Genomic DNA, 40,947 nt, shown 5'->3' with positions numbered 1-40,947 from the left:
AACAGGCTGCTTTGCTCGCGACCTTCGCCCTGGATATAGCCCATAAACGACAATGCCCCTATCAACCGATAGAGGCATTGTCTTCAACTCGCCTTCAGACTGCTAGGTTTTCACACAGTCTGCGAAGCATCCCTTTTTCTTTTGCGCGTTACCTATCAGGCTTGCGGCTTGGGCGCGTCCTGATCCTGCTGAGCGCTCTCGTCGACCGGAGTGACGATGACCTCGGCTTGCTCGACTGGCTCGCTGGCCGGTTGAGTATCGACGACGGCTTCGCTTTCCACTGCCGGAGCGGCTGGCTCTGCTTCCACGACCGCGGCGGCTGGAGCGGCCTTGGCGGCTTCTTCAGCTTCACGAGCCAGACGCTCTTCCTCACGCTTGCGGCGACGCACTTCGCGTGGGTCGTTCGGCGCGCGGCCGTTGCTTGCGGCAGGTACGACTGGTGCCGCTGGCTCTTCGACCACAGGTGTTTCGGCTGCCGCTTCCTCGACTGCCGGAGCGGTCTCGGGTGCGGCAGTGAAGGTGGTCTCGGCGACCGGTGCTTCGATGACCTGCGCCTCGGCAGCGGGTGCTTCGACAACCACTGGCTCATTTGCCGGCTCGATCACCACTGGAGCTTCCTGCGGCGTCGCTTCGAAAGCGGGTGCCGAGGCACGCGGCTGTTCGATCTCAGGCAGAGGCTCGATCACGGCATCGGCGCGCTCGGCGACTGCTTCGGTCGGCACTTCGACGGGGGCTGGAGCCGCTTCAGCTACTTCAACTGTGGCTTGCACAGGCTGCTCGGCCTCGACCGCTACCTCTTGTGCGGCGACAGGCTCTGCCGTTTCAGCAGCGGCAGGTGTGCTGGTCTCCTGGACGACAGGCTGTTGCTCGGCCGGCTGCTCGGTTTCCGCGATAACGGCGGCCACAGTAGCAGCGGCAGCGATGTTGGCGGCATCTACAGGCTCTTCAGCGTTGTCGTCACTGCCTTCGATCGGGTTACCGTCGGCATCACGCTGACGCTCGCGACGGTTGCTGCGGCGACGCTGGCCACGGGAGCGGCGACGTGGGCGTTCGCTGCCCTCGGTGCTTTCCTGATCCTCGTCCTGCTGCTCTTCGCTGTTCAGCACTTCTTCTTCAGCCGCATCGGCCTGTGCCTGCTCGGCGCGTGGTTGACGCTCTTCGCGAGGCTGACGTGGTTGGCGCGGCTCGCGTTGCGGACGCTCGGCACGTACTTCTTCGCCAGCGGTTTCGTTCTGCGGCTCGGCATCCAGCGGAGCGCGCAGTTCGCGCGGCTGGCGCTCTTCACGCGGGCGACGTTCGCGACGATTTTCCTGGCCTTCACGCGGTTCGCGCGGCGGACGGGATTGACGCACTTCCTGAGGCTCGCGGACTTCCACGTTTTCACGCGGCTGGCGATCTTCACGCGGGGTGCGGGCCTGACGCGCTTCACGCGGTGCACGTTCTTCACGTGGGGCACGTTCTTCGCGCGGCTTGCGCTCTTCGTCGCGGCGGTTGCCACGGTTACGGTTCTGCTGGCGACCGTTGCGACGCTCGTCGCCACGCGGTTGACGCTCGCCTGGCTTCTTCTCGACCACGGTCGGTTTCTGTTCTTCGGCGCCGGCGAACAGACCCACCAGGGACTTCACCAGGCCTTTGAACAGGCCCGTTTGCGGAGCGGCTGCAACCGGAGCTGCCGGCGCGGCTGCTTCAACCTCTGGAGAGGGGGCGCTGCGAGGAGGAGCGGCCTTGATCGCCGCTTCCTGGCGAACCAGGGTGCGAGTGGCGGCTGCCGGTTTTTCTTCCTCGACTTCGACCGTGGCTATTTCGTAGCTGGTCTGGATGCTTTGGGCTTCAGGGCTGTCGTCACGGATGCGCTGCACTTCGAAGTGCGGCGTTTCCAGATGATCGTTCGGCAGGATGACGATGCGTGCACGGGTACGCAGTTCGATCTTGGTGATCGAGTTGCGCTTTTCGTTGAGCAGGAAGGCCGCGACCGGGATCGGCACCTGGGCGCGAACCTCGGCGGTGCGATCCTTCAGGGCTTCTTCTTCGATCAGGCGCAGAATTGCCAGGGACAGCGACTCGACGTCGCGGATGATGCCTTGGCCGTTGCAGCGCGGGCAGACGATGCCGCTGCTTTCGCCCAGCGATGGGCGCAGGCGCTGACGGGACATTTCCAGCAGGCCGAAGCGCGAGATGCGGCCGACCTGTACGCGGGCGCGGTCGGCTTCCAGGGCTTCGCGAACCTTTTCTTCGACGGCGCGCTGGTTCTTGGCCGGCGTCATGTCGATGAAGTCGATGACGATCAGGCCGCCGATGTCGCGCAGACGCAGCTGACGGGCGATCTCTTCAGCGGCTTCCAGGTTGGTCTGCAGTGCGGTTTCTTCGATGTCGCTGCCTTTGGTGGCGCGCGCCGAGTTGATGTCGATGGACACCAGGGCTTCGGTCGGGTCGATGTAGATCGAACCACCGGACGGCAGCTTCACTTCACGCTGGAAAGCGGTTTCGATCTGGCTTTCGATCTGGAAGCGGTTGAACAGCGGCACGCTGTCTTCGTACAGCTTGATCTTGCTGGCGTACTGCGGCATCACCTGGCGGATGAAGGTCAGGGCTTCTTCCTGGGCTTCGACGCTGTCGACCAGCACTTCGCCGATGTCCTGGCGCAGGTAGTCGCGGATGGCGCGGATGATGACGTTGCTTTCCTGATAGATCAGGAACGGAGCAGGGCGATCCAGGGATGCTTCCTTGATGGCGCTCCACAGTTGCAGCAGGTAATCGAGATCCCACTGCATTTCTTCGCTGGAGCGACCCAGGCCTGCGGTGCGCACGATCAGGCCCATGTCGTTGGGGATATCGAGGCCGTTGAGGGCTTCGCGCAGTTCGTTGCGCTCTTCACCTTCGATGCGGCGGCTGATGCCACCGGCACGCGGGTTGTTGGGCATCAGCACCAGGTAGCGGCCGGCGAGGCTGATGAAGGTGGTCAGGGCTGCGCCCTTGTTGCCACGCTCTTCTTTCTCGACCTGGACGATGACTTCCTGGCCTTCCTTGAGCACGTCCTTGATGTTGACGCGGCCTTCGGGGGCCTTGCTGAAGTATTCGCGGGAAATTTCTTTGAGGGGGAGGAAGCCGTGACGCTCGGAGCCGAAGTCGACGAACGCCGCTTCGAGGCTGGGTTCTACGCGGGTAATGCGACCTTTGTAGATGTTGGATTTCTTCTGTACACGGGCGCCGGACTCGATGTCCAGGTCGTACAGGCGCTGGCCATCTACCAGCGCAACACGCAACTCTTCGGGTTGAGTTGCGTTAATCAGCATTCTTTTCATGTGGTACCAATGGTTTCCGGTGCTGCCGGAAGCCGCGTTAGGCACACACGACGCTCAGGGTCGGTGTCAGGCGCGTCAGAAACGGGCGTAAATCGTTTCATTGTCGAGCGGCAGCAGCAGTTGTGCTGGGCCGCGACGGACGTCTCCTGCTTGCTGTATGTGACAGAAAGCACTCAGAACTCGCTTGCGATCGGCTAAGCATCGGCCTGCTGCGTTAAAACCCGCTTGGAAGGCCCATTTACGTGAGTAAACTTCGCTTCTTTGCCTGCCCCGGATTGGAGGCTGTTACTAACGTAGCGTTTTGCATGGCGCTAGCTTGCGAGACCGTAAACAGGTTCTCAGTCAGGAGGAGGAATCAAGGGTCGGTAGCGGACGACATGACGCGTCTTGGATAAAGCTGTTTGCTACGCAGGCCGACCGTTGTGCATCTCCACCCTACACGTATCGCTGAAAATCGGGTGCCGCTCGCGAAAAATCCGCAGCGGGTTGGCATTACCGCGACCGTCCATGTGGGCAGGTCGCGCATCTGTGTCTCAGACCTTATTTCCGAGTTTCTCGAGCAGCCTTGGCGGCCTTGTCGCTCTATGAGAAGCCCGTCGGACGGCCTTACGTCCTGAATGGGTTGCTTGATTCACGATGGCGGTTTGGCAACATCCGCGAATCAGGCCGCTTTTGGCGGCATTCGCGACTATAGCAGCAATGATTAAGTGCTTCAATTCCATAAAAATTGTATGATCGCGGCCATGACGACACCCATTCCCCCAACCTCCGGCGTTCAGCTGCTCGAGGTCGCGCCTGAACTCGCGGGTCAGCGCATCGACAACTTCCTTCGTACCCAGCTCAAGGGCGTGCCCAAGACCTTGATCTACCGCATCCTGCGCAAGGGTGAAGTACGAGTCAACAAAGGTCGGATCAAACCCGAATACAAGCTGCAGCCCGGCGACATCGTGCGTGTTCCGCCGCTGCGCCTGGCCGAGCGTGACGAGCCCGAGCCGCTGGCTCAAGGGCTACTGCAGCGCCTGGAAGCGGCCATCGTTTATGAAGACAAGGCACTGATCGTGCTGAACAAACCGGCCGGCATCGCCGTGCACGGTGGCAGCGGCCTCAATTACGGGGTGATCGAGGCGTTTCGCCAATTGCGTCCGGATGCCAAGGATCTGGAGCTGGTGCACCGCCTCGACCGCGATACTTCCGGCCTGCTGATGATCGCCAAGAAGCGCAGCATGCTCCGTCATTTGCACGAAGCGCTGCGCGGCGATGGCGTCGACAAGCGTTACATGGCGCTGGTGCGCGGCCACTGGGCGACGGCCAAGAAGCAGATCAACGCGCCGTTGCTCAAGAGCAATCTGCGTTCCGGCGAACGCATGGTCGAGGTCACCCCGGAAGGCAAGGAGGCGCTGACCGTCTTCCGCGTGCTGCGCCGTTTCGGCGAGTTCGCCACCCTGGTCGAAGCCAAACCGGTGACCGGGCGTACCCACCAGATTCGCGTGCATGCCCAGTATGGCGGGCACTGCATCGCCGGTGACAGCAAGTACGGCGATGATGACTTCACCCGCGAGATTCGCGAGCTGGGCGGCAAGCGCCTGTTCCTGCACGCCTATGAACTGAACATCCCGCTGCCCGAGGGTGGTGTGCTGAAAGTCGAGGCGCCGGTCGACGACATGTGGGCACGTACGCTGGAGCGCCTGAGTGCGTGACTACCGGCTGCTGATCTTCGACTGGGACGGTACGCTGGTCGATTCCATTGGCCGCATCGTCGCGGCCATGCACCAGGCCGCCAACCAGTGCGCCATGCCGCGGCTCAGCGACGAGGCGGTCAAGGGCATCATCGGCCTGGCGCTGCCCGAGGCGATCACCACGCTTTATCCGGAACTCGTCGAAGCCGCGCACGTCGAACGCTTCCGTGCCACTTACAGCGACTGTTATGTGATCATGGATCAAACGCCGTCGGCGTTTTTTCCGGGCGTGGAGCAGAGCCTGGCGAGCTTCCGTGAGCAGGGCTATCAGTTGGCTGTTGCCACCGGCAAGAGCCGCCGCGGCCTGCAACGGATCCTCGACGCGTTGGGCTGGCAGGATTATTTCGATATCACGCGGTGCGCCGATGAAACGGCGAGCAAACCCGATCCCCGGATGCTGCACGAGATCCTGCAGCATTGTGGCGTGCCTGCCGAGCAGGCGCTGATGATTGGCGACTCCTCGTTCGATCTACTGATGGCGCAGCGTGCGGGTATGGATGCGGTCGCGGTAGGCTACGGTGCGCAGACGCTGACAGCGTTGAGTACCCATGAGCCGAGGCTGTCGATCAACCATTTCATGGAACTGAGTGCCTGGCTGAACCAGATGGTGGCCGAGCCCCGAATCGAGGAGATTGAGCATGTGGGGTGAGAGAAAGACGCCGGTGGTCTCCGAGAGCGACCCGAAGAGCTGGAAACTCCTCGAGAAGACCCTGCTGGCCAGCGTGCATGAGCAGCGGCGTTCGCGGCGCTGGGGGATTTTCTTCAAGCTGCTGACCTTCATCTATCTGTTTGGCGCACTGGCGCTATTCTCGCCACTGCTCAACCTGCAGAAGGGCTCCGGCAGCACGCCGCATACCGCAGTGATCGAAGTGCGCGGCATGATCGCCGACAAGGAAGCGGCCAGCGCCGACAACATCGTTGGCAGCCTGCGTGCGGCGTTCAAGGATCCCAACACCAAGGGTGTGATCCTGCGCATCAACAGCCCTGGCGGCAGCCCGGTGCAGTCGGGTTACGTCTATGACGAGATCCTTCGTCTGCGTGGCGAATATCCGGACACCAAGGTATACGCGGTGATTTCCGACCTGGGTGCTTCGGGTGCGTATTACATCGCCAGCGCCGCTGATGAGATCTATGCCGACAAGGCCAGCCTGGTCGGCTCCATCGGTGTTACTGCGGCCAGTTTCGGTTTTACCGGGCTGATGGACAAACTCGGTGTCGACCGCCGCGTCTACACCTCGGGCGAGCACAAGGCGTTTCTCGATCCGTTCCAGCCGCAGAAACCGGAAGAGGCCGAGTTCTGGAAAACCGTGCTGGAAACCACCCACAAGCAATTTATCGCCAGCGTGAAGCAGGGACGCGGCGATCGCCTCAAGGATGCCGAGCATCCGGAGCTGTTCTCCGGGCTGATCTGGTCTGGCGAGCAGGCGCTGAGCCTGGGCCTGATCGACGCATTGGGTAATACCAGCTACGTGGCGCGCGATGTGATCGGCCAGGAAGCGCTGGTGGACTTCACCGTGCAGGAGAGCCCACTGGATCGCTTCACCAAGAAGCTCGGAACCAGCGTGGCCGAGCAGTTGGCGATGTGGATGGGTTTCCAGGGCCCGGCACTGCGCTGATTGCCTACGACTCCAATAAAAAGCCCCGGCCTATCTGACCGGGGCTTTTTATTGGTGCGCCCGGCAGGGCGCACCCACTCAGGGGTGAAAGTCCCCCGCACACCCGGCAAGGGGAAGTGCTAGCTAAAGGCAAGGGTTTCGCGGGCGACTGCGAGTCTGAAGGAAGCCCGAGGCAAAGCGCTGGCCTGACGAACAGGAAGCGGATACGAGGCGGCATGGCGGGGTGAGGTCGTAGGATGGGTGCAACCCATCAATGGCCGATGGGTTGCACCTGCGCGGCCCGACCCATCCTACGGCTGCTTGCGCCTTTGAGCGACCACTCGGCCCAATCGCTCGGATACGAGATTCGATGTGTGACGCGACACTACGCATGATCCGCGCAAGTGAAGAGCCAGACGCAAGAGGTCATGGCCGCGTACGGACTTACTTGAAGCTTGTAGCTTGAGACTTGAAGCTGCTCTTAGCGCTCGTCGAGGGCGAAGGCCGTCAGACTATAGGTAGGAATTCCCATGTCCTGCAGCTTGCGTGAGCCACCGAGTTCCGGCAGATCGATGATCGCCGCCGCTTCATGCAGGCTGGCACCCATGCGTTTCACCAGTTGCACGGCGGCGAGCAGAGTGCCACCGGTGGCGATCAGGTCATCGACGATCAACACCTTGTCGCCTTCGCAAAGACTGTCGGCATGCACTTCCAGAAAGGCTTCGCCGTATTCGGTCTGGTAGCCCTGGCTGAGCACGTCGGCCGGCAGTTTTCCCTGCTTGCGGAACAGCACCAGCGGCTTGTTCAGCTCATAGGCGATGATCGAACCGATCAGAAAGCCTCGGGCATCCATGGCGCCTACGTGGCTGAAATCAGCCTCGACATAACGCTGGATTAGGCTGTCGATGACCATGCGCAGCGCGCGGGGCGATTGGAACAGTGGAGTGATGTCGCGGAACACCACGCCCGGTTTGGGGAAGTCGACCACTGGGCGAATGAGTGTCTTGATGCTGAATTCATCGAAAATCATCTGGGAGTCCTGAGCGGCCGGATATCAGCCGTTAAGGTTACCACCAGCCAGGGCGCACAGCTCGATGGGGTCGAGAATGTGCACTTCCTTGCCTTCGGCTTCGAGCAGCTTGCTCTGCTGGAAGCGGGTGAATACCCGCGACACGGTCTCCACTGCCAGACCCAGGTGATTGCCGATCTCGTTGCGTGACATCGACAGGCGGAACTGGTTGGCGGAGAAGCCGCGGGCGCGGAAGCGCGCGGACAGGTTGACCAGGAACGTGGCGATGCGCTCGTCGGCGGTCTTCTTCGAGAGCAGCAGCATCATCTGCTGATCGTCGCGAATCTCACGGCTCATGATGCGCATCAACTGGCGGCGCAGTTGCGGCAGGCTGACCGACAGCTCGTCGAGACGCTCGAAGGGAATCTCGCATACCGAGGTGGTTTCCAGAGCCTGAGCGGAAACCGGGTATAACTCGGTGTCCATGCCGGACAGGCCGACCAGTTCGCTGGGCAGGTGGAAACCGGTGATCTGTTCCTCGCCGGCGTCGCTCAGGCTGAACGTCTTCAAGGCCCCGGAGCGTACCGCGAACACCGAGTTGAACGTGTCACCCTGGCGGAACAGGAATTCGCCTTTCTTCAGGGGCCGGCCGCGTTTGACGATCTCGTCGAGCGCGTCCATGTCTTCGAGATCCAGCGAAAGGGGCAGGCAAAGACTGGCGAGGCTGCAATCCTTGCAGTGCGCCTGATGAGTTGTACGCAGCTTAATGCTTTCGGACATCGGCCTTATCCCTGAAGTAAACACACAGAAGTCGTAAGGGTACCGCAGTGGAGGGAAGGGGGCCAGTCACTAAAGTGTCGCGGGGCAGAGCCGATAAACCCGGATCAGCATATTTGTTTGCTTAGGAGCGTGATCATGCGCCTGGATACTTCCATTTCGCTCGAGCGTAGTGTCGTGTCGGCGGCCCCCAGCAAGGCCTCTGCGGCCGTGCAGGCTGCGGTTGGCGAAGGGTCTGCAGCGGCTGAGCCCAGTGAAAACGGGATCAAGGTCAGCCTGTCCGTAGCCGGGCTGGCCCGCTCGAACGAGTCGGAGAAGAACAGCGATATCGGCGAAAGCGATCTGTCTGCGACCATCAGGCAACTGCTCAAGCTGATTCGCGAACTCAAGGCGCAGCTCGCGGAGAAGATGGCCGAGCTGCAGGCACTGATGGCCCAGCAGGGTCTGGACGCGGAAACCCGCCAGATGCGTGCCCAGGCGTTGCAGACCGAGGTCGGCTCGCTCAGTGGGGCGCTCAGCAGCGCCAACGCACAGTTGGTCAAGGTGATTCGCGAGGAAGGTTTGAGTGCCGAGCAAAGCGCCTCAATAGCCTCCTTGATGTAAGACACATCAGATCACCCGCGAGAAACGCTGCAGGTTCTGTTCGCTCAGGTAACGGTCGAACAGCATGCACAGCGAACGCACCATAAGCCGCCCGGCCGGCAGCACTTCGATGCCGCCGTCTCTCAATTCGATCAGCCCGTCGCGATCCATCTGCTGCAAGGCCGGCCAGGTGTCGGCGAAGTAGCTGCGAAAGTTCAGGGCGAAGCGCTGCTCGATTGCCGAGAAATCCAGGTGAAAGTGGCAGATCAGTTGCTGGATCACGGCGCGGCGCACGCGGTCGTCGTCGTTGCACAGCAGGCCGCGCTGGGTTGCCAGTTGGTGGTTGCCTAGGCTGGCCTGATAGGTGGCCAGATCGCTACTGTTCTGGCAATACAGGTCGCCGACCTGGCTGATCGACGAGACGCCGAGGCCGATCAGGTCGCAATGGCCGTGGGTGGTATAGCCCTGGAAGTTGCGTTGCAGGCTGCCGTCTTCCTGGGCGCTGGCCAGCTCGTCGTCGGGCAGGGCGAAGTGATCCATGCCGATGTAGCGGTAACCGGCGCTCGCCAACTGCTCGATGCTGCCTTGCAGCATGGCCAGTTTGTTCGCTGCGCTGGGCAACTGACGGCTGTCGATGCGCCGCTGCGGCATGAAGCGTTCCGGCAGGTGGGCGTAGTTGAACAGCGACAGGCGATCCGGTTGCAGGGCAATCACCTGCTGCACGGTATGGGCGAAGTTTTCCGGCGTTTGTTGCGGCAGGCCGTAGATCAGGTCGATGTTCACCGAGCGGAACTGCAGGGTGCGCGCCGCCTCGATGATCGCGCGGGTTTCCTCGAGGCTCTGCAGGCGATTGATGGCGCGCTGCACATTGGGGTCGAGATCCTGCACGCCGAGGCTGACGCGATTGAAGCCCAGTTCGCGCAATAGGCCCATGGTCGACCAGTCCGCCTCGCGAGGGTCGATCTCGATGCTGTAGTCGCCGGAGTCGTCGTCGAGCAGGGCGAAGTGTTCGCGCAGCTTGTCCATCAGCCGACGCAATTCGTCATGGCTGAGAAAGGTCGGAGTGCCGCCGCCCAGGTGCAGTTGTTCGATGTGCTGGCGTTTGTCGACGTGATGGCCGACCAGCGCCATTTCCCGTTCCAGCGCCTGCAGATAAGGCTGGGTGCGGCCACGATCCTTGGTGATGACCTTGTTGCAGGCGCAGTAGTAGCAGATGTTGGCGCAGAACGGCAGGTGCAGGTACAGCGACAGCGGGCGCAGGGCACGGCGGCTGTCGCGCAGGGCATGGAGCAGGTCGAAGGAGCTTACACCGTCATGGAATTGCACGGCGGTCGGGTAGGAGGTGTAGCGCGGGCCGGCTTGATCGTATCGGCGGATCAGGTCGGAATCCCACTGGATGGCGTCGAGCATGGTGAGTTCCGCTTCAGCGTTGAGTGCTGGCAGTCTAGGGGGCGCCCGGTTCGGTCTTTTTGATCTGAGTCATGGCGGCACAGCGGCAGCGCTACCGCTGGGCGTGTGCCTGCCGGCCATGAGTGAACAGGCGACAGACCGTGTTGCGCCGATGGTGGGTTACGCCGCAACAGAGATAGTAAAACCGTCAGTCAATGTGACAGGCGGCTAACCCACCCTACGGTTCTGCATGCGTAACACCGGATATTGCGATAAGGCCGCCATCGATTCGCGCCGGGGCGACGCTCCTACAAGTGGGCCCTCTGACTCCGAACGGCCCTTGCAGGTCTGGGGTCAAGACGGTATCCACGAGAAGTCGATCGACTGACAGCCGATCTGTGACGCGATACTAGTGCCCCATCAGCCAGTGCTGGTGCGGGCCGGGCAGCGTCCAGACACCGAAGAGCATCACCAGCAGGCCGCCGGCCACACGCACGCCACGCTGGCGCAGCAGGCTGCCCAGGCGCTCGGCTGCCAGGCCGGTGGCCAACAGCACCGGCAGGGTTCCGATGCCGAATGCCAGCATCAGCGCGGCGCTATGCAGGGCGTCACCCTGGCTTGCCGCCCATAGCAGGGTGCTGTAGACCAGGCCGCAGGGCAGCCAGCCCCACAGGCCGCCGAGAACCAGCGCGCGAGACGGGCTGGTGACTGGCATGAAGCGCCGGGTGAGGGGTTGCAGATGCCGCCACAGGCCACGCCCGAGCGTTTCGATGCGTGTCAGGCCGCTCCACCAGCCGGCCAGGTACAGGCCCATGGCTATCAGCAGCAGACCCGCGATGCCTCGCAATACCGTTGCCATTGGCCCGCTGGCCAGCGCCCAGCCCGCCAGACCAAGCAGCAGGCCGGCCAGTGCGTAGCTGAGGATGCGCCCGGCGTTGTAGGCCAGCAGCAGATGCAGGCGTCGATTGCGTTGTTCGGCCGGGATGGCCAGGCTCAGGGCACCCATCAGCCCGCCGCACATGCCCAGGCAGTGGCCGCCGCCGAGCAGGCCGAGAATCAGCGCGGACAGCAGCTGTGGCAGCAGGTCAGTCATGGGGTTTCTGGTCTGGCTCGTTGGCCTGTTCCACGGCGGCCTTGTGGCGCGGGTCATCGTCGTCGAACAGGATGCGGTGGGCCGGGCTGTCGAGATCGTCGTACTGGCCGCTGTCCACCGCCCAGAAGAACAGCCACACGGCGAAGGCGACCAGCAGCAGCGCGACGGGAATCAGAATGTATAGGGCTGACATGATCGTTTCTCTGAGCCTGAATTGAGTGCATGGCAGAGGTGTTCCGCGTGGCTCGATGGAGCGTGACCCAGCCTACGAGAATCGACTATCGGCATATCCATCCACATCGCTAGCACCTCGCCAGACGCAGCGCATTGAGCACCACCAGCAATGAACTGAGCGACATGCCCAGCGCGGCCCAGATGGGTGTGATCCAGCCCAGGGCGGCGAAGGGCAGCACCAGGCCATTGTACAGCCCGGCCCAGGCCAGGTTCTCGATGATGATGGTGCGCGTGCGACGGGCCAGGCGCAGGGCGTCGACCAGGCTACCCAGGCGGTTGGACAGCAGCACGGCGTCAGCACTGGTCTTGGCCAGGTCGGAGGCCGAGCCCATGGCCACGCTGATATCGGCGCCGGCGAGTACCGGCACGTCGTTGACGCCGTCGCCGAGCATCAACACGCGCCGCCCCCGGGCCTGGAGCTCACGAAGGATGGCCAGCTTGGCATCCGGCGTCAGGCCGCCGCGGGCCTGCTCGATACCCAACTGAGTGGCGACTTCGCCGACCATCGGCGAACTGTCGCCAGACAGCAGCAGAATCTGCCAGCCACGCGTCCGAGCGGCCTCGATCAGCTCCGACGCATCGTCACGCAGGCGGTCATCGAGGACGAACCAGGCCAGTGGGCCGTGCTCATCACCCAGCAGCAACCACTGACCCTGATCCCCCGGAATATCGGGTGCCGGGCTGGCGCTGAGCGCGCTGACGAACCCGGCCTGGCCGATGCGCAGGCGGCGACCGTTCACCACGCCTTGCAGTCCCAGGCCGGGGATGTTTTCGAGTTCCTCGGCACGGGCTGCAGCATGGCCGAAGGCGCGGGCGATGGGGTGTTCGGACTGACTTTCCAGGGTGGCGGCGAGGGCCAGGCAGGCATCGCCATCCAGTGCGCCGAGCGGGTGTATCGCCCGCAGGGTCAGGCGACCTTCGGTGAGGGTGCCGGTCTTGTCGACGATCAGTGTGTCGATCTGCTCCAGACCTTCCAGTACGTGGCCGCGGGTCAGCAGCATGCCTTGTTTGTGCAGGGTACCGGTGGCGGTGGTCAGGGCGGTTGGCGTGGCCAGGGCGAGGGCGCAGGGGCAGGTGGCAACCAGCAGGGCGAGCACCACCCAGAATGCCCGCGAGGGGTCGAGTTGCCACCAGACCAGGCCGACGATGGCGGCCACCACCAGGACGATCAGCAGGAACCATTGTGCGACCCGGTCGGCGATTTCCGCCAGGCGCGGTTTTTCGCTCTGGGCGCGCTCCAGCAGGCGGACGATGGCCGACAGCCGGGTGGCGTCGCCCAGCGCCTGCACTTCGACGGTCAGTGGGCCTTCGACGTTGAGGGTGCCGGCAGTGACGCCATCACCAATCGTGCGTGGCTGCGGCAGGTACTCGCCGGTCAGCAGGGATTCATCGACGCTGGAATGGCCTTCCTGCACACGGCCGTCGGCGGGCAACAGCGCGCCCGGCGGTACCAGTACCCGGTCGCCGAGTCGCAACTCGCTGAGCAGGATGCGCTGGCTCTGGCCTCGTTCATCCAGGCGCAGGCAGGAGGCCGGCAGCAGCTTGACCAGTTGCGCGGTGGCCGCCGCGGTGCGTTCGCGGGCACGGCGTTCCAGGTAGCGGCCGCTGAGCAGAAACAGAGCGAACATGCCCACGGCATCGAAATACAGCTCGCCGTGGCCGGTGACGGTGGACCAGATGCCCGCCGCGTAGGCGCCGCCGATGGCCAGTGACACCGATACGTCCATGCTCAGGTGGCGGGTGCGCAGGTCACGCAGGGCGCCCCGGAAGAACTGGCCGCAACAATAGAAGACGATGGGGGTGGTGAGAAACAGGCTGACCCAGCGCAGGATGGTGTCCAGTTCCGGGCTGAGGTCGATGTTGAACTCCGGCCAGGTGGCCATGCTCGCCATCATTACCTGCATCCACAGCAGCCCGGCCACCCCCAGCTCGCGCATGGCGCGGCGGTTTTCGCGGGTCAACTGCTCGGCTGCCGCATCGGCCTGCCAGGGATGGGCGGCGTAGCCGATACGGCGGATTTCGCCGAGCAGTTGGCTGAGCGGCAATATGGTTGCGTCCCAGCGCACCTGAAGGCGGTGATTGGACAGGTTGAGGTGCGCTTCGGCGACACCCGGCAGGGCGTGCAGGTGCTTCTCGATCAGCCAGCCACAGGCTGCGCAGTTGATGCCTTCGATGAGCAGGCTGGTTTCGCTCAGCTCGCCGTGGTGTTCGACGAAGGGCTGTTGCACGTCACTGCGGTCGTACAGCGCCAGCTCATCCGGCAGGGACTGGGGCAATTGCTGCGGATTGTTGGCGGCCTCGCTGCGGTGACTGTAGTAATGCTCCAGGCCGTTCTGCACGATGGTTTCAGCCACCGCCTGGCAGCCGGGGCAGCACATTTCACGAGATTGCCCCAGCACCACGGCCGCGAAACGCGTGCCAGCGGATACTGGCAGGCCGCAGTGGTAGCAGGGCGTTGGGCTGGCGTGAACGAGTGGCGCCGTCCCGGAGGCTGAGGCGTCGATCAGTGTTCATCCCCGAGCTGGATGCTCTGGCCGGATTGCAGGGTTTCCTCCTCGAACAGGCGCCAGTCCTGACCGCCTTCCTGGCCGATCAGCTCGACGAAACGCCGGCCTTGCACGCTGTCCTGCAGGTTGCCGCGATACAGGCCTTCGCCCTGATGCTGCAGCACTACGCGGCGGTCGCGCTCAGGCTGGGTCGGCGACACCAGGTTGAGCACCAGTTGTTGCGGTGCGCTGTTGCCATGCAACTGCAATTCGGCGATGCCGCGCTCGTCATCGAGGTCGAGGGTGGCGCGCAGTTGCAGGCGCACGGCCAGGTTCTCGCGTTCCAGCGACTGGTTGATGCCCTTGCCGACGTCGTAATAATCGTCGGAGATCAGCCCCGGCGGATTGCGCGTGGCGACGGTCAACAGGGTCAGCCCCTGGATCACCGAGTAGCCGAGCAGGGCGATCAGGAACCACGGCCAGAACTGCTTGTACCAGGGAGCGGGTTGGACATCTTCGGTCATGGCGGGGCCTGTTATGTCAGCGGACGCTGGGGCCGATAAATCGGCTGCTGGCGTCGTTGTGGATGCTCTCGTCATCCGTGGCGCGGATGCGGAAGGTGATTTCGTTGGTGCTGGACGGCAGTTTTTCGGCGTCGATGGACAGTTCCACCGGGATCGCCAGCACTTCGCCAGCCAGCGCGCGGACTTCGCGGCGGCCTTCGTAGAGCAGGCCGTCCAGGCCGTCGGCCTCGATGCGGTAGACGATGTCCTGTTGCGCCTTGTTCATGATCTTCAGGGTGTAGACGTTCTCGATCCGACCCAGCTCGTTTTCCCGGTAGAGTACCCGATCCTTGAGCACGTCCAGTTCGACCAGGGGACGGTTGTTCAGCGCCCAGCCGAACAACGCGAACATGGCCAGCAGCGCGATGGCATAGCCGATCAGGCGTGGGCGCAGCAGTTGGGTCTTCTGCCCGGAAAGGTTGTGCTCGGTGGTGTAGCTGATCAGCCCGCGTGGGTAATTCATCTTGTCCATGATGCTGTCGCAGGCATCGATGCACGCGGCGCAGCCGATGCATTCGATCTGCAGGCCATCGCGGATGTCGATGCCGGTGGGGCAGACCTGCACGCACAGGGTGCAATCGATGCAGTCGCCCAGGCCCTGGGCCTTGTGATCGGCGCTTTTCTTGCGCGGCCCGCGGGCTTCGCCACGGCGCGGGTCGTAGGAAACGATCAGGGTGTCCTGGTCGAACATCACGCTCTGGAAACGCGCGTACGGGCACATGTGGATGCACACCTGCTCGCGCAGCCAGCCGGCGTTGCCGTAGGTGGCCAGGGTGAAGAAGCCGATCCAGAACAGCGCCCAGCCGCTGGCCTCGAAGGTGAGCAGTTCGCCGAGCAGCTCGCGGATCGGCGAGAAGTAGCCCACGAAGGTCAGCGCGGTGGCCAGCGAAACACCCAGCCAGATACCGTGTTTGGCGAAGCGGCGGAGAAATTTGCCGGTGCTCATGGGGGCTCTTTCGAGCTTCATGCGCTGGTTACGGTCGCCCTCGGTGACCTTTTCCGCCCACATGAAAATCCACGTGAATACGCTCTGCGGACAGGTGTAGCCGCACCACACGCGGCCGGCGAACACGGTGATGAAGAACAGCCCGAAGGCGGCGATGATCAGCAGCGCCGAGAGCAGTACGAAATCCTGGGGCCAGTAGGTGGCGCCGAAGATGTGGAACTTGCGCTCCGGCAGGTTCCACCACACTGCCTGGTGGCCGTTCCAGTTCAGCCACACGGTGCCGAAGTAGAGGGTGAGCAACAGGGCGCCTCCGACCCGGCGCAGATTGCGGTAGAAACCACTGAAGGCGCGGGTGTGGATTTTCTCGCGACTGGCATAGAGGTCGATGGTCTCGCCGGCGGCAGCGGGCGTGACGTTCTTGACGGGGATCTGTTGGCTCATCGATGGCTACCGCAACGGTTGGTCGGGCATGTCGCGACCGATACTTGCCGGTCGTGATCGTTCGCTGCGCCGATGGTACGCCTCCAGCCCCGGCAGGGCTTGCGGCTACCCGTCGCAGGGATCAGGCGTGACCATCCTAGGCGCAGCATCGAAACTCCGCCCTGACCCAGGTCAGTGCACTCACTCGTTCTCCTGGGTTCGCTCTACCGTCGCCGACAGGCTGTACACGTAAGCGGCCAGCAGGTGCACCTTGTCGTTGCCGAGAAAGTCCTTTTGCGCCGGCATCTGGCCGCTGCGGCCATGGCGGATGGTCTGCTGCACCTGGGCGAAGCTGGAACCATACAGCCAGACCTGGTCGGTCAGGTTGGGCGCGCCGAGCACCTGCATGCCTTTGCCCTCGGGCCCGTGGCACATGGCGCAACTGGTGGCGTACAGCTGCTTGCCCTTGTCCGGATCCACGGCGATATCCGCAGGATTCTCCAGGCCGGAAAGGCTGCGCACGTAAGCCGTGACGTCGCGCACGCCGTCATCGCCAAGAATCTGCTGCCAACCAGGCATCACGCCCTGGCGGCCCTGCATGATGGAGGTCTTGATGGTGTCCGGATCGCCGCCGTACAGCCAGTCGTCATCGGTCAGGTTGGGAAAGCCGAAGGCGCCCTTGGCGTCGGAGCCGTGGCACACCGAGCAGGTGTTGGCGAACAGGCGGCCGCCGATTTTCAGCGCCCGTTCGTCCTTGGCCACTTCGGCGATGGGCATGGCGGCGTACTTGGCGAACAGCGGGCCGTAGCGCGCATCGGCGACGGCCATCTCGCGCTCCCATTGGGCGACTTGCGTCCAGCCGTCGTCATAGCCCGGCAGCAGCCCCTTGAAGTTACCCAGGCCGGGGTAGAGCAGCAGGTAGCCGACGGCGAATACCAGCGTGCCGACGAACAGCAGGAACCACCAGCGTGGCAACGGGTTGTCGTATTCCTCGATGCCATCGAAGCTGTGGCCGACGGTCTGATCCGTGTTGTCGGGCCGCTGGCCCTTGCGGGTGGCGAAGATCAGCCAGGTCAGGGCCAATAGCGTACCGAGGGTAGGCAGCGCGACGTACAGGCTCCAGAAGGTGCTCATGGCTTGTCGCTCCCGGCAGCGTCGTTCTCGTCCTTGTCGGCAGCTTTCGGCTCGTCGGCGAAAGGCAGATTGGCCGCCTCGTCGAAGCTCGATTTACGCTTGCTGCTGTAAGCCCAGAGCACCACCGCGACGAAGGCGATGAATACCACTGCGGTGCCGATGCCGCGGATGGTGCCGATGTCGGTCAGAAAGGCAGGCATGGGTCACCGCTTGTTCTGGATGGCGGTGCCGAGCACCTGCAGGTAGGCGACCAGGGCGTCCAGCTCGCTCCTGCCCTCGACCGCTTCCCTGGCCTTGGCGATGTCTTCATCGCTGTAGGGAATGCCGAAGCCGCGCATCACCTTCATCTTCTCGGCGGTCAGCGCGCCATCCAGGGTTTTCTTTTCGAGCCAGGGATAGGCCGGCATCTTCGATTCCGGAACCAGGTTGCGCGGGTTGATCAGGTGCATGCGGTGCCACTCGTCCGGGTAACGGCCGCCGACTCGTGCCAAGTCTGGCCCGGTGCGCTTGGAACCCCACAGGAAGGGATGATCCCAGACGCTTTCGCCCGCCACCGAGTAATGACCATAACGTTCGGTTTCGGCGCGGAACGGGCGGATCATCTGCGAATGGCAGCCGACGCAGCCTTCCTTGATGTACACGTCGCGGCCTTCGAGCTGCAGCGCGGTATAGGGCTGCATGCCGGCGACGGGTTCGTTGACCACGTCCTGGAAGAACAGCGGGACGATCTGGGTCAGGCCGCCGATGCTCACTGCGATGACCATCAGCAGGGTCATCAGGCCGAGGTTCTTTTCGATGATGTCGTGTTTCATCCGTTCGCACTCCCGGAGTGGGCAACGGGAATCCGCGCGGCGGCCTCGTACTGCGCCGGTTGGGCAGCACGGATGGTGCGCCAGGTGTTCCAGGCCATCAGCAGCATGCCGCTGAAGAAGATCGCCCCGCCGATCATGCGTACCACGTAGCCGTAGTGGCTGGCCTCCAGGGACTCGACGAAGGAGTAGGTGAGCGTGCCGTCCTCATTCACGGCTCGCCACATCAGGCCCTGGGTGATGCCGTTGACCCACATGGCGACGATGTACAGCACGGTGCCGACGGTCGCCAGCCAGAAGTGCACATGGATCGCCGCCAGGCTGTGCATCCGTTCGCGACCGAACACCTTGGGAATCAGGTGATACAGCGAGCCGATGGTGATCATCGCCACCCAGCCGAGGGCGCCGGCATGCACGTGGCCAATGGTCCAGTCGGTGTAGTGGGAGAGGGCGTTGACCGTCTTGATGGCCATCATCGGCCCCTCGAAGGTCGACATGCCGTAGAACGCCAGGGAGACGACGAGGAAGCGCAGGATCGGATCCGTGCGCAACTTATGCCAGGCGCCGGAGAGGGTCATCATGCCGTTGATCATGCCGCCCCAGCTCGGAGCGAGGAGGATGATCGACATCACCATGCCCAGGCTCTGGGCCCAGTCCGGCAATGCGGTGTAGTGCAGGTGGTGCGGGCCGGCCCAGATGTACAGGGTGATCAGTGCCCAGAAATGCACGATGGACAGGCGATAGGAGTAGATCGGCCGTGCGGCCTGCTTGGGCACGAAGTAATACATCATTCCCAGAAAGCCGGTGGTGAGGAAGAAGCCCACGGCGTTGTGGCCGTACCACCACTGGATCATCGCATCGGTGGCGCCGGCATACGCCGAGTACGACTTGAACAGGCTGACCGGCACCGCCGCGCTGTTGACCACGTGCAGCATCAGGGTGACCAGGATGAAAGCCCCATAAAACCAGTTGGCGACGTAGATGTGCCGTGTCCTGCGCCTGGCGATGGTGCCGAAGAACACCACCACGTAGGCCAGCCAGACGATGCCCAGGAGGATATCGATCGGCCATTCCAGCTCGGCGTATTCCTTGCTGCTGGTGTAGCCCATCGGCAGGCTGATCACCGCCGCGACGATCACCGCCTGCCAGCCCCAGAAGGTGAAGGCCGCCAGGCGGTCGGACATCAGCCGGATCTGGCAGGTGCGCTGCACCACGTAATAGCTGGTGGCGAACAGCGCGCTGCCGCCAAAGGCGAAGATCACCGCATTGGTGTGCAGCGGGCGCAGGCGACCGAAGCTCGTCCATTCCATGTCCAGATTCAACTGTGGCCATACCAGCTGCGCGGCGATGAACACGCCGAGCGCCATGCCGAATACACCCCAGACCACCGTCATCACGGCGAACTGGCGGACGACCTTGTAGTTGTACGCAGCCGGACTGCTTGCTGTGCTCATGCTGGGTTCCACGCTGGGCTTGGGTGCTGCTGTTGCGGCGATGGGCGTTTCAGGCGGCGCGAGTATCCCCGACGGGCTCAGGCGGTGCAATGCGTGGGAAATGTGGTGCAAGCTTTCTGTCGCGCGCTTTCTGCCGGGAGAGGGCGCTTCGGATGCCGGATGGCGGACAGGAGGGGTGATTTACTCGCGGTAGGCAGCAGAGTGCCTGCGACCATTTGACCGGGGTTTTGGCAGCGCGAGTGGTCAGGGGCGAGCGAAATGATGGTTCGGGAATCGCTCCCTGGGCATCGCTGCGCTCAGCACCAGGCTACGGACGGGCGACTGGATTTTGTAGCCTGGGTAAAGTGAAGCGAAACCCGGGTACCGGCTTCCTGGATATCGCTTCGCTCAACGCCCGCTACGGCTTATTCGGCGTTCATCTCACCAGCGGCCTGATTGTGGCTCAGGCTCAGCACGTAGGCAGCCAGCAGATGCACCTTGTCGTTGCCCAGGTATTGCTCCTGGGCCGGCATCTGACCGTTACGGCCGTAGCGGATGGTCTGCTGCAACTGCGCCAGGCTCGACCCGTAGATCCAGCCGCCTGGGTGAGTCAGGTTCGGTGCGCCGAGCAGCGCCATACCGCTGCCGGTCTGGCCATGGCAGGCGACGCAGGTGCTGTCGTATAACTGCTTGCCCTTTTCCAGGTCGGCATTGCTGCCTTCCGGCAACGGTAGCCTGGCCAGGCCGTTACGCACGTAGGCCGCGACGTTGCGCACGCCGTCATCGCCGAGCACTTCACCCCAGGCCGGCATGGTGCCGATGCGGCCATTGAGGATGGTGGTCTTGATGGTCTCGGCGTCGCCGCCCCAGCGCCAGTGCTGATCCGTCAGGTTGGGAAAACCCACCGCACCCTTGGCGTCCGAGCCATGGCAGATCGAGCAATAGGTAGCGAACAGTCGGCCGCCCATCTTCAGCGCCTGTTCATCCTGCGCCACCTGCTCCAGGGACATGGCCGAATACTTGGCGAAGATCGGCCCGTATTGGGCATCGGCCTTGCTCACTTCGCGCTCCCACTGGGCGACTTGCGTCCAGCCATCTTCATAGCCCGGCAGCAGGCCCTTGAAGTTGCCCAGGCCCGGGTACAGTGCCAGGTAACCGGCTGCGAAGATCAGCGTGCCGAGAAACAGCATGAACCACCAGCGCGGCAGGGGATTGTCGTATTCCTCGATGCCGTCGAAGGCATGCCCCATGGTCTGATCCGTGGTGTTCTTGCGTTCCCCTTTGCGGGTGGCGAACAGTAGCCAGAACAATGCGACCAGGCTGCCAACCGTCAACAGCGTGATGTACCAGCTCCAGAAGGTGCTCATGGGGTGTCAGTCCTCGATGCTGCAGATTGAATAGGCTGTTGAAAAACTACCTGCGTTGCCGTCGCGTCGTTAAAAGCAGGCTCAAAATGCTCATGTACTACTCGTACACTCCGCTTTTTCGCCTGCTTTTGCCTCGCGCCGGCGGCCTCGTCTACGTTTTTCAACGGCCTGTTGGGTTCATCGGCGAAGGGCAGGTTGGCCGCATCGTCGAAGGCCTTGGCGCGTTTGCCGCTGTAGGCCCACAGCGTCACGCAGGTGAAGGCGACCAGCACCAGTACGGTACCGATGCCACGCAGCATGCCGATGTCGATCAGGTCGAAAAGCATGGAATCACCTCTTGTTCTTCAAGGCAGTGCCGAGCACTTGCAGGTAGGCGACCAGGGCGTCCATCTCGGTCTTGCCCTTCACCGCAGCCGCGGCGCCGGCGATGTCCTCGTCGCTGTAGGGCACGCCGAGGAAGCGCATGGCCTTCAGCTTGGCGGCGGTGTCCTTGCCGTCGAGGGTGTTCTCCACCAGCCAGGGGTAGGACGGCATCTTCGACTCCGGCACCAGGTTGCGCGGGTTGTACAGGTGCGCACGGTGCCACTCGTCCGAGTAGCGGCCGCCGACCCGAGCCAGATCCGGACCGGTGCGCTTGGAGCCCCACAGGAAGGGGTGATCCCAGACGCTTTCGCCCGCCACCGAGTAGTGGCCGTAGCGCTCGGTCTCGGCGCGGAACGGGCGGATCATCTGCGAATGGCAGCCGACGCAGCCTTCCTTGATGTACACGTCGCGGCCTTCGAGCTGCAGCGCTGTATAGGGCTGCATGCCGGCCACCGGCTCGTTGACCACATCCTGGAAGAACAGCGGGACGATCTGCGTCAGGCCGCCGATGCTGACGGCGAACACCATCAACAGAGCCATCAGGCCGACGTTCTTTTCGATGATTTCGTGTTTCATCAGTGGGCTCCCTGTACCGAGAACTGCGCAGCCGCTTCCAGCTCGTCTGGCTTGCTGGCGCGCACGGTCTGCCAGGTGTTCCAGGCCATCAGCAGCATGCCGGCGAAGAAGATCGCACCGCCGATCACCCGTACCACGAAGCCGGGATGGCTGGCCTCCAAAGCTTCGACGAAGGAGTAGGTGAGGGTGCCGTCGCTGTTGACTGCACGCCACATCAGGCCCTGGGCGATGCCGTTGACCCACATCGAGGCGATGTACAGCACGGTGCCGATGGTGGCGAGCCAGAAATGCACGTTGATCAGGCCCAGGCTGTGCATCTGCTCGCGGCCGAACACCTTGGGAATCATGTGGTACAGCGAGCCGATGGAGATCATCGCCACCCAGCCGAGGGCGCCGGCGTGCACGTGGCCGATAGTCCAGTCGGTGTAGTGGGAGAGGGCGTTGACGGTCTTGATGGCCATCATCGGCCCCTCGAAGGTCGACATGCCGTAGAACGCCAGGGCGACCACCAGGAAGCGCAGGATCGGGTCAGTGCGCAACTTATGCCAGGCGCCGGAGAGGGTCATCATGCCGTTGATCATGCCGCCCCAGCTCGGTGCCAGCAGCACCAGGGACATCACCATGCCGAGCGACTGTGCCCAGTCCGGCAGCGCGGTGTAGTGCAGGTGGTGCGGGCCGGCCCAGATGTACAGGGTGATCAATGCCCAGAAGTGCACGATGGACAGGCGATAGGAGTACACCGGGCGCCCGGCCTGCTTGGGCACGAAGTAATACATCATCCCCAGGAAGCCGGCGGTGAGGAAGAAGCCCACCGCGTTGTGGCCGTACCACCACTGGATCATCGCATCGGTGGCGCCGGCATACAGCGAGTAGGACTTGGTCAGCGTGACCGGCACTTCCAGATTGTTGACCACATGCAGCAGGGCCACGGTGAGGATAAAGGCACCGAAGAACCAGTTGCCGACATAGATATGGCTGACGTTGCGCTTGAAGATGGTGCCGAAGAACACGATCGCGTAGCTGACCCAGACGATGGTGATCAGGATGTCGATCGGCCATTCCAGCTCGGCGTATTCCTTGGAACTGGTGTAGCCCAGCGGCAGGCTGATGGCCGCCAACAGGATTACCAGTTGCCAGCCCCAGAAGGTGAAGGCCGCCAGCCTGGGCGCGAACAGCGTGGCCTGTGAGGTGCGCTGTACGGCATAGTAGCTGGTGGCGAACAGGGCGCAGCCGCCGAAGGCGAAGATCACCGCGTTGGTGTGCAGTGGTCGCAGGCGACCGAAGCTCGTCCAGGGCAGATCGAAGTTGAGCCACGGCCAGGCGAGCTGCGCTGCGATAAGCACGCCGAGCCCCATCCCGACTATGCCCCACACCACCGTCATGATGGCGAATTGGCGAACCACCTTGTAGTTATAGGCGGAACTGGTTGTTGTGTTCATGTCTGGGTTTCCATCCACGGTTATGGGCAGATCTTTCGAAGCAGCCCCGCGCGGATTGACATATCCGCACGTTATTGAAGGGCTTTTATGAGCGAGGCAAGCATGAGCAATGGGCACAAGGGCGGTATTGACGCTGGTCAATGCGCGCAGGGGAGCGAGGAGGCGGGGCTGCTATGGGATCGGCCGGCGGGTGAGAGCCTGGCCACACTGATCCTCGCCCATGGCGCGGGTGCGCCGATGGACAGCGATTTCATGAACCTGATGGCAGTCAAGCTCGCCGCCCGTGGGCTGACGGTGGTGCGCTTCGAGTTCGACTACATGGCCGCGCGCCGGCAGGACGGCAAGAAACGCCCACCCAATCCCCAGGCGAAACTGCTCGAACGTTGGCGCGAGGTGCATGCCGCCGTGCGACAACAGGTCACTGGGCCGCTGGCCATCGGCGGCAAGTCCATGGGCGGTCGCATGGCCAGCCTGCTGGCTGATGAGCTGGGTGCTGATGGCCTGATCTGCCTGGGCTACCCCTTCCACGCCATCGGCAAGGCCGACAAACCACGCACCGCCCACCTGGCCGACCTCAAGACGCCGACCCTGATCGTCCAGGGCGAGCGCGATGCCATGGGCGACCGCCATACCGTGGCGAGCTATCAGCTATCGCGCGCCATTGAACTGTGTTGGCTGACCGCGGGGGATCACGACCTCAAACCGCTGAAGGTCTCCGGGTACAGCCATGAGCAGCACCTGGAGTCGGCCGCGGATGCAGTGGCCGCATTCCTGACGCAGCAGGGCGATGCAGGTCGCTGAATCGTGGCCTGCTTGGCAGCCCGGTTAATGTCGAGTGGGTAGGATCGTTGTCGATCCGGAGAGCCGGGCGGGAAAGGGATGGATTATCGCGATGTGCTGGAAATGCAGAAAACCGCAAAGCGTTTCAAACGGCTGGCGGTTTGGGGCCTGGCCATACTGGGTTGCATTCTGCTGTTCGGTGGTAGCCGTTGGCACCTTACCGGCGCGCCGCCGAACCCGATCTCGGTAGAGATGATGAAAGACTATGTGCGAGGCGCGGGCGCCGACCCTGAATCGCTGATCCTCAGTAATCATCACGGTACCTGCGGCACCTTCACCTACATCGCCCGCGATGGCGAACGTAGTGCACCTCTCGGTTTTGTCGCCATTCCTGGCAAGGGCGTATCGCTAAGCCTGTTCAGTGCCGAATGGGACAAAAGCCCCTGCGCCGGGCCGCGCTCCTACACACTGCACCGCTAACCTGTAGGAGCCGGCTTGCCGGCGATACGATTTTGCCCGCTACTCCTGCGTGGGCCTCGCCACCGCTATCGCCGGCAAGGCTAGGCGCCCCCGCCGTTCCTACAGAACGGTGCATCCATCGCCTGATCACTCCGACAACCGCTGGCCACAATGCAGACAATTCGGCGTCGCCGGATCATGCCGATCACCCGCAACGCCATCGGCCTTGCTATGGGGCGACTCACCACAGCCAGGGCAGGCGTAACGCGACAACGTTCGATGCTGGCGATAGAGGTTCAGCAGCACGCCAGCAAGGACCACTGCCAACGCAATCAACAACTCGCCATCGGGCCGGAACATGGCCAGCACGAATAGTGCGATGACTAGTACCGCGAGCAGGGACTCGAGAAAGTCGACGTGTTTGCGTGAGCGGTTGTAGTCATCCGGAGTCATTGCACAGCACCTTGTTGTTCTTCGCTGAATCCTGTCGCGATGCCAAGCACGTAGCAACTGTCTTTGCTCATTGCTGAGTGGCGCAAGGCCAATAACAATCATGATCCAGTGAGTGCTTGGCCCTGCTATACGGACGACAGAATGGCCAGCGGATAAGCCCACCAAGGCACCTCTAAAAATTATCTGCGTTGTCATCGTTGCGTTAAAAACAGGCTCGTGTGGGAGTCCAAGCTCTTTTCGCCTGTTTTTGCGGGATCGCCATCGGTATTGCACTGGCTGTCTCGCCAACGTTTCTAGATGTGCCAAAAACAGGCCAGATATACGAATGAAAGCGTACTGACGGCATTACTTTTCATTGCCTGTTGAGGAGTCGATATACGCATAGGTAGGGATGACCAACATCGTATGCAAACAAGGCGATATCTTGTAACCCATTTAATTGGTGCCTGACGGAACCGTGACCATTGCCGTTCTCTTGATTGCTCACATGCTCGGATCTCCAGTTATGGGGGGGCGTTTTCCAAAATTGGAGATAACTTTGATGTGGCGCAAGAATTACAATAGGCCTAGATTCCCTGTGCCAATAACAAAAGGCGAGCGAAAGTGCTTCTAGAAATCAATTGGCCGTTATGGTTGACCACTATGATTCCATTAGCCATGAGTGCAGGTCCAGGCAACCTGATGGTGGCGACCTCGGGTGCGCAGAGTGGTGTCCGGCGCTCGGTACTATTCATTGCAGGCCTGGACATTGCCTATTTTGTTATTTCGATGCTGGTTGGCCTGGGCTTGTATCACACATTAATGAGTGAGCCCGCACTTGTGTGGGGACTTCGGGTTGCTGGCAGTATTTACATCATGTGGCTGGGTATGCGGTTGCTATTGCGCCCAATGATATCCACGAATAACGAAAATCTGGATTTGCAGTTCCGGGATGGGGTCATGGTACAGCTTGGGAATGTGCAGGGGTTGGTGATGCTGCTTGTTATGTTTTCGACATTCATTCCAACTGGAAAGACAAGTAGCAGCGTAGTTCTTGCGCTCAGCTTTGCATTGATTTCATTGAATTTTATTGCGCACCTTATCTGGGTTTCATTGGGGGCGACTATTCAGAAATTGTTGAGTGCGCGTCCAGAGCTGCTGAGGGCGCAAAACGCTGTATTTGGGCTAATGCTTATTGCAGTGGCAGTCTGGATATTTATCAGAACTGACTCTTTGTAAAGGAGGGGGCATGATCAAAGCATATGGAGTTATGTGCACAGCTCCTGGCGGGCCTGAGGTGCTAAAGCTCAGTACCTATAATTTGCAGCCGCCTGGCTCGGAAGAGATCGCCGTTGCGATTGAAGCTGCAGGAGTAAACTTCATCGATCTCTACCGGCGCTCTGGCGCGTTGAACGATAGTCTGACATTCCCCAAAAGCATCGGCTTCGAGGGCGCAGGTTACATAGTGTCATGTGGGCGAGCTGTAACCGAGTTTTCTGTAGGCGATCGGGTTGCCTTTGTGGATTCTTCTACTGGGAGCTACGCTTCTCATGCAATTCTTCCGGCTGCTCGTGCGATCAAACTGGCCGATGACTTATCGACAGATCTAGCGGCTGCTGCAATGTTTAAGGGAATTGCTGCTGAATATCTTACCTTTCGCTGCGTCCCGCTGGGGCCTGGTGATTGGATTGTTTGGCACGCAGCAGCAGGGGGAGTAGGGAGTATCGCTACCGGTTGGCTCGCCGCCAGGGGCGCCCGTGTCATTGGCCTTGCTTCGACGCCTGCCAAAAGAGCTCAAGCCTTGGACGCGGGTTGCGTCGCGGCTTTTGATGCTGCAGATCCTTCCACCGTTCTGGCGATTAGAGAATTGACGCAAGGGAAAGGCGTTGATGTGGTTTTCGACTCTATCGAAAATGCAACAATCGAGTTATCACTTGCTTGCCTGCGACAGCAAGGTCGGCTGGTATTATTTGGAAATTCATCAGGGGATGTGACAGGATTCAATCTGTCACGGCTCGGGCAACTGGGCTCATTGCATGTGACTCGACCAACCTTAAAGCACTACATCGGTACGAAGGCCGAGCTCACAAATGCTTCGATTCGGGTGATGACCGCCCTTGCCAGCGGTGAAATTCCTCCTCTGCAGGTAACGAGAATGCCTCTCGTGGAAGCTGCTCAGGCACATCACCTTCTTCAAGCAAGGAAAGTTCGGGGTTCTCTTATCCTGATTCCAGGATCCCAGTAATACTCTGGAGAGGAACCTGTCATTGTATGTCGGTGCGCGAAGTCTCAAATAACTGGATCAGATAATCTACCACAACTGTGACACGCCTGAGATCCTGACTTGCTTGGTTTCGCAGAAGCCAAATATCGGAACGGTGCGAAGGTATATCGGGAAAAAGATGGCGTAGCCCCATTTTTTGCCCAATGTAAGCTGGAAGTACCGCTATGCCAAGATCGGCTTCAACGGCTTTGATCTGCGCGTTTAGATTGTGAAGTCTCATCCAGATTTTTTGACCGCGACTAATCTCGTTTAGCCACTGTGCAAGCGGCATGTGCGCCATCTCTTCTGTCCAGCCGATGAGGTGATGGTGGATCAACTCGGATGGTTCAGTTGGTATGCCGTACTTGATTGCATATCGTTCTGAACAGAAAAGGCACTGAGTGAGTTGTCCAAGGCGGCGCATCGTGAAATTGCCATTTTCCGGTCTGCGCAGACGGATGATGATATCGCTGTGACTTTGCGTCAGTTTTGACGATATAGCGGAATTAATTACATCGAAGCTGATGTCGGGGTACTGTTCGCGTACCTTTGATAGCGTGGGGATTATGAAGTGGGTTCCCATGATCTCCGGGCAGTCGATCCGGACGCGGCCTGCGGCACCCTCGTTTGGGTGCGATATCTGTCGTTCAATAAGTTTAAATCGTTCTTCGGTTTCAAGTGCCAATGGCAAAAGATTCTTTCCTGCCTCAGTGAGAAAGTAACCGTTGGTTTTTTTCAGAAATAAGCTTATTCCTAATGACTCTTCCAGTGCAGCAATCTTACGCGCCACTGTGGAAGCGGAAACCTTTAGAGAATGTCCTGCGTCAGTGACATTACTGGTCTTTGCAACGGAAATGAATATCCTTAGATCATCCCAGTTCACTTGCTTCTGTCCTCATCTCTTAGCTTGGCGTATGCATTTTGGTGGTAGCAATGTCCTTGCCTGGGCGCGTACCGCAGACCGATGCCCGGCCGGGCAGGCCGAGTGCAGCTGGGGGGTGTGAGTTTCATGTTACCAGCAATAGCGTTGCTCGTTGCTGTTGGTCGTTACGGTATCATTTTCCCAGATTGCCAAACGTCTGTGTCAATCAAGATATTTATACACATTCATGAGGAGCATGGCATTCCAAAAATGAAAAATCGATCCCCATAAAAATCAATATAAACCAGTATCAATTGCGGCGTATCGTTTTCCCATGAAAGGAATTTAATTGGGGGTGGGATATGCCGAGAGAAACAATGCGAGTGCTTCCTAAATATTTTCAGCCGTTCTTAAGCTGGCTCACGGCCAAGCCATTGGCGGAAGACCTGGGGAATGTGCGCAAATTGACTCCGATGTTCCACGTTGCTGTTTCAGTCGGTTTTATTTCATTGGGCGTGATGCTGTTGGCGTCGGGTTACATAAAAGCCAATGCGGTGATGTGGGCTTTGGGGTTTATTCTCGCTTCAGGGGGGATAAAGCAGTTTCAAGTCATGATATGCCACAATTGCGCCCACGACATGGTATTTACCAATAAGAAGCTGAATGCACTTGTAGGGAATTTAATCTCGGGCTTCCTTATGTTGAAGCCGTTCGAAGTATATAAGAAAGAACATTTGCTTCATCACAGTTCCAAGTCGTTGTTAACGGATAAGGATGATACGCTTTCGTACTTGCAGGGGACGGTCGGATTAAAACCGTCTGACAGTGTTTTCGTTATGTGGGCGAAACTGGTTACGACAGCGCTGTCGCCGTTGGCGATTCTCCGATCTTCCTGGGGGCGCGTGAAGTCTACAGCAACTGCACCAAACAAAAGAATAGCTGCGTTGACGCTGAGCTGCTGGTCGATAGCATCAGTGATCGCTCTATTTCTAGGGCAGTTTGATGTCTTTATTATTGCCTGGGTACTTCCAGTCTTTATGGGATACCACATCAGCTCTACATTTCGGCTAGCTGCCGAGCATACTTGGCCTAGTGTGGAAGTACTCGAGAAGCGGGGTGTCGAATTCATCTGTGAGAGTACGACCGGGGTCTTTATCGGGGAAGCTCTTTACATAAAGGAAGATGCGGGACTAATCAAACGGGTTGTCTGGATTTCGTTATGGCTCCTGAAGATGCTTACTGTTCACCTCTTCGTGCGGATATTCATCATGGTTGGCGATACTCCATGCCATGACTTTCATCACCGGCGCCCGAGGTCAACGGATTGGCCGAACTATATAACGGCGCGCGAGCGTGACATGCTCGATGGATCTAAGCCATTTCCGAGCAATTATGTGGGCTACTGGGGGTATGGAGCTTCTGTTACAAGAAATTTCAGGAATTTCCAGAGGGCCCGTCCGTACTATGAAAAAGCTACTTCGGTCTAATAGGGTGAGATATGAGTCGCAGGAAGTCTGTTCTTTTAATTACTGTTCCATCGGATTCTCATAGCTGGAACCTGGTATTTATGGATTTTCTATTGGGTGAGTGGGGGTATCAGATAGAGAATATGGGACCTAACACCCCCGTGGGTGATGTTGTTAACTGGCTGAAGTCCAACCCCTGTGAAATGGTCGTTGTGAGTACTGTCAACGGTCATGGTTATATAGAAGGGATTGAAATTGCTCGCCGGGTTCGCGGGGACGCAAAGTTTCATGGGCTGCTGTGTGTTGGTGGAAAAATCTGTACTGAAAATGATCCCTTGACCATTGCGCGGCATAGCGAAGCACTCAAGGAAGCTGGTTTTGATGGGGTTTTTGATGACAGTGTGAAGAATAGTTTCGACTACTTTCAGGCGCTTGTTATGGAGACCGTGGAAGGCGGTCGTAGTGGAGTTCCCAATATTAGGATCTGATCCTCTGAGCAGTTGATCATAAGGTATGAGGCATTCAGGCCAGTGGAGTTCTTTAAGAATGCATGATTTTAACGCGTATGTACTCGACCGCTATGCCTTGAGTGGCCCAGTGCTCCAGCCACGTATGGGCTTCAGTTCCCGTAGCCGGATGCAGGCAGGATTGAAGGCCACTGCCGGCAGTCATGCCAACACTGTTTGCACCATCACGCTGGATGCATTCACCCGAGTGAATGACTTGGACGCAGCGCAACGGGCGATCGACAACGGCGCGATGCTCCATGGCTATCCCATCGTCAACCATCCTGTTGCAGAGACGCGGGAGATGCTGGGTCGTATTCGTGATATTTACAATGTTCCTGTCCAGATCCGCCATGGTTCTCCGGATCCTGTTCACATTTTCCGGAGAATGACCGAAGTGGGCTTGGCCGCCACCGAAGGAGGGCCAGTCTCCTATTGTCTACCGTATAGCCGCACTCCTTTGCGTGATGCATTCTCTCACTGGAGGAGCGCCTGTGAGGTACTGTCGCAAGGTGTAGAGCACAGCCACATTGAGAGCTTTGCAGGCTGCATGATGGGACAAATGTGTGATCCCGCTGTTTTGGTGGCTCTCAACGTTCTCGAGGGCTTGTTCCTGCGTGAGCATGGAATTTCGACTCTGTCGTTCTCCTATGCGCAAGGAATTTCTCCTATGCAGGATCTGGCCGCGTTATCAGCATTGAAGAAGCTTGTTGGGGAGCGTTTCACGCCAGGTAGCTACCATTTCGTTGCCTATGTATTTATGGGATTCTTTCCTCGTACAATCGGGGGGTTCTGTCGTATCACGCAAGATGCACTTTCAGTTGTCCGCGCCGCTGGCGTTCATCGGGTTATCGTCAAGACTCCGGTAGAATCGCGGCGGATTCCACGTATTGAGGAGAACATCGCGGCTTTGGAGTACGCCGAGTACTGTCTCCGGACAGGGGGCGTCTTGTCGGAAGTGCCTTTTGATTATGATGAACATAATCGGATATTGGATAAAGCCACTAAATTAATTTCAGGAACATTGGTGCTTGATTCTAATATATCGGAAGCTATTCTTTCTGCGTTTGATTGCGGCCTTCTTTCGATTCCATATTGCTTGCATCCCGATAATAAGCGTGGATCCGGTACGGTTTTGACTCCCAATAACTATTATCTTGGTTTTCAGGGGGGGCAAGTAGAGAATGCCTTCTCCTTTTTATCAGCTTTGCGCCAAAATATTCGTACGTACGATATTGTGATCTGAGCAGGTAGTCCTGGTTTTCTGAAATGTCCGCGAAGAGGAATTTAGAGATACGCGTTGATCTCTTAGTTTCTCTTGCGGTCACTGGTAACGAGTCGATGCCTCGGGGCTCACTGCCGCTATCGCCGGCAAGGCTAGGCGCCCCCACCGCTCCTACAGAACGATGCAATCATCGTCTGCTCACTCCGACAACCGTTGTCCACAATGCAGGCAATTCGGCGTCGCCGGATCATGCCGTTCACCCGCAACGCCATCGGTCTTGCTATGGGGCGACTCACCGCAGCCAGGGCAGGCGTAACGCGACGACGTTCGATGCTGGCGATAGAGGCTCAGCAGCACGCCAGCAATGACCACTGCCAACGCAATCAACAACTCGCCATCGGGCCGGAACATGGCCAGCACGAATAGCGCGATGACCAGTACCGCGAGCAGGGATTCGAGAAAGTCGACGTGTTTGCGTAAGCGGTTGTAGTCATCCGGAGTCATTGCTCGGCATCCTTGTCGTTGTGCAGTCAATCCTGCCGCGCTGAAGGGCGCATGACAACCGTTGGTAAAGCCATTGAAGAATTTGTAGGGCGTATTAGCCGCAGGCGTAATCCGCCACACGAACTGTATTACTTCATATGGTTGATGGGCGTGCCACGCGGTAAACGACGGATTACGCTTCGCTAATCCATCCTACAAAGACTGATCCACCTTATCTCGTTACAGTTGTCTGCAATCTTGCCCGCAACGCTGGCGTGGAAACGTTCCGTAGGGTGGACGACGCTTCATCCGTCCACCGTTTTGAGATCGCCATGGTGGATGAAAAAGGCGTCATCCACCCTACTCGCTGCTTTATATGGTGCGCGGTGATGATGAGCCCTACTTTCCAGGCTCTCGAATACCGACTATTGGGCCGGGTTGCTCCCAGTCGCATTGGGATTTAAAGAACTTAAAGAATTCTGCTCTCTTCTCCGTGCTGGATGTATCTCGAAGAGAAGAAATTGTTGCGCTGAAGTGTTTTTCTACTGCGGAAATACAGCGCTTCACATCAATAAGTATGGACTGTATTTCCCCCTCAATATCTAGGTTTCCATCACGCACTGGAAGGGTGATGACCATATCTCTGTTCATATCAGCAAAGAAAACCTTTCCACGGAATAAGCCGTCGTGAAAAAAACCACACCTTGCATCCTCGTATAGAAGCTGCCCTACACGTAACAGGAGCTGTTCTGGGTTTCCAGAAAGCGTGAATGCGTCGGTGAAACCATACTTAAAGTATTCTTTGGAGCGACCAGATGATGATTTTCTCATCAGGTAGCTCCAAGCACCCTCGAAGTAGGTGAGTAGAATACAAAATGCGGCTGGGCCGCCGTGCTCTGTATTGGCTAGAAGTTTAGCAGGCTCAATAACCCAGTGCTGTATACGATCCTCATAAACATCAATGATGTCGTCGATATCAGGAGCTTCAAGCTTCTCGGCCTCGTAGTGAGGGCTAATGGATACTGGCATGATTTCTCCTAAGGTATAACGTTGGAGCTAAGCACCGCTCGCGCGCTTTCTGGCGAGTGTGTGCTTGAGCGCATTGTTAGGAGTAACTCTGCGCTGCGGTTTTTGTCAATTGCAATAAATTTGGCGCATGTTCAATGCCTTTCTCAATTAAAGATTTTGTTAATATTTTAAGTGACTCAGATGACATGGTTTCGATAGTTTTTTTGAGCCAGGATTTTTCGGAGGAGGCCAATGATGAAGCATCGACTCTAGAAAATATTAGCTCGCGCAAGGTGTCAGCATGAAGTTTAACTACCACGGTTCCAAGAATAGAGGATAAGCCGCCGTCGTCGGCTAGGAAGTCGAGGCCTTTCGCGGTGATTTTTGCACCTTGAAATATTATTGCACCAGATAGCGTATGGTCTAACGCGCCTTCGATAAGCTCATGCTCTCGCAGGTACTAAAGGATTTTCAGGTCTTCTGATTCTTCTGATTGGCATACGCAACCAATGGTGTAAGAGGGATAAACAGCCGCAAGGCTCTCTAGTATCCCTTTTTGACGCGCACGATCAATATGCATTGTGACTCCTAACGTTTGGTTAAAGGGCCGGCTTTAGCCGGTTCCAGAAAGCGAAGCGAACGGTTTGAACCACTAGTTAGGTTTCGCCGCAGAGTTTGGAATGCACGCTTAATGCGAGTGCGCCATATCCAACGCCCTTACCTTTGTTGTGTGTGGAGAAGTTCTGTAAGTCTGTTATGTCGTCCCACAAATCAACTGAGTTTAGCTCTGTGTGCGTTTCATCTGTGTCTAACTCAAAGTCAACGAAGCGACCTTTGTCGGTAAGGATTGTGCCAATTAGCCTAGGCATACCAGGAAAATCTATTTCCAATTGCAAAATAATGCTTTGGTTCCAAGATAAATTCTTTTTCTTTCCGTATTCAAAGAGCGCGCGCGGTAGTTCATTGTCTTGCCAGTAATTTGCGGTCAAATATATTCTGTGCTCTGCAAGCGCGTTTTGCTCTTGCACATTTAGCTGACGCTTCCGCAATAGGCGAGAAATATCCATGCGATACCTAACGTTTGGAGCTAAGCACCGCTCGCGCGCTTTTTGGCGAGTGTGTGCTTGAGCGACTAGTTATCCAACAATACACTCCGACCTGCGCAGCAGGGCTGTAAATACAATGAAAGCTCAGGCGGGAGGAAAACGAAAAAATACGGCTCACCGCTGTATAGACACTCGGTGTGTGCATTAACTTCGTTATGCTCCACCGAGTGTCTATACCGCGTAATAGTTGCTTTTTCGATTTTTCGCCAGTCGGATTCCTTGCCATTTACGGTTTTCCTACGCCGATCGTGCCTATTGTTGGGTAACTATAAATAGACACCAAGTGGTGCATAACTCCCCGGACGGGCGTGGTGTATAACATTCCTTGGCCTTTGTGCTGAACCCGTCTAACCCGAAGCATACGGCGAGGTGCTGGGTCTTTTGGCGTGTTATACACCACGCTTACAGTAAGCTGGCAAGCGTTTGGGGCTGCCCTTGGCTTCGGGTGTGAGCCTTGCTAAAGAGCACAACATGACGTTAGTGCTCTTTCATACTTACCGATTAAACCGCGCCACCAACGAATACTGCCCCTGCGCCGTACTGGTCAGCTCCTCACTCAGCAATGCCGTACTTTGGGCCTCGCCAGCAGTCTGGTCGGAGAGTTGGGCGATGGTGGTGATGTTGCGGCTGATTTCGTCGGCAACGGCGCTCTGTTCTTCGGCGGCTGCGGCGATCTGGTCGGCCATTTCGGCGATATTGGCCACGGCGTCGCTGATGCCGGCGAGGGCGTGGTCGGCTTGTTGTACGCGTTCGACGCCTTCGTCGGCCTGCTTGCGGCCGATGTCCATGGTCAGTACGGCTTCGTCGGCGGTGCGTTGTAGTTTGGCGATCAGTTCGTGGATCTGCCCGGTGGACTGGGCGGTGCGCTGGGCCAGGGAGCGAACCTCATCGGCGACCACGGCGAAGCCGCGGCCCATTTCACCGGCGCGGGCGGCTTCGATGGCGGCGTTGAGGGCTAGCAGGTTGGTCTGGTCGGCGATGCCTTTGATCACGTCGACCACGCCGCCGATTTCGTTGCTGTCGCGTGCCAGGCGGGTGACGGTTTCGCCGGTCTCGCCCACGGAAAGCGACAGGCGCTGTATCGCTTCGCGGGTTTCGCTGGCAATGGTGCGGCCTTCCTGGGTGAGACGGTTGGCTTCCTGGGTGGCGATGGCGGTGCGGGCCACGTTGTTGGCCACTTCCAGGGTGGTGGCGGCCATTTCGTTGACGGCGGTGGCGACCTGATCGGTTTCTTCGCGCTGGCGCTGCAGCCCGGCGGAGCTGTTGTGGGCGAGGGTATCGGCCTGCCGGGCCTGTTTGGCGAGGTTTTCGGCGCTGTCCTGCAGGCGGGTGAGGCAGGTCTTGAGGCGTGCTTCCTGGCTGAGGATGGACAGTTCCAGGCGGCCCTCGACACCGCGGCTGTCGGTGTACATCTGCGCGATCAGCGGGTCGGAGGTACTTTGCTCAGCTAACTGCAGCAGGCGTTTGATGCCGCGGCTTTGCCAGGCCAGGCCCAGCAGACCGAGGGGAATCGACAGTGCTGCCGCGGCGATAAAGCCCCAGGTGCTATCCAGCCAGGCACCGACCAGAAAGCCGACCTGGCTGACCAGAATGAACGGTAGCCAGTTCTGCAGCACTGGTAACCAGCGGTCGCGGTTCGGTATGGCGGTCTTGCCGGCGTTGAGGCGGCCGTAGAGCGCCTGAGCCCGCTGAACCTGCTCGGCGGTAGGTTTGCTGCGTACCGACTCGTAGCCGGTGACCTTGCCGTCATCGAGCACCGGCACCACGTAGGCGTTGACCCAGTAATGGTCGCCATTCTTGCAGCGGTTCTTGACGATGCCCATCCACGGCCGGCCATTCTTCAGGGTGCTCCACATATGCTCGAACACGGCGGGCGGCACGTCAGGGTGACGCACCAGGTTGTGCGGCGCGCGTATCAGCTCATTGTGGTCGAAGCCGCTGATTTCGACGAAGGCGTCGTTGCAGTAGGTGATCTGGCCCTTGAGATCGGTCGTCGAGATCAAACGCTGGTGCGCCGGAAACGTCCGCTCGTTTCCTGTGATCGGCTGGTTGTTACGCATGGCATCTACCCTGATGATTTTTTTGATTTATCGCGTACGCGTGGCAGGAGTGGGAGTGTAACTGGAATTGGAACTGGAGCACATTTTGGCGCCAGTAGAACGACGATCCATTGGTAGGGTTGCTGTTTCGATGGCGACGATTGCACCCAAAGTGCGGCGTTCGTGGTGAATAAAAAGGGCGTTCGTGCCTATCGACCCTGCGATTTGTAGGAGTCGCGCCCTCGCGGCGAATGGTGTGAGCAACGCATCCATTGCGTTGAATCGTTTCGCGCCGGGGCGACGCTTCCACAAGATCATTGGTGTCCTTCCCCATTGCGCAGCCGCCCGCATCCTTGCGGCGACTGTGCAGGTTGGCGATCAGCCCGCGATCAGCTGGCGTAGCACGTAGTGCAGAATGCCGCCGGCCTTGAAGTACTCCACCTCGTTGAGGGTGTCGATGCGGCAGAGCAGCTCGACGCTCTGCTGCTTGCCGTCCTCACGGGTGATCTCCAGGGTCAGTGGCATGTGCGGGCGCAGTTCCACACCGTCCAGGCCCTTGATGGCGAGGGTTTCCTGGCCGGTGAGGCCGAGACTTTTGCGGTCGGCGCCCTCGGTGAATTGCAGCGGCAGCACGCCCATGCCCACCAGATTGGAGCGGTGGATGCGCTCGAAGCTCTCGGCGATCACCGCCTTCACCCCGAGCAGGTTGGTGCCCTTGGCGGCCCAGTCGCGGCTCGAACCGGTGCCGTATTCCTTGCCGGCGATCACCACCAGCGGCGTGCCTTCTTGCTGATAGCGCATGGACGCGTCGTAGATCGCCAGTTTCTCGCCGCTGGGCACGTGCAGGGTGTTGCCGCCTTCTTCACCGTCGAGCATTTCGTTGCGGATACGAATATTGGCGAAGGTGCCGCGCATCATCACTTCGTGGTTGCCGCGGCGCGAGCCATAGGAATTGAAGTCGCGCGGTTCCACCCCTTGCTCGCGCAGATAACGGCCGGCAGGGCTGTCGGCCTTGATGTTGCCGGCAGGCGAAATGTGGTCGGTGGTCACCGAATCGCCGAGCAGGGCGAGGATGCGCGCGTTGGCGATGTCTGTGATGGCCGGTGGCGCCTGGTCGATGGCTTCGAAGAAAGGCGGATGCTGGATATAGGTGGAATCGTTCTGCCACGTGTAGGTATCAGCCTCGGGCACGGCGATGGCCTGCCACTGTTCGTCACCGGCGAACACTTCGGCGTACTCCTTGCGGAACATGGCGGTGTCGACCTTCTGTACCGCGTCGGCGATTTCCTTCTGGCTCGGCCAGATATCGCGCAGGTACACCGGTTTGCCGTCGCGGTCTTCGCCCAGCGGCTCCTCGGCGATATTGATTCGCACGCTGCCGGCCAGGGCGTAGGCGACCACCAGGGGGGGCGAGGCCAGCCAGTTGGTTTTCACCAGCGGGTGCACACGGCCTTCGAAGTTGCGGTTGCCGGACAGCACCGAGGCCACGGTCAGGTCGTTTTCCTGGATGGCTTTTTCAATGGGGTCAGGCAGCGGGCCCGAGTTGCCGATGCAGGTGGTACAGCCGTAGCCGACCAGGTCGAAGCCCAGTTTGTCGAGGTATTCGGTCAGCCCGGCAGCGGCGAAGTACTCGGTCACCACCTTGGAGCCAGGCGCCAGGGAACTCTTGACCCAGGGTTTACGCTGCAGGCCTTTTTCCACGGCTTTCTTGGCCAACAGGCCGGCGGCCATCATCACGCTGGGGTTGGAGGTGTTGGTGCAGGAGGTGATGGCGGCAATCACCACGGCACCGTCGCTCAGGGGGTGACGCTTGCCGTCCATCTCGTAGTGGATTTCGTTCTGTGCGGCGTTGCCCACTGCCACGCCACCGCCGCCTTCGTTCTCCAGACGGCTTTCTTCCTTGCCGCTGGGCTTGAGCTGCAGCCCGAGGAAGTCATCGAAGGCCTGGCTGACCTGGGGCAGGGCGACGCGATCCTGTGGGCGTTTGGGGCCGGCCAGGCTGGCTTCCACTTCGCTCATGTCCAGATTCAGGCTGTCGGTGAACACCGGCTCGGTACCGGCGTTGCGCCACATGCCCTGAGCCTTCGAGTAGGCCTCCACGAGCTTCACCGTTTCCTCGGGACGACCGGACAGGCGCAGGTAGCCCAGGGTGATCTCGTCGACCGGGAAGAAGCCGCAGGTAGCGCCATATTCCGGTGCCATGTTGGCGATGGTGGCGCGATCCGCCAGAGGCAGCTCGGCCAGACCGTCGCCGTAGAATTCGACGAATTTGCCGACCACGCCCTTCTTGCGCAGCATCTGCGTGACGGTCAGCACCAGGTCGGTGGCGGTGATGCCTTCCTTGAGCTTGCCCGTCAGCTTGAAGCCGATCACTTCCGGAATCAGCATCGACACCGGCTGGCCGAGCATGGCGGCTTCCGCTTCGATGCCGCCGACGCCCCAGCCGAGTACGCCGAGGCCGTTGATCATGGTGGTGTGCGAGTCGGTGCCGACCAGGGTATCGGGGTAAGCGAAGGTGGTGCCGTCTTCTTCTTTCGTCCATACGGTACGGCCCAGGTATTCCAGATTGACCTGGTGGCAGATGCCGGTGCCCGGTGGCACCACGCTGAAGTTGTCGAAGGCGCTCTGCCCCCAGCGCAGGAACGCATAGCGCTCGCCGTTGCGTTGCATCTCGATCTCGACGTTTTCACCGAACGCCTCTGGCGTGGCGAATTTGTCGACCATCACCGAGTGATCGATGACCAAGTCCACGGGCGACAGCGGGTTGATCTTCTGTGGATCGCCGCCGGCCTTGGCCATGGCGTCGCGCATGGCGGCCAGGTCGACCACCGCCGGCACGCCGGTAAAGTCCTGCATCAGCACGCGGGCCGGGCGGTACTGGATCTCGCGGTCGGAGCTGCGCTTGTGCAGCCAGTCGCTCATGGCCTGCAGATCCTCGCGAGTGACGGTCTTGTCGTCTTCCCAGCGCAGCAGGTTTTCCAGCAGAACCTTGAGCGACATCGGTAATTTGTCGATGTTACCCAGTTGTTTGGCGGCCTCCGGGAGGCTGAAGTATTCGTAGGATCTGCCCTCGACGTTCAGGGTACGGCGGCAATTCAGGCTATCGATGGAAGGCATCGTGCATCTCCTTGTGGCTTGCACGGTACAAGCCGTTCTGGTTTTGGCAGAGGCTCTCTCCGGGCTCTGCTCGATGGTTCCCTGCGGCTTGCGATGAGCCGTCGTCCGGTCTTGCGCGTGGCATGAAACGCCTGTTCAGCGGAGCCGGTAATACTGGGATTCTGTTCACTGGACAGGGGGCAGGCGCCGTGGGTTCCAGTTTTCGCTATCATGCGCGCCCCAAGGAGAACCCCGATGAAAACTTTGTTGCTGCATTGCCGTCCCGGTTTCGAGAACGAGGTGTGTGCGGAAATCGCCGAACACGCCGCGCGTCTCGATGTGCCAGGTTACGCCAAGGCCAAGCCCGATACCGCTTGTGCCGAATTCATCTGCAGCGATGAAGAGGGCGCCGAACGGCTGATGGCCGGGCTGCGCTTCAGCCAACTGATCTTCGTGCGCCAGTGGGCGCGGGGCCGCTTTATCGAACTGCCGGAAAAGGATCGCATCAGCGTGTTGCTGGAGCATCTGGCGCCGTTGCCGGCCTTCGGTAGCTTGTGGCTGGAGGTGCTGGATACCAACGACGGCAAGGAACTGTCCGGTTTCTGCAAGAAGTTCGAAGGCCCGCTACGAAAGGCGCTGACGGCGGCTGGCAAGCTGGTGGAGAACGCCCGCGCGTCGCGCCTGCTGCTGACCTTCAAGAGTGGCCGCGAGGTGTTCCTGGGCATGGCCGAGGCGAACAACTCGGCGATCTGGCCCATGGGCATTCCGCGCCTCAAGTTCCCCCGCGAAGCGCCAAGTCGCTCGACCCTCAAGCTCGAAGAGGCCTGGCACACCTTCATCCCCCGCGAGCAGTGGGACGAACGCCTGTCGGACGAGATGACCGGCGTCGACCTTGGCGCTGCACCCGGTGGATGGACCTATCAACTGGTACGCCGTGGCATGCTGGTGACCGCCATCGACAACGGGCCGATGGCCGAGAGCCTGATGGATACCGGCCTGGTGCAGCATCTGATGGTCGATGGCTTCACCTGGAAGCCCAAGCAACCGGTGGACTGGATGGTCTGCGACATCGTCGAGAAACCCGCTCGCAGTGCAGCCCTGCTGGAAACCTGGATCGGCGAGGGGCATTGCCGTGAAGCGGTGGTAAACCTCAAACTGCCGATGAAGCAGCGTTACGCCGAGGTACGCCGTTTGCTCGAGCGCATTGCCGATGGCCTGGCGGCGCGCAAGGTCAAGGTATCCATCGCCTGCAAGCAGCTGTATCACGACCGCGAGGAAGTGACCTGCCACCTGCGCCGGCTAGGTAAATGAAATTGTAGGGGCCGGGGCCTAGCCCTTGCCGGCGAGTGGTGGCCGTGATGTGTTTCCATGGGGAGATCGCGATCAACACGGTCGCAAGCCAGATACCCCTGCAGTTGCTACGCAAGCGGTAATGTGCGACCCATGAAAGAATCAGCGTTTTCCGGAGTTAGCTTGATGCTCGATGCCACACCCGATGACACCCTCGACGCCAGCGGATTGTTCTGCCCGGAGCCGGTGATGATGTTGCACAACAAAGTGCGCGATCTGCCGGCGGGTGGTTTGCTCAAGGTCATCGCCACTGACCCCTCGACCCGCCGCGATATTCCCAAATTCTGCGTATTCCTCGGTCATGAGCTGGTGGAGCAGGAGGAAGACGCGGGCAGTTATCTGTATTGGATTCGCAAGAAGGCTGATTGAGTGGTTTAAGGCGGGAGCGGCCGGTCGGTGACCCGCGTTGAATCATAGATCACGGCCTGCGGCCCCGGATTACGCCTGCGGCTAATCCAGGCTACTCCACTACTTACTGGTCGCGTCCCGGCACCCGTAGGATGGGTGAAACCCATCAATTGCCGATGGGTTGCACCCATCCTATGTATGGACTCGCCTTTACCTGTCAACCCGCTTTGAACAGAGAAACCCGGTTGCATCTATGTATCAGGCCTCAGCA

At 59.8% G+C, this 40,947-nt stretch carries 36 protein-coding genes and 1 pseudogene; 13 read left to right on the top strand and 24 right to left on the bottom strand.

The window, feature by feature from the left end:
* Positions 1–155: 155 nt before the first annotated feature.
* Positions 156–3,302, bottom strand: coding sequence for a ribonuclease E (rne, locus tag DNK06_RS23180; protein WP_131182322.1), 3,147 nt, complete (start codon positions 3,300–3,302; stop codon positions 156–158).
* Positions 3,303–4,045: 743 nt separating this feature from the next.
* Between rne and rluC the strand changes: the two genes are divergently transcribed.
* From rluC to sppA, 3 genes are read left to right on the top strand one after another with little or no spacing between them, the layout of a single operon-like run.
* A complete protein-coding gene (rluC, locus tag DNK06_RS23175; protein ID WP_131182321.1) occupies positions 4,046–4,999 on the top strand; it encodes a 23S rRNA pseudouridine(955/2504/2580) synthase RluC in 954 nt (317 codons plus the stop codon).
* Positions 4,992–5,687: an HAD-IA family hydrolase gene (locus DNK06_RS23170; protein WP_131182320.1), complete on the top strand. Its 696-nt coding sequence runs from the start codon at positions 4,992–4,994 to the stop codon at positions 5,685–5,687. Before rluC ends, DNK06_RS23170 begins: the two co-directional genes overlap by 8 nt.
* Positions 5,677–6,654 (top strand): signal peptide peptidase SppA, encoded by a 978-nt coding sequence (gene sppA / locus DNK06_RS23165; protein ID WP_131182319.1) that lies wholly within the window; start codon positions 5,677–5,679, stop codon positions 6,652–6,654. The genes DNK06_RS23170 and sppA overlap by 11 nt, the downstream gene beginning before the upstream one ends.
* A gap of 460 nt (positions 6,655–7,114) precedes the next feature.
* On the opposite strand, the gene DNK06_RS23160 is transcribed toward sppA, so the two are convergent.
* Both DNK06_RS23160 and fnr read right to left on the bottom strand, forming a co-directional pair.
* Entirely contained in the window at positions 7,115–7,663 is a 549-nt protein-coding gene (locus tag DNK06_RS23160) for an adenine phosphoribosyltransferase (RefSeq protein WP_131182318.1), read from the bottom strand.
* A 24-nt stretch (positions 7,664–7,687) separates the two neighbouring features.
* Complete coding sequence (gene fnr / locus DNK06_RS23155) at positions 7,688–8,422, bottom strand: fumarate/nitrate reduction transcriptional regulator Fnr (protein ID WP_131182317.1); 735 nt, start codon at positions 8,420–8,422, stop codon at positions 7,688–7,690.
* A gap of 135 nt (positions 8,423–8,557) precedes the next feature.
* Between fnr and DNK06_RS23150 the strand changes: the two genes are divergently transcribed.
* Positions 8,558–9,022, top strand: a complete 465-nt coding sequence (locus tag DNK06_RS23150) for a hypothetical protein (RefSeq protein ID WP_242674761.1) — start codon at positions 8,558–8,560, stop codon at positions 9,020–9,022.
* A 6-nt stretch (positions 9,023–9,028) separates the two neighbouring features.
* On the opposite strand, the gene hemN is transcribed toward DNK06_RS23150, so the two are convergent.
* The 14 genes and pseudogenes from hemN to ccoN (DNK06_RS23080) form a co-directional block, all read right to left on the bottom strand.
* Positions 9,029–10,411, bottom strand: coding sequence for an oxygen-independent coproporphyrinogen III oxidase (gene hemN, locus DNK06_RS23145; protein WP_131182316.1), 1,383 nt, complete (start codon positions 10,409–10,411; stop codon positions 9,029–9,031).
* A 388-nt stretch (positions 10,412–10,799) separates the two neighbouring features.
* On the bottom strand, positions 10,800–11,483 hold the full coding sequence (locus DNK06_RS23140) for a sulfite exporter TauE/SafE family protein (protein ID WP_131182315.1): 684 nt from the start codon (positions 11,481–11,483) through the stop codon (positions 10,800–10,802).
* Complete coding sequence (gene ccoS, locus DNK06_RS23135) at positions 11,476–11,676, bottom strand: cbb3-type cytochrome oxidase assembly protein CcoS (RefSeq protein WP_131182314.1); 201 nt, start codon at positions 11,674–11,676, stop codon at positions 11,476–11,478. The genes DNK06_RS23140 and ccoS overlap by 8 nt, the downstream gene beginning before the upstream one ends.
* A gap of 109 nt (positions 11,677–11,785) precedes the next feature.
* Positions 11,786–14,221, bottom strand: a complete 2,436-nt coding sequence (locus tag DNK06_RS23130; protein ID WP_131182313.1) for a heavy metal translocating P-type ATPase — start codon at positions 14,219–14,221, stop codon at positions 11,786–11,788.
* Complete coding sequence (locus DNK06_RS23125) at positions 14,221–14,727, bottom strand: FixH family protein (protein WP_131182312.1); 507 nt, start codon at positions 14,725–14,727, stop codon at positions 14,221–14,223. Before DNK06_RS23125 ends, DNK06_RS23130 begins: the two co-directional genes overlap by 1 nt.
* 16 nt (positions 14,728–14,743) lie before the next feature.
* On the bottom strand, positions 14,744–16,153 hold the full coding sequence (gene ccoG / locus DNK06_RS23120; protein WP_131182311.1) for a cytochrome c oxidase accessory protein CcoG: 1,410 nt from the start codon (positions 16,151–16,153) through the stop codon (positions 14,744–14,746).
* Between the two features lie 180 nt (positions 16,154–16,333).
* Positions 16,334–17,266, bottom strand: a complete 933-nt coding sequence (gene ccoP, locus DNK06_RS23115) for a cytochrome-c oxidase, cbb3-type subunit III (RefSeq protein ID WP_131182310.1) — start codon at positions 17,264–17,266, stop codon at positions 16,334–16,336.
* The gene (locus DNK06_RS23110) at positions 17,263–17,466 is read right to left on the bottom strand and encodes a cbb3-type cytochrome oxidase subunit 3 (RefSeq protein WP_131182309.1); all 204 of its coding nucleotides are present in this window, start codon (positions 17,464–17,466) and stop codon (positions 17,263–17,265) included. The genes ccoP (DNK06_RS23115) and DNK06_RS23110 overlap by 4 nt, the downstream gene beginning before the upstream one ends.
* 3 nt (positions 17,467–17,469) lie before the next feature.
* Positions 17,470–18,078, bottom strand: a complete 609-nt coding sequence (gene ccoO / locus DNK06_RS23105) for a cytochrome-c oxidase, cbb3-type subunit II (RefSeq protein WP_131182308.1) — start codon at positions 18,076–18,078, stop codon at positions 17,470–17,472.
* The gene (gene ccoN, locus DNK06_RS23100) at positions 18,075–19,529 is read right to left on the bottom strand and encodes a cytochrome-c oxidase, cbb3-type subunit I (RefSeq protein ID WP_131182307.1); all 1,455 of its coding nucleotides are present in this window, start codon (positions 19,527–19,529) and stop codon (positions 18,075–18,077) included. The genes ccoO (DNK06_RS23105) and ccoN (DNK06_RS23100) overlap by 4 nt, the downstream gene beginning before the upstream one ends.
* A gap of 404 nt (positions 19,530–19,933) precedes the next feature.
* Positions 19,934–20,875, bottom strand: coding sequence for a cytochrome-c oxidase, cbb3-type subunit III (gene ccoP / locus DNK06_RS23095; protein ID WP_131182306.1), 942 nt, complete (start codon positions 20,873–20,875; stop codon positions 19,934–19,936).
* Between the two features lie 152 nt (positions 20,876–21,027).
* Positions 21,028–21,201: pseudogene (locus DNK06_RS25385) on the bottom strand (cbb3-type cytochrome oxidase subunit 3); the annotation flags it as partial.
* Between the two features lie 4 nt (positions 21,202–21,205).
* On the bottom strand, positions 21,206–21,814 hold the full coding sequence (ccoO, locus tag DNK06_RS23085) for a cytochrome-c oxidase, cbb3-type subunit II (RefSeq protein ID WP_131182305.1): 609 nt from the start codon (positions 21,812–21,814) through the stop codon (positions 21,206–21,208).
* Entirely contained in the window at positions 21,814–23,253 is a 1,440-nt protein-coding gene (gene ccoN, locus DNK06_RS23080; protein WP_131182304.1) for a cytochrome-c oxidase, cbb3-type subunit I, read from the bottom strand. The genes ccoO (DNK06_RS23085) and ccoN (DNK06_RS23080) overlap by 1 nt, the downstream gene beginning before the upstream one ends.
* 102 nt (positions 23,254–23,355) lie before the next feature.
* On the opposite strand from ccoN (DNK06_RS23080), the gene DNK06_RS23075 reads away from it, so the two are divergent.
* Entirely contained in the window at positions 23,356–24,054 is a 699-nt protein-coding gene (locus DNK06_RS23075) for an alpha/beta family hydrolase (RefSeq protein WP_131182303.1), read from the top strand.
* A gap of 78 nt (positions 24,055–24,132) precedes the next feature.
* Positions 24,133–24,513, top strand: a complete 381-nt coding sequence (locus tag DNK06_RS23070) for a hypothetical protein (RefSeq protein WP_131182302.1) — start codon at positions 24,133–24,135, stop codon at positions 24,511–24,513.
* Positions 24,514–24,639: 126 nt separating this feature from the next.
* Here the strand turns inward: DNK06_RS23070 and DNK06_RS23065 are convergent, their stop codons facing one another.
* Positions 24,640–24,945 (bottom strand): hypothetical protein, encoded by a 306-nt coding sequence (locus tag DNK06_RS23065; RefSeq protein ID WP_131182301.1) that lies wholly within the window; start codon positions 24,943–24,945, stop codon positions 24,640–24,642.
* A 642-nt stretch (positions 24,946–25,587) separates the two neighbouring features.
* Between DNK06_RS23065 and DNK06_RS23060 the strand changes: the two genes are divergently transcribed.
* A complete protein-coding gene (locus DNK06_RS23060) occupies positions 25,588–26,163 on the top strand; it encodes a LysE family translocator (protein WP_131182300.1) in 576 nt (191 codons plus the stop codon).
* A 10-nt stretch (positions 26,164–26,173) separates the two neighbouring features.
* On the top strand, positions 26,174–27,169 hold the full coding sequence (locus tag DNK06_RS23055; protein ID WP_131182299.1) for a quinone oxidoreductase family protein: 996 nt from the start codon (positions 26,174–26,176) through the stop codon (positions 27,167–27,169).
* Positions 27,170–27,188: 19 nt separating this feature from the next.
* On the opposite strand, the gene DNK06_RS23050 is transcribed toward DNK06_RS23055, so the two are convergent.
* Positions 27,189–28,070: a LysR family transcriptional regulator gene (locus DNK06_RS23050; RefSeq protein ID WP_131182298.1), complete on the bottom strand. Its 882-nt coding sequence runs from the start codon at positions 28,068–28,070 to the stop codon at positions 27,189–27,191.
* Between the two features lie 356 nt (positions 28,071–28,426).
* Between DNK06_RS23050 and DNK06_RS23045 the strand changes: the two genes are divergently transcribed.
* From DNK06_RS23045 to DNK06_RS23035, 3 genes are all read left to right on the top strand, one after another.
* Complete coding sequence (locus DNK06_RS23045) at positions 28,427–29,536, top strand: fatty acid desaturase (RefSeq protein WP_207390035.1); 1,110 nt, start codon at positions 28,427–28,429, stop codon at positions 29,534–29,536.
* An 80-nt stretch (positions 29,537–29,616) separates the two neighbouring features.
* The gene (locus tag DNK06_RS23040) at positions 29,617–30,003 is read left to right on the top strand and encodes a hypothetical protein (protein WP_207390036.1); all 387 of its coding nucleotides are present in this window, start codon (positions 29,617–29,619) and stop codon (positions 30,001–30,003) included.
* Between the two features lie 58 nt (positions 30,004–30,061).
* Positions 30,062–31,267 (top strand): methylaspartate mutase, encoded by a 1,206-nt coding sequence (locus DNK06_RS23035; RefSeq protein ID WP_131182295.1) that lies wholly within the window; start codon positions 30,062–30,064, stop codon positions 31,265–31,267.
* Positions 31,268–31,444: 177 nt separating this feature from the next.
* On the opposite strand, the gene DNK06_RS23030 is transcribed toward DNK06_RS23035, so the two are convergent.
* From DNK06_RS23030 to acnA, 5 genes are all read right to left on the bottom strand, one after another.
* On the bottom strand, positions 31,445–31,750 hold the full coding sequence (locus DNK06_RS23030) for a hypothetical protein (RefSeq protein WP_131182294.1): 306 nt from the start codon (positions 31,748–31,750) through the stop codon (positions 31,445–31,447).
* Positions 31,751–32,128: 378 nt separating this feature from the next.
* Complete coding sequence (locus DNK06_RS23025) at positions 32,129–32,758, bottom strand: hypothetical protein (protein ID WP_131182293.1); 630 nt, start codon at positions 32,756–32,758, stop codon at positions 32,129–32,131.
* 635 nt (positions 32,759–33,393) lie between these two features.
* Positions 33,394–33,804, bottom strand: a complete 411-nt coding sequence (locus tag DNK06_RS23020) for a hypothetical protein (RefSeq protein WP_131182292.1) — start codon at positions 33,802–33,804, stop codon at positions 33,394–33,396.
* Positions 33,805–34,337: 533 nt separating this feature from the next.
* Positions 34,338–35,903 (bottom strand): methyl-accepting chemotaxis protein, encoded by a 1,566-nt coding sequence (locus tag DNK06_RS23015; RefSeq protein ID WP_131182291.1) that lies wholly within the window; start codon positions 35,901–35,903, stop codon positions 34,338–34,340.
* A gap of 357 nt (positions 35,904–36,260) precedes the next feature.
* On the bottom strand, positions 36,261–38,999 hold the full coding sequence (gene acnA / locus DNK06_RS23010; protein ID WP_131182290.1) for an aconitate hydratase AcnA: 2,739 nt from the start codon (positions 38,997–38,999) through the stop codon (positions 36,261–36,263).
* Between the two features lie 234 nt (positions 39,000–39,233).
* Here acnA and rlmM point away from each other — a divergent pair, with 234 nt between their 5' ends.
* Positions 39,234–40,289, top strand: a complete 1,056-nt coding sequence (gene rlmM, locus DNK06_RS23005; protein WP_131182289.1) for a 23S rRNA (cytidine(2498)-2'-O)-methyltransferase RlmM — start codon at positions 39,234–39,236, stop codon at positions 40,287–40,289.
* A 165-nt stretch (positions 40,290–40,454) separates the two neighbouring features.
* Positions 40,455–40,697: a sulfurtransferase TusA gene (gene tusA / locus DNK06_RS23000; protein WP_131182288.1), complete on the top strand. Its 243-nt coding sequence runs from the start codon at positions 40,455–40,457 to the stop codon at positions 40,695–40,697.
* Positions 40,698–40,947 lie beyond the last annotated feature (250 nt).

This window comes from Phytopseudomonas daroniae, assembly GCF_004327285.1.
Classification (GTDB): Bacteria; Pseudomonadota; Gammaproteobacteria; order Pseudomonadales; family Pseudomonadaceae; genus Aquipseudomonas; species Aquipseudomonas daroniae.
Note: the sequence above shows the minus strand (reverse complement) of the source record. Positions and strands in the feature narration are given on the sequence as shown.

Excerpts from the sequence above, each read along its gene's own strand:
- hemN (WP_131182316.1), bottom strand. The coding sequence starts at position 10,411 with ATGCTCGACGCCATCCAGTGGGATTCCGACCTGATCCGCCGATACGAT.
- DNK06_RS23055 (WP_131182299.1), top strand. The coding sequence starts at position 26,174 with ATGATCAAAGCATATGGAGTTATGTGCACAGCTCCTGGCGGGCCTGAG.
- DNK06_RS23125 (WP_131182312.1), bottom strand. The coding sequence starts at position 14,727 with ATGACCGAAGATGTCCAACCCGCTCCCTGGTACAAGCAGTTCTGGCCG.
- rlmM (WP_131182289.1), top strand. The coding sequence starts at position 39,234 with ATGAAAACTTTGTTGCTGCATTGCCGTCCCGGTTTCGAGAACGAGGTG.
- DNK06_RS23045 (WP_207390035.1), top strand. The coding sequence starts at position 28,427 with ATGCGAGTGCTTCCTAAATATTTTCAGCCGTTCTTAAGCTGGCTCACG.
- ccoO (WP_131182305.1), bottom strand. The coding sequence starts at position 21,814 with ATGAAACACGAAATCATCGAAAAGAACGTCGGCCTGATGGCTCTGTTG.
- DNK06_RS23035 (WP_131182295.1), top strand. The coding sequence starts at position 30,062 with ATGCATGATTTTAACGCGTATGTACTCGACCGCTATGCCTTGAGTGGC.
- sppA (WP_131182319.1), top strand. The coding sequence starts at position 5,677 with ATGTGGGGTGAGAGAAAGACGCCGGTGGTCTCCGAGAGCGACCCGAAG.
- DNK06_RS23060 (WP_131182300.1), top strand. The coding sequence starts at position 25,588 with ATGATTCCATTAGCCATGAGTGCAGGTCCAGGCAACCTGATGGTGGCG.
- DNK06_RS23015 (WP_131182291.1), bottom strand. The coding sequence starts at position 35,903 with ATGCGTAACAACCAGCCGATCACAGGAAACGAGCGGACGTTTCCGGCG.
- DNK06_RS23040 (WP_207390036.1), top strand. The coding sequence starts at position 29,617 with ATGGATTTTCTATTGGGTGAGTGGGGGTATCAGATAGAGAATATGGGA.
- ccoP (WP_131182306.1), bottom strand. The coding sequence starts at position 20,875 with ATGAGCACCTTCTGGAGCTGGTACATCACGCTGTTGACGGTTGGCAGC.
- DNK06_RS23025 (WP_131182293.1), bottom strand. The coding sequence starts at position 32,758 with ATGCCAGTATCCATTAGCCCTCACTACGAGGCCGAGAAGCTTGAAGCT.
- ccoN (WP_131182304.1), bottom strand. The coding sequence starts at position 23,253 with ATGAACACAACAACCAGTTCCGCCTATAACTACAAGGTGGTTCGCCAA.
- DNK06_RS23065 (WP_131182301.1), bottom strand. The coding sequence starts at position 24,945 with ATGACTCCGGATGACTACAACCGCTCACGCAAACACGTCGACTTTCTC.
- DNK06_RS23030 (WP_131182294.1), bottom strand. The coding sequence starts at position 31,750 with ATGACTCCGGATGACTACAACCGCTTACGCAAACACGTCGACTTTCTC.
- ccoP (WP_131182310.1), bottom strand. The coding sequence starts at position 17,266 with ATGAGCACCTTCTGGAGCCTGTACGTCGCGCTGCCTACCCTCGGTACG.
- DNK06_RS23160 (WP_131182318.1), bottom strand. The coding sequence starts at position 7,663 with ATGATTTTCGATGAATTCAGCATCAAGACACTCATTCGCCCAGTGGTC.
- DNK06_RS23020 (WP_131182292.1), bottom strand. The coding sequence starts at position 33,804 with ATGGATATTTCTCGCCTATTGCGGAAGCGTCAGCTAAATGTGCAAGAG.
- rne (WP_131182322.1), bottom strand. The coding sequence starts at position 3,302 with ATGAAAAGAATGCTGATTAACGCAACTCAACCCGAAGAGTTGCGTGTT.
- DNK06_RS23150 (WP_242674761.1), top strand. The coding sequence starts at position 8,558 with ATGCGCCTGGATACTTCCATTTCGCTCGAGCGTAGTGTCGTGTCGGCG.
- DNK06_RS23075 (WP_131182303.1), top strand. The coding sequence starts at position 23,356 with ATGAGCAATGGGCACAAGGGCGGTATTGACGCTGGTCAATGCGCGCAG.
- ccoG (WP_131182311.1), bottom strand. The coding sequence starts at position 16,153 with ATGAGCCAACAGATCCCCGTCAAGAACGTCACGCCCGCTGCCGCCGGC.
- ccoO (WP_131182308.1), bottom strand. The coding sequence starts at position 18,078 with ATGAAACACGACATCATCGAAAAGAACCTCGGCCTGATGACCCTGCTG.
- DNK06_RS23070 (WP_131182302.1), top strand. The coding sequence starts at position 24,133 with ATGGATTATCGCGATGTGCTGGAAATGCAGAAAACCGCAAAGCGTTTC.
- rluC (WP_131182321.1), top strand. The coding sequence starts at position 4,046 with ATGACGACACCCATTCCCCCAACCTCCGGCGTTCAGCTGCTCGAGGTC.
- fnr (WP_131182317.1), bottom strand. The coding sequence starts at position 8,422 with ATGTCCGAAAGCATTAAGCTGCGTACAACTCATCAGGCGCACTGCAAG.
- ccoS (WP_131182314.1), bottom strand. The coding sequence starts at position 11,676 with ATGTCAGCCCTATACATTCTGATTCCCGTCGCGCTGCTGCTGGTCGCC.
- acnA (WP_131182290.1), bottom strand. The coding sequence starts at position 38,999 with ATGCCTTCCATCGATAGCCTGAATTGCCGCCGTACCCTGAACGTCGAG.
- tusA (WP_131182288.1), top strand. The coding sequence starts at position 40,455 with ATGCTCGATGCCACACCCGATGACACCCTCGACGCCAGCGGATTGTTC.
- DNK06_RS23110 (WP_131182309.1), bottom strand. The coding sequence starts at position 17,466 with ATGCCTGCCTTTCTGACCGACATCGGCACCATCCGCGGCATCGGCACC.
- DNK06_RS23140 (WP_131182315.1), bottom strand. The coding sequence starts at position 11,483 with ATGACTGACCTGCTGCCACAGCTGCTGTCCGCGCTGATTCTCGGCCTG.
- ccoN (WP_131182307.1), bottom strand. The coding sequence starts at position 19,529 with ATGAGCACAGCAAGCAGTCCGGCTGCGTACAACTACAAGGTCGTCCGC.